Source organism: Halomonas sp. GXIMD04776 (genome assembly GCF_049808615.1).
Lineage (GTDB): Bacteria > Pseudomonadota > Gammaproteobacteria > Pseudomonadales > Halomonadaceae > Modicisalibacter.
On sequence record NZ_JBNCAN010000005.1, the window covers coordinates 113019 to 170346 of the forward strand.

Consider the following 57328-nt stretch of genomic DNA (forward strand, 5'->3'; position numbering starts at 1 on the left):
CAATACAGCGCGACATCGATTGAAGTTCTCTCCGGGCTCGAGCCGGTGCGCAAGCGCCCGGGCATGTACACCGATACCACGCGTCCTAACCATCTGGTCCAGGAGGTCGTTGACAACAGCGTCGATGAGGCCTTGGCTGGGTACGCCGGTGAGATCAAGGTGCGTCTGCTCGAGGATGGAGGTATCGAGGTCGGCGACGACGGCCGTGGCATGCCCATCGACATGCACCCGGAACATGGACTGTCCGGGGTCGAGCTGATCCTGACCAAGCTGCACGCCGGCGGCAAGTTCTCCCAGTCGAGCTACCGTTTCGCGGGTGGCCTGCACGGGGTCGGCGTTTCCGTTGTCAATGCATTGTCGCGACGCCTTGAGGTTGAGGTCTGCCGTGAGGGCGAGCGTCATGGTATCGCCTTCGAGAAGGGCGACAAGGTTGAAGAACTTTCTGTCATCGGCAGTTGCCCCAAACGGGCCACCGGCACGGTGGTGCGCTTCTGGCCCGAGGTCGAGTACTTCGATTCCCCCAAGCTGTCGCTGCCGCGGCTCAAACATTTATTACGCGCCAAGGCGGTACTGTGCCCCGGGCTCAGGGTAGTGCTCACCGAGGCCGACGGCGCCGAGAGTGTCTGGCAGTACGAGGACGGTCTGCGCGACTATCTGGCTCAGGCCACCGATGGGTTTGAAGTGCTGCCTGCATCGCCCTTCATTGGCCACTTTGCCGACGACGAGCAGGCCGTGGACTGGGCGATTCAGTGGTTGCCTGAAGGTGGCGAGCCGTTACTCGAAAGCTATGTCAACCTGATTCCCACACCGCTGGGCGGTACCCACGTCAATGGCCTGCGTTCGGGGCTGCTCGAGGCGTTGCGCGAGTTCTGCGACTACCGCAGCCTGCTGCCGCGCGGCGTCAAGCTGACCGCCGAGGACCTTTGGGAGCGAGTCTCCTTCGTGCTCTCGGTGAAGATGCTCGACCCGCAGTTCGCCGGTCAGACCAAGGAGCGGTTGTCGTCGCGCACCGTCGCCGGTTTCGTCTCAGGGGTGGTCAAGGATGCCTTCTCGCTGTGGCTCAACCATCATGTCGATCAGGCCGAAGCCCTGGCCGAGCTGGTGATAAGCGCCGCCCAGCGTCGCCAGAAGAGTGCCAAGAAGGTGGCGCGCAAGAAGATCACCTCTGGGCCGGCGTTGCCCGGCAAGCTGGCGGATTGTTCCGGCCAGGACCCGGCCGCCAGCGAACTGTTCCTGGTCGAGGGTGATTCCGCCGGGGGCAGTGCCAAGCAGGCCCGGGCGCGCGAAACCCAGGCGATCCTGCCGCTGCGCGGCAAGATCCTCAATACCTGGGAAGTCGAGTCTCACGACATCTACGGCTCCCAGGAGGTCCACGACATCGCAGTGGCCATCGGCATCGATCCGGCCAGCGACGACCTTTCCAAGCTGCGCTATCACAAGATCTGCATCCTTGCCGATGCGGACTCCGATGGCCTGCATATCGCCACGCTGCTGTGCGCGCTGTTCATGCGTCATTTCCCGGCGCTGGTGGATGCCGGCCACGTATTCGTTGCCATGCCGCCCTTGTATCGCATCGATCTGGGCAAGGAAGTCTTCTACGCCCTCGATGAAAGCGAGAAGTCGGCGGTGCTCAAGCGTCTGGAAGGCAAGCGCGGCACCCCCAACGTGCAGCGCTTCAAGGGCCTAGGCGAAATGAGTCCGCTGCAGCTTCGCGAGACCACCATGGCGGTGGATACTCGGCGCCTGGTGCAGCTGACCCGGGAGGAAGGCGACGGCACCGGCGAAATGCTGGATATGCTGCTGGCCAAGAAGCGCGCTTCGGACAGAAAGAGCTGGCTCGAGGATTACGGCAATCTGGCCGACATCGAAGTATGAGTGGATGAGCCTTTCTGCGCTCGGCCAGGCGGTGTTAGCCGCTGCGCGCCAAATGCTCATTTACACTAGTAAACTCCGCCTTGTCGCGCAGCGGCTGCCTACCCTGACCTTCGCTCGAAGCGGCTTTGCGACTAAAAGAATTACCGCCACGCTGAAAGTAGGCGAGCCCAGCCACTTTCCCAAGGTGAACCAATGACCATAGATGTTCATGTGGAAGAGGGCGACGTCGAACGTCTCTCTCTTCGCGAATATACCGAGAAGGCGTACCTCGACTACTCGATGTACGTGATTCTCGACCGCGCCTTGCCCCATATCGGCGACGGCATGAAGCCGGTGCAGCGACGCATCATCTACGCCATGCGCGAGCTGTCGCTGACCGCCAATGCCAAGTACAAGAAGTCGGCGCGTACCGTCGGCGACGTGCTGGGCAAGTTCCATCCGCATGGCGACAGTGCCTGCTACGAAGCCATGGTGCTGATGGCGCAGTCCTTCAGCTATCGCTATCCGCTGGTGGATGGTCAAGGCAACTGGGGCAGCCCGGACGATCCCAAGTCGTTTGCGGCGATGCGCTACACCGAGGCGCGACTGTCGAAGTTCTCCGAGGTCCTGCTGTCCGAGCTGGGTCAGGGCACCGTGGACTGGATGCTCAACTTCGATGGCACCATGAACGAGCCGGCGGTGCTGCCGGCTCGCTTGCCCCATGTGCTGCTCAATGGCGCTACCGGTATTGCGGTGGGCATGGCCACGGACATTCCGCCGCACAACGTGAGCGAAGTGGTGGAGGCGACCTGTCATCTGCTGCGTCATCCTGAGGCCAGCGTCGGCGATCTGCTCAAGTATGTGCCGGCCCCGGACTTTCCCACCGAGGCGGAGATCATTTCCTCCCGGGAGGAACTTGCCAGGCTCTATGCGGGGGGGCGCGGTTCGGTCAAGTTGCGGGCTCGCTACAGTCTGGAGGATGGCAATGTGATCGTCACCGCGGTGCCCTATCAGGTCAGTGGCTCCAAAGTACTGGAGCAGATCGCCGCCCAGATGCAGGCCAAGAAACTGCCTATGGTGGCGGATCTTCGCGACGAGTCGACCCATGAGAATCCCACCCGGTTGGTGATCGAACCTCGCTCCAATCGTATCGATATCGAAGGGCTGATGGCGCATCTGTTCGCCACCACGGATCTCGAGAAGAGCGTGCGGGTCAATCTCAATATCATTGGCCTCGATGGGCGCCCGCGAGTGATGTCGCTGCCGGACATGCTCGGCGAATGGCTGCGCTATCGGCGCGCCACGGTGCGTCGGCGCCTCGAGTATCGCCTGGGCAAGGTCGAAGATCGCCTGCATATCCTCGAGGGGTTGCTGGCAGCGTATCTCAATATCGACGAGGTGATCCGAATCATCCGCGAGGAGGACGAACCCAAACTTGCCCTGATCGCGGCCTTCGATCTGTCCGACCGTCAGGCGGAAGCCATTCTCGAACTGCGTTTGCGCCACCTGGCCAAACTAGAGGAGATGAAGATTCGTGGCGAGCAGGACGAGCTCAAGGCCGAACGCAAGGGCCTCAAGAAGCTCCTCGGCAATGACGATGCCCTGACCGACTTGATCGAACAAGAGTTACGTGAGGCGGGCAAGGAGCATGGCGATGCCCGGCGCTCGCCGATCGTTGAGCGCGAGGAAGCCAAGGCATTGTCCGAGGTCGAGTTGATGGGCGCCGATCCGATTACTGTTGTGCTCTCCGAGAAGGGCTGGATTCGCAGCGCCAAGGGCCACGAGATCGATCCGGCGGGGCTCGCTTTCAAGGCCGGGGATCGTTTCCATCTGGCGGCCCGGGGCAAGACCAATCAGCCGCTGGTGTTGCTCGACGACAGTGGCCGTGCCTATACGTTGGCGGCGCATAACCTGCCCAGCGCCCGCAGCCAGGGCGAGCCGATCACCGGTCGCGTCAATCCCGGTGCCGGGGCGCACATGGTCGGGCTGATGCTGGCGCCACCCGAGAGCCGTTACCTGCTGGCTTCGGATGGCGGCTATGGGTTCATCGTCAAGCTCGGGGATTTGACCGGCAAGAACAAGTCCGGTAAGGCGGCTTTGTCACCGCCAAAGGGTTGCAACGTACTCACACCGCAAATACTGCCCGATGACACGGCAGCAAGAGTCGCGGTGGTCTCCAATGAAGGTCGCATGCTGCTGTTCGGACTCGATCAATTGCCCGAAATGAGCAAGGGCAAGGGGAGCAAGATGATCGATATTCCCGGTGCCCGGGCGGCACGCCGGGAGGAGTTCGTGCGTGACATGGTGATATTGCCAGAGGGCGCGTCGCTGGTGATCCACGCCGGTAAGCGCAAGCTGACCCTCAAACCCAGCGATCTTGCCTATTATGCCGGGGAGCGTGGACGGCGCGGCAGCAAACTGCCGCGTGGCTTCCAGAAAGTCGATCGACTGGCAGTGGAATAAAAAACGGTTATGACGCAAGACACGTTGATCCTGACCCTACTGGCGCCGCGCCTTTCTGCCGATAGTATCGCTGGTGTCGATGGTTTGATCGCCAACCATGGTTTGAATATCGAGCAGCGTGATTGGCTTGCCGGCCATGCGTCGTTGGGGGGGGAGATGTCGCCTCACGGCGACTGCGTTGAGTACCGCATGAGCGGCGGCGATATCGATATCGAATCGCTGCGTGAGGAGGCGCTGGCGTTGGGCGCCCTGCAGGGCATGGACATCGCCATTCAGGAGGATTCCATCTGGCGTCGTCAGCGTCGCTTGATCTGCTTCGACATGGATTCGACCCTGATCAAGGCCGAGGTCATCGACGAACTGGCGCGTCGCCACGACGTGTTTGAGGAAGTGGCAGCGGTTACCGAGCGGGCCATGCGCGGTGAATTGGATTTCAAACAGAGCTTTCGCGAGCGCATGGCAAAACTCAAGGGGCTCGATGAAGCAGTGCTCATCGAGATTGCCGACAATCTACCGTTGATGGAAGGGGTGGAGCGCTTGATGAAACATCTCAAGCGGCTTGGCTATTACACCGTCATCCTGTCCGGTGGGTTTAGCTATTTTGCGCGCTATCTTCAGGCCAAACTGGGCTTCGATGAAATCCATGCCAACGCGCTGGTGATCGAGAATGGCCGGGTAACCGGAGAAGTACAGGAGCCGATTGTCGATGCCGAGCGCAAAGCCATGTTATTGGAGGATATTGCCGAGCGAGAAGGGCTGCATCTGGAGCAGACCATCGCCGTAGGAGATGGTGCCAACGATTTGAAAATGCTCGCGACTGCCGGATTGGGTATCGCCTATCGCGCCAAACCGCTAGTAAGACGTCAGGCGCGCCAGTCCATTTCGACGCTTGGATTGGACGCAGTGCTGTACTTGCTAGGGTATCGCCAGGGTGATTTGCAGGATGACGATGGTCACAGTATTGCTGAGTAAAAAACGATAATCGCGCCGAGCTGATGCCACGAATCAGGCGTGTGCAGGGTTAAGCAAAGGTGGAGCAGATGAACGAAACCCCTTCCCGTATCGACCATGCGGGTGAAATGCAAAAGCTGCTGGAGGCGATGAGCCAGCTTGGATGGGTTTCGCTGGCCTTCGAAGAGCAGATGGTGGCGCCGGCCAATATACTACTGGCCAAAGTAATCGTCGGGGAGCAATTGTTACTCGACGTCACGGCGGCACCGGAAGTCGCCGGTGCCCTCGCTGCACAGCGTGCCTTTCATCTCACGGGGCAGGCACACGGGGCAATGGTAATGACCCCGCCGTTGATCGCCGAGCCTCTCAACGATGTGCCGGGTCGGCTACGATTTGGCTGTGACTATCCCGAGAGCCTCGACGTCTGGCATCGGCGCGAGGCCTTTCGCGCCGAGTTGGGGCCGAGCATGGCGGTTGCGGTCAATCTCGAGATTCAAGACCTGGAGACACCCTTGAGCGGTAAGCTGCTGAATCTTTCACTGGGTGGCTGCCTGGTTGAGATTTCGTTGAGTGATGCAGCGAAACTACGCACAGGGCAACCATTGCCGCGTCTTGAAGCGACCTTTCCCAGTGGACAGACCTTCGCCACACAAGGTGAGGTTCGTCACGTACATATCGACAACCAATGGAAACGTGCGCTTCTCGGCTGTAAATTCAGTGTGCTGACCTCGAAACTCGAACGCCTGATCTGGTTTCTGGTCAAGGAGATCGAACGCGAAAGCGCGCGCAAGGACGTTTCCCAAGCAGACAGCGATCTGAGCCCTTCATCACTCTTTCAAGCGGCATCCAGTCAGACCCAGGCACCGCCTTCGCGCCGGCCCCGGGCGGAATATTCGACCCCCATGGCGCGCCGTCTGGCCAAGATAGCCGACTATCTCAATGGGCAGATGGTCCAGCTGCAGCAAGGGGAGGCAATCGATAGCACGCTGCTCTCGAGCCACAGCGACAAGCTATTGAGCCTGCTCGAGGAGGATCGCGAAGCCCTGCTGTTCGCCACCGTTTGTCTGCATCGCGATCCTCTGCCGGTGCAACATGGTTTGAGCGTTGCGATTCATCTTGCGGATCTGGCCGGGTCCCGCGATATACCTCGCAAGCTGCTCAAGGCTGTTGTCGCCACGGCCATGGTGCACGATCTGGGCAAGGCGTTATTGCCTGACAGCCTTCTCGAGAGCACGGACTTCGATCAGCAGCAGCGCGAGCAGCTCGCTGCCCACGTGCCGATGATTCGTGAACGTCTGCGCAGCTGTCGCTGGATCGAGCCTCAGGTCGTTCAGAGCATCATCGGCGAGATCAACGAGCGTCTTGACGGCAGTGGCTATCCACGGCAATTAAGGAGCGACGAACTTTCGTCCTTGAGTCGTATGGCGATGGTCGTCGACGCCATCGATGCCATGAGTCGCCCCCGTCCGGATCGCCAGACTTGGTCGATAGAAGAGATCTATCGCCACCTGCTGATCAATGATGCGCTTTACGACAGCGTATGGGTGCAGCGCTATATTCGCCATTTCGGCCTACATCCCATTGGCGGCCTGGTACGGTTCTCGACCGGGGCCCACGGCTGGATCCAGCGTCTGGATTCGCGCGGAATGCCGCATCAGATCGCGGTGATCAGCCCAACGCCTCAGCTGCGTACGGGCAGAGAAATCGCCTCACTAGGGTCTATCGATTCCGTGGTCAGGGCGCCGGCACCAGAGTTGTTACCTCAGCAGTAGGTCTAACCACTCTGCACAATAAAGGAAAAATATCTGGTAGTTAAAAAGTAATGGGAACTCCCGGAGAAGATGACGAGTCGCAGCAGAACAATAGTCGGCGTAGGGAACCGAACTGATTGTTCACCAGGAGACCGTAATGATGAGTAAGCCGACGCTAGGTTCAACCCGTCAAGGGTTCATTCCGCCGTTCATCCTCGAACGGATAGCTGCCCATGATGAGGTACATCTTCAAGGATGCGCCCAACGTACTCTCGAAGTGGATCATTACTTCCGCGCCCGTCGTGCACCGGATATCGTGGCCAATATGGACATGCCGGAGGGCAGTCCTCGACCAGGACAAGCTGCACGCTATATCTACTCCGCCAACTATCAAGAGGTGCTTCCGGGTACTCTTGTGCGGGAGGAGGGGCAGGATGAGTCCGGCGACCCGACCGTCGATGAGGCTTATCGCTGGCTGGGAGTCACCTATCGCTTTTTCTGGGAAGCGTTTGAGCGTAATTCCATCGACGACCAAGGGCTGCCGCTACTAGGCACGGTGCATTATGGTCAGGATTATGAAAACGCCTTCTGGAACGGTGCCCAGATGGTGTTCGGCGATGGTGACGGCGAGCTTTTCAATCGTTTTACTGCAGCGCTGGACGTGGTGGGCCATGAACTGGCCCATGGCGTCATCGAACGGGAAGCGGGTCTTGTGTATACCTATCAGTCTGGTGCGCTCAATGAATCGCTTGCGGATGTCTTCGGCAGTCTTACAAAGCAATATCACCTCGGCCAGACTGCCGCAGAAGCGGATTGGCTGATCGGTGCCGAGCTGTTTACCGAGCGAGTCCAGGGGCGTGCGCTGCGTTCCATGGCAGCGCCCGGCACGGCTTATGACGATCCCATCCTGGGCAAGGATCCTCAGCCTGCTCACATGGACGACTTCGTTGAGACAGAAGAGGATAACGGGGGCGTGCATATCAATTCCGGCATCCCCAACCATGCCTTCTATCTGGCGGCGATGGCCTTGGACGGATACGCCTGGCAGACCTGTGGCTTCGTCTGGTACGACACGCTACATGATTCGCGATTGACCCAAGAGAGCGACTTCGCCACCTTCGCTAGCTTGACCGTCGATAACGCCAGTCGCCGTTTTGGGACCGAAAGCCAGGAAGCCATCGCGATACGTGACGCCTGGCAGGCCGTGGGGGTGATCGCATGAACGACAAGTCGTCAGCTGAACAGAACAAGGCTGAATTGAGAAAGAACAGTGTCGTTGCCATTCGCCGAGAGGGCGGGGTGGCAGCCTTTCCCGGTCTGATGAAACCACGCAGAATTCTGTGTGGTGAATGCACGGACGAGCAGCGTCGTGAACTTGAAAACGTGTTGAATCTGGCGGCGCGCAGCTGCAGCGACACGCCGGCACCCGGCGCCGATCGGCGGGTGTTTCACGTCGATATCGAAGAGCCGCAACAACAGGATTCATCGGAGTTCGACACCTGCTGCGTGTGGTCGCTGAGTCTGAATGAAGACGAGACCCCGGAGGCGTTGGTCGCGCTGTGGAAAAGCGGCATGCCGGACAAGGGCGAACAGTAATGGAATGTGAGATCGGCCATGAAAATGGGCGTAACATGGCGTTCTAGCCTAAAGTGTAAGCGTCTATTTACCAATGCCGATTGTCGAGGTAGTCATGCGTTATACCCCGGAAATGCTCGAAGAACTCAATGTCCTTTGTCTGTTCAATCTGGCCACCACCCAGGAAGGGATCAAGGTGCACTCCAATGCCGATCCCGACAAGATCGCTGCTGTCTCGCGATTGCATGAGCGTGGTCTGGTGACTCAGACCGATGGCGGCTACCTCACCGGTCTGGGGTATGATGCGGCAACGCAGGCCCAGGACCTATTGACCATTCTGACGAGCGCGCCGGCAACCATGTCATGAATTGTTCGCCTGACCTGGTGCCAGGCGCTTATCCGTTCAAGGGCGTCTTGCTCTTCTCTCCCGGCACGTCCCGCACCAGTCGCGGCATGAGAAAGCCTGCAAGACGCTCTCGCAGGGCGTCCACCAAGATAACGGCTTCTTCATCCGGCACGTCGAAGTGTGCAGCGCCGCTGACCGGGTCGAGCACGTGCAGATAGTAGGGCAGTATGCCGGCCTCGAATAGCCGTTCGGAAAGCGCCGCCAGAGTCTCTACGTCGTCGTTCACGCCCCGCAGCAGCACGCTCTGATTGAGCAGGGTCACGCCGATCGAGCGCAGGCGGGCGCAGGCTGCGATGACCTCATCGTCGATCTCGTTGGCATGGTTGATGTGCAGCACCATCACCTTCTGCAGTCGGGTCTTGCTCAGCCAACCAAGCAGGGCATCATTGATCCGGTCCGGAATCACCACCGGCAGCCGGGTATGAATGCGCAGACGCTTGAGATGTGGTATTGCGTCTAGACGCTCCACCAGCCAGCCCAAGCGTCTGTCACTGGAGGCCAGCGGATCGCCGCCGGAGAGAATTGCCTCCTGAATGGAGGAATCGCTTCTTAAATAATCCAGGGCGTCATTCCATTGCGCCCGCGACGGCGAGTTCTCGGCGTAGGGAAATTGACGCCGAAAACAGTAGCGACAATTGATGGCGCAGGTGGGGCTAGCGATCAGCAGCACCCTATTGGAATACTTGTGAATCACTCCGGGACGTTGGGTATGCTCGGCCTCTGCCAGTGGATCGCTGACGAAGCCTTGCACAGTGCCGGTTTCGACACTCAAGGGCAGCACCTGGCGCAGCAGGGGATCGTTGGGATCACCAGGGCGGATGCGTGCCAGATAGGCCTCTGGCACGCGGACCTCGAACAATTCGTGACCTGCCTCGGCCCCTGGCAACAACGCTTCGTTCAACTTCAGACGAGCAAGCAGGGCACGCGGATCGCGTAGTGCACCACTAAGTTGGGCCTGCCAACCTGGATCGGCCTTCTCCGTGGCCGTAGGAATAACGCGCTGCAAACTGGCCGGGCTTCGGGTTATCATCTGTGCACCAAAATTGAGTTCATCCGCGCGGTGTGTACGAGTCTGCCGCGTTCGAATCATTAGCGAGGAAGCATGGCGAACTATTCTACCAACGAATTCAAGGCCGGTCTGAAGGTGATGCTGGATGGCGACCCCTGCAACATCGTCGAGAACGAATTCGTCAAACCGGGCAAAGGCCAGGCGTTCAATCGCGTCAAGCTGCGTAACCTGAACACCGGGCGCGTTTGGGAGCGCACCTTCAAGTCCGGTGAATCCCTGGAAGGCGCCGATGTGCTCGATCTGGAAATGGAATATCTCTACACCGACGGCGACATGTGGTACTTCATGCGCACCGATGGTTCCTTCGAGCAGTACCCGGTGGCGAAGAAGGCCTTGGGAGATACGGAGAAATGGCTCAAGGAGCAGGTCGCTTATACCGTTACCTTGTGGAATGACAACGTGATCAGCGTAACCCCACCTAACTTCATCGAGCTGGAAGTCACCGAGACCGATCCAGGCCTCAAGGGCGATACCGCCCAGGGCGGCTCCAAGCCGGCCACGCTCTCCTCCGGCGCTGTGGTGAAGGTGCCGCTGTTCATCAATCAGGGTGAAGTGTTGAAGGTGGACACGCGAAGCGGCGAGTATGTCTCTCGCGCGTAAAACCTTTCGCTTCAGGCTACACACAACGCCGAGCCCAGCGCTCGGCGTTTTTATGGGCTTCCAATGGACGATATTGACTGGCAACCCACTGCTACCATCGACACGCTGCGTGCCCGCGCCCGCTCCCTGGCCAGGATTCGCGGCTTCTTCTCCGAGCGCGATGTGCTCGAGGTGGAAACGCCGATTCTGGGTCATGGCGGCAGTACCGATCTTCATCTTGATTCGCTTTCCCTGACTGCTACCACATCAGCAGGACGTGAACGGCTGTGGCTGCAAACCTCCCCGGAATTTCACATGAAGCGTCTGCTGGCAGCCGGCAGCGGGCCGATCTTCCAACTGGCGCGCAGCTTTCGTGACGGCGAGGTGGGGCAGCGTCACAATCTCGAGTTCACCATGCTCGAGTGGTATCGGCCCGGGTTTTCCCTGAATGATCTCATCGACGAGGCCGAGGCGCTGATTCGGCTGTTGCTACCTTGGGTGGGCCCCAGGCGGCTGCGCCGCTATCGTGAACTGTTTCGCGACTATCTGGAAATCGATCCCTTCACCACCTCGCTCGATGACCTGCGTCGCCTGGCAAGTGAACAGGGCGGTCTGGACATGACCGATAGCCCGCGAGACGACTGCCTGGATTTGCTGATGAGCCTGGTCATCGAGCCGGCGCTGGGGCAAGAGGGCATCGACGTGATTATCGATTACCCGGCCAGCCAGGCGGCATTGGCGCGCCGTCGATATGACCCGGAAGATGGCGCCGAGGTGGCGGCGCGCTTCGAGGTCTATGTGCAAGGGCTGGAGCTGGCCAACGGCTATGACGAGCTGATCGATGCCGATGAACAAGCCTGGCGTTTCGCCGCGGACAACATCGAGCGCGGGGATATGGGTAAATCACCTGTCGATATCGATGCGCGCCTGGTCGCGGCACTTCAGGCGGGAATGCCAGAAGGCAGCGGCGTAGCATTGGGTGTCGATCGATTGATTCAGCTGGCGTTGGGTAAGCAGAGCGTGGCGGAGGTGATGGCCTTTGCGGTGCCAGTCAGTTAAATGAAGGAGGTGAACTTACTCCCTTCCAATGGAGGAATGGCAAACTTCGACGAGCTGGCAATTCGAAACTAGGCTTCAAGGATAGCGTCTAAAGTTTCGGCGTGCCGAGGGATGCCCGGTCTTGAAAATAATGATAATGCCCGATTGCTCGAGTTCAGTCGTGTGAATTCATAACGATTTCGAAAGGAAGCGACAGCGGCGTCAAGCGACGTTGGAGATTCGAAAAAAGGAGAACAATCGTGCAGGAATTCAATATCACATGGATCGATATCGCCGTCGTCGTTATTTATCTGATCGCCAGTCGTGCCATCCCATTGTGGCTAACGCGAGGCAAGCAAGGAGACACCGGCAGCTTCTTTCTGGGCGGTCGAAACTTTATCTAGCCAATGATCGGTTTTTCGCTGTTTGCGACCAACATGTCCGGTGCATCGTTCGTGGGCATGGCCGGCGCAGGCTACAGTTCGGGGATCGCGGTCTACAGCTATGAGTGAATGGCCGCGGTGGCACTGGTCATCTTCGTCTTCATGCTTCTGCCGTTTTATCTGCGCTCCGGGGTATTCACCATGCCGGAGTTCATCGAGCGCCGCTTCGACGCGCGCTCGCGCTATATCTTCGCCGGGATGCTGGTCTTCCTGAGCATCTTTCTGGACTGCGCGGGAGCGCTCTATGCCGGCGGTCTCGTGCTGCAGACACTTTTCCCGAGCATTGATCTTTGGGTCGGTGTTCTTGGGCTGACGATACTCGCCGGGATCATGTCCTACTTCGGCGGTCTTGGGGCGGTCGTGATCAGCGATACGATCCAGGCCTGCGTGCTGCTGATAGGCGCCACACTCGTGTTCGTTGCCGGGCTTTATGCGATTCCCTCCTGGGACGCCATGGTCCGGGCCGCCCCGGAAAACGGTATGAGCATCATACGACCCATCGACGATCCCAGCCTGCCGTGGCCAGGCCTGTTCGGCGTGTTGATCATCGGTATCTATTTCTGGGCCAACAACCAGCTGATCGTGCAACGCACCCTGGGGGCGAAGTCACTGGATCATGGGCGCTGGGGATCGATCTTTGCCGGTTTCCTGAAGCTCACATCGCTGTTCATCATGATCCTGCCCGGGGTGATGGCATTGAAGCTGTATCCCGATCTGAAAACACCGGACCTGGCATTTCCAACGATCGCGTTCGACCTGCTGCCCATGGTATTGCGCGGCATCATTTTGGCCGCGCTGATCGCCGCGATCACGTCCACCGTCGACTCGATTCTCAATTCGGTATCGACCATGGTGACGATGGATTTCGTAAAGCCGCTGCGGCCGAAGACCAGCGATGCTGCGCTGGTGCGCATCGGTCAATTGACCACCGTGATCGTCATGGTGATCGTCGTGACCTGGGCGCCACAGATCATCCACTTCCAGTCGCTGTGGAGCTATTTCCAGTCGATCCTGGCATACGTGACGCCACCGGTGGTGGCGATTTTCTTCGTCGGTATTCTCTGGCGGGGTGCTACGCCGACCGGTGCATTCGCTGCCTTCCTGGGCGGTCTGGGTATCGGCATACTCGGCTTTTTCACCGTACAGGTCGGCGGCTTGGTGGATTTTCATTTCCTCTATGCGGCCATCGTGCAGTTCTTTGTCGGGCTTGCGCTGATTATCGGCGTTAGTCTGATTACCCAGCACAAGTCTGATGAAGAGGTCGACAAGCTGATCTGGACGACACAGGTTTTCAAGGATGAGTCCGAAGAGCTTGCCGCCAAGCCGGCTTGGCAGAACTACCGCTATCAGTCGATGGTTCTGATGGCCGTCACTGCGATCATTGTCATTTGGTTCTGGTAGCGCCGGCGCACGAGGAGGGCACCGCATGAAATTGCCAACTGATAAAAATGCAGCAGTGCACCCGGATTCAACTCGGCGCCGTCTACTGCTGAGCGGCCTTGGTCTTGGCGGTATGGCTGTCCTGGGGTTGTCACCGCTGGGTGCGATCGCGGCCGACAAGCCGGAAGAGATCACCTTCGCCTTCGGGCCGGATGATTCCGGCAGCCTGCAGGCTTTGATCGAGGCGTTCAATCAGCAGTACGAGGACAGGATTCGCGTACGCTATCAATTGATGCCGCGCGCCAGCGACGCTTTCTATCGCCAGATCGTGTCGGATTTCGACGTCGAGTCCCGCCGCATCGACGTGTTCGGCGGCGACATGGTCTGGACCGCGGCCTTTGCCAGCCGCGGCTATGTCACGGATTTGACCGCTCGCTTCAACGACGCCTATGCGTCCAGCGATTTTCTGGACGCGCCGCTCAATTCCGTGGGCTATCGCAATCGCCTCTGGGGTGTCCCCTGGTTCACGGACGCCGGCATGCTCTACTATCGCCGCGATCTGCTCGAATCCACCGGGCATGAAAAACCGCCCGAGACTTGGGACGAGCTTACGAGGATGGCGATGGACGCGCGGGACAAGGCCGGCACGAAGTACGGTTTTGTTTTCCAGGGAGCCGAATATGAGGGCGGCGTGACCAACATGCTGGAATTTCTATGGAGTGCCGGCGGGCGCGTTCTCACCGGCAATCTGTCTACCGCCGCGGCCTTCGGCATGGATGTGAGCTCCCCCAATGTCATCACGATCAATAGCGAGGATGCGGCCCGGGGGATGAGCATCCCGCGGGGGTTGATCGAGGGCGGTGTCGCCCCCCGGCAAGTGGTGAATTTTCGCGAGCAGGATGCCGCACAGGCGTTTTTGAACGGTGACGCCGTTTTCATGCGCAATTGGCCATTCGTTTACGGTCTGATCGATGAAGACGGGTCTCGGCTCAGCGCTGATCAGGTCGGCATTGCGCCCATTCCTAGAGCGAGCAGCAACCGTCACTCGTATAGCTGCCTGGGCGGCTGGAATCTGATGATCAACGCCCAATCGCCAAAACAGGAGGCGGCGTGGGAATTCATCCGCTTCGCCGCGTCCGCCGAGCGCCAGGAACAGCGCGCCCGCGATGGCGGGTTCCTACCTACCCTCAGCGCACTGTACGACAACGAGCAGTTGCTCGGGCAGGTCCCGGTCATGGAGCTCGGCCGCCGCGCGATCGACGATGCCCGGCTGCGCCCGGTCACGCCGTATTACGCGGCCATGTCAGAACGCCTGGCGATCGCTTTCAATCGCGTGCTGCGCGGCGAGCTGACCGGCCACCAGGCCGTGCGCCAACTGCAGCGCGAGCTGCAGCTGATTCTAGACAAGCGGGGCTAAGCGCGCGTCGGCGCTGCGGCCAGAATCCGACCCTCGACAACGTGACGATTCACGTCCCGGAGGCAAGAAATGAAAATGTATCCCACGAAGATCATGGTGGCCGTTGACGGATCGACCGCTTCGGATCGCGCCATCACCCAGGCGGTCGAACTCACTGCCGCCACGGGATCGGAGCTGCATATGCTTCTTGTCTGTCTTATTTCACCCTGGACACACCCGGACACGCTCTCGGTGACGCAGTATGAAAAGCTGGAACAGCAAAGCCAGAAGCGGTTGGATCAAGAGGTCGAGAAGGCCAAGGCCGGTGGTGCCCACGCGGTGGTGGCGCATCTTCGCATGGGGCGCGTGGACACGGAAATCCTGCGTCTGGCGGAAGAGATCGAGGTGGGATTGCTGATAGTGGGCAATCGCGGCCGGGAATCGCTGGCCCGGGTCCTGCTGGGCAACGACTCGGAGAGCATCGTGCGCCACGCGCCCTGTTCGGTCCTGGTCGTGCGTTGAGTTTGGCTTTCAAAACAGCGCCTATCGAATCTCGTTGCACGGTGCATCCCAGTAGAGCGTGTCGCTGAAACGCTCGGGCCGCCATTGCTCAGGTTGTCCCTCGGCCTATCCGGGAAGGAATCAACGGGACAAATCACCCAGCGTCTGGCCCATGCTCACCGGGCTGTCGTCGATGCCCAGATCGTTACGGAAATCGACGTTCTGCCCAAAGCATAGGATCACCGTGGAGCCGAGTTTGAAGCGGCCCATCTCGGCGCCCTTGGCAAGCGTGATGGGCTTGTCAAAGCGGGTCGTTTGGATGTGCTTCGAGCGAGGCGTGATCTGGCCCGCCCAGACGGTCTCGATGGCTGCCACGATCATCGCGCCGACCAGCACCATGGCTAAGGGGCCGAACTCGGTATCGAAGATGCACACCAGGCGCTCGTTGCGCGCAAACAGTCTCGGTACCTGATCGGCGGTGGCCAGGTTGACCGAGAACAGACGCCCAGGGACATAAGTCATCTCACGCAGGGTGCCGGTCACCGGCATGTGCACGCGATGATAATCCTTGGGCGAGAGATAGACGGTGGCGAAGCTGCCCTGGCGGAAGGGATTGGCGCGCCGGGTGTCGCCGCCGAGCAGCGAGGTCACTGAATAGCGCTGGCCCTTGGCTTGGATCAAGGTGCCGTGCTCGACGTCGCCGAACTGAGATAAGAAACCATCGGCGGGGGATACCATGCCGTCGCCGATGGGACGTGCGTCATCGCGTAGCGCCCGAGTGAAGAAGTCGTTGAAGCAGTTGTAAGCAGTGGGATCGGGCTCCTGTGCCTGGCTCATGTCGACGCCGTAGCGGCGAATGAACCATTTGATGAACGGATCCTTGAACCAGGCTGCGCGGCTGTCGGCGACCAGGCCCGACAGGCGCGATATCAGATGATGGGGTAGAGGATACTGAATAAGAGAGAACAGCTTGTCTTGAGTCACAGATGTTGATTCCAATGAATAGCATATTGCTTGCAAGAATAGCTCGCGAGTGGCTCTTCTACTTCTCTATCGGCGTATCGTCGCGATTGCCCCACTCCTGCCAGGAGCCGGCGTAGCCGCGTATCTTGTCGAAGCCAAGCGCCTTGCCCACCAGCCAGGTAAAACCGCTGCGATGATGGCTCTGACAATAGGTAGCCACCTCCATATCTGGGGTCAGCCCTTGAGCCTCGAGCTCCGTCACCAATTCGGCATAGTCACGAATGCGCAGGCCACGCTCACGATCCATGGCATCGGTCCACTCCATGTTGATCGCGCCGGGGATGTGTCCCAGGTGCTTGTTATTGCCTTTCTCGCCGCGGTACTCCTCTGGGGAGCGTGCATCCCAGACGGCAAATTCCTTCTCACCCAGACGCTCGACGAGCTCGTCCCGTTCGATCATGACCTGGGGGTTGAGAATTTCCGCCTGATAATCGCTGGGCTGGGGCTGAGGGGTATCGGTCGATTGAGGCAGTGCCTCGGCGCGCCAGGCATGAATGCCGCCGTTCAGGTATGAATAACGGGTATGCCCGATCAGTTGCAGGGTCCAGAGTAGTCGACCGGCCCAGCCGCCGCCTTCGTCATCATAGGCCACCACGTGGGTATCCCGAGTCAGGCCCAACGACGAAAACAATTGGGATAATGCTTCTTCATCGGGCACGTCGTTGGGTACATTGCCTTGACCCCGCATCAACCGGCGATGGTCGAGGAAAAGGGCGCCGGGTACATGGCCTTCGCTATAGCTCTCGGTCTTGAGGGGCACATCGATGATCAGCAATTGGGGGTTGTCCAGATGCTTGGCGAGCTGATCCGGTTCGACGATGAGCGGTAGCAGGTTTTCTTCAGAACGCATGACAGTCACTCCTTGCTCGAGCGGGAATGCTGAGATAATGACACAGCTTCGCGACCTACGGCGAACGATCAGCCTTGTTTCAGGCTCTCCAGGATACGCCGGTAGCTGGTGAAGCGCTGTCGGGTCACGTCTCCGCGTTCTACGGCATCGATCAACGCACAGCCGGGCTCATTGCGGTGACGGCAATCGCGAAAGCGGCAGCGGCCCAGCAGGTTGCGAAATTCGATGAAGCCTTCGGTAACTTGCTGCTCATTCAAGTGGATAAGCCCGAATTCGCGAATGCCCGGCGAGTCGATCAGCTCACCGCCACCGGGGAGGGCGTCCGCGGCGGGTGTGGGAAGAGTGCCTGCGGCGGGTGCAGGAAGAGAGTATAAGCGTGCCGTGGTGGTGGTGTGGGTGCCCTTGCGTGAATCCTCCGAGAGCGCGCCGATACGAAGGGCCTCGTCCGGCAGGAGGCGATCGATGAGAGATGACTTGCCGACGCCGCTTTGCCCCACGAACACCGAGGTTCGCCCCCTCAAGCACTCATGCAGCGCCTCAAGGCCTTGTTCGTGCTGAGTCGTGGCGCGGACGACCGTGTAGCCCAATTGCTCGTAATGATTGAGCAGTTCGCTGAGCTCACCGCCACCATCGGGCAACAGATCGATTTTGTTGAGCACCAGTACCGGGGAGATGCCGGTAGCCTCGGCGGCGACCAGATAGCGATCGATGAGATTGGCGAAGGGAGTGGGCTCGACGGCAAAGACGATGAGTATCTGGTCGATATTGGCCGCCACCGGTTTGAGCTGACCACGCGGGTCGGGGCGTTCGAGCACGTTGTCCCGGGGGTTCCGGGCGACGACCACACCGCTGTCATCCTGGGCCTGACGCCAGATCACCCGGTCACCGGTGACCAACCCGTCGAGATTGGCACGCAGATGGCAGCGGTGCAGCGTGGCATCGACAGCGGACTGAACATCCAGGGTGCGACCGAAGTGAGCGATCACACGTCCGAGCTGTTCGGCGCCATACTCGCCGGCTTCCAGAGACTCGGATTCGCGAGAGGCCTGCTTGTCGGCGCGGGCAGCGCGCTCGGCCTGAATCTTGTCAATCCGCCAGCGCTGTTGGCGCGATAACTTACGTTTGTTCATGTCACCTCGATCGGGCCTACAATGTTAGCATTGTAACCAGCCGGGCTGGCGCTGTCCGCACAACCCTATTTCGTTCGGAGCTTTTACATGTTTGACCAAGCCATCACACCCCGCAAGGATCTGCTGGTATGGATCGATCTGGAGATGACCGGTCTTGACCCGAACAAGGAGCGTATCATCGAGGTGGCAACCCTGATCACCGACAATGACCTCAAGCTGATTGCCGAAGGTCCCGTCATCGCCGTCAAGCAGCCCGACAGCCTGCTTGCGGCCATGGACAGCTGGAACACCAAGACCCACGGCGAGTCCGGGCTGATCGATCGTGTCAAGTCGAGCCGCCACGATACCGCCAGCGCCGAGCGCAAGACCCTGGACTTCCTCAAGACGTACGTGGTGCCTGGTTCATCGCCGGTATGCGGTAACAGCGTGCATCAGGACCGGCGTTTCCTTGAACGTGAGATGCCGACACTGCTGGATTTCTTCCACTACCGCAATCTGGATGTCTCGACCGTGAAGGAACTGGCCAAACGCTGGAATCCACACGCATTGAAAGGCTTCGAGAAGCGCAATACGCACAAGGCGCTGGACGACATTCACGAATCCGTGGATGAGTTGGCCCACTATCGTCAGACGTTTCTGCGTCTGGATTCGGCGAAAAGTGAATGACAAAGGCTAGGCGCTCGTTGCGATGACGGTTTTCCGCTTCTCGTGTTGTCGATCCAGTGCCCAGCGAACATGCTCGCGTACCAGATCGGAAGGATAGGCCAATCGAGCGCGTAGCGCGGCTTCCACCCCAATGCTGTAAGGCGCATTGCCGAGTCCCACGGCCAGGTTGCGCAGCCAGCGTTCGTAACCGATGCGACGGATGGCACTGCCCTCGGTCTTGAGCAGGAATTCTTCTTCACTCCAGGCGAACAGGCGCACCAGTTCGGCGCGGTCGAGATCATGCCGCGGGGCAAAGTCTTTTTCGTCGCTGGCCCGCGTGAAACGAGTAAAAGGGCAGACCAGTTGGCAGTCGTCGCAGCCGTATATACGGTTGCCCATCGCCTCGCGGTACTTCTCGGGGATGCTACCGTGCAACTCGATGGTCAGGTAGGAGATGCAGCGCCGGGAATCCACCACCTTGTCATCGACGATGGCGCCGGTGGGGCAGGCGATGCGGCACTGAGAACATTTGCCGCAATGTTCGCTTTCGAAAGGGGCATCCACCGGCAGCGGCAGATCGGTGTAGAGCTCGCCAAGAAAGAACAGCGAACCGGCCTGAGGGTTGAGCAGCATCGAATTCTTGCCGAACCAACCGAGTCCGGCCTTCTGCGCCAAGGCGCGTTCCATGACCGGAGCGGAGTCGACGAAGACGCGATAACCGAAGGTGCCGACGTCGTCCTCGATGGCCTTGGCCAGTGTGGCCAACCGCTTGCGCATCAGCTTGTGGTAGTCCCGACCAAGGGCATAGCGGGACACATAAGCCTTGCTCGGCTGCCCCAGAACACGTGTGGTCTCGACCTCCGGGGGCAGGTAATCCATACGCACGCTGATGACCCGTAGCGTACCCGGTACCAGTTCCTCGGGGCGGGTGCGCTTGGTGCCGTGCTTGGCCATGAAGCCCATTTCACCCTGGTGACCCGCCGCCAGCCAGCGCTCGAGATAGTGTTCATGATCGTCGAGATCGGTATTGGTGATGCCGACCTGCTGAAATCCCAATTCGTGGCCACGGCGCTTGATGCACTCGGCGAGCGCATTCATGTCGGTGGCATCGGGTGGATTATATCGATGTGTCATGAGCGTGGAAAAACAGTGAAAGCTGTGACGGGCTGGCCTCGAGACAGGATGGCCACACTACACTAAGCCAAGGGTTGGGCATAGTCGGGAGCAGGTCACGAGCACACTTCTTTTAGTTCTTGAGCATAGCCCTTCTCGAGAACCGCTCAGGCTACATTCCGATATGCCATAGCAAGGAGACAAGTATGTCGCAGCACTATCCGCACCCGCTCTACCTTGCCGAGCAAGTACGCGAAATCGATCGGCGTGCGATCGCTGCCGGCGAGAATGATGGCTTCGATGGTTTCGATCTGATGCAGCGGGCCGCCAAGGCAGCCTATGAACAACTGCGCCAGCGTTGGCCCCAGACACGCAGCCTCGGCGTGCTCTGTGGTTCGGGAAACAATGCCGGGGACGGTTATGTGATAGCGGCGCTAGCGGCCCGGGATGGGTTGGCGGTGCAACTGATTGCCGTGCGTGACCCTGACGAACTCAAGGGAGATGCGGCGCGCGCCTTAGAAATGGCTCAAGCAGCGGGGCTGAAAGCAGTCGCCTGGCAGCAAGGCATGGTGCTAGACGCCGAGGTCATCGTCGACGCCTTGCTGGGCACCGGTTTGGGGGGGGAAGTGCGCGAGCCTTTCGCCAGCGTCATCGAAGGGATCAATGCCTGTGAACTGCCGGTGCTGGCGGTGGATATTCCTTCGGGTTTGGCCGCGGATACCGGTGCGGTGCTGGGCTGCGCGGTGGTTGCCGATGTCACCGTGACCTTTATTGCCGACAAGTTCGGTTTGCACACCGGCGAGGCCGCCGATCATGTCGGTGAGGTGGTGTTCTGCTCCTTGGATATCGATGCGCAAGCGCACCGGGACCTGCCACCGGTCGCTGACTTACTGGACGGGTCCGTGATCGGCACGGGGTTGCCGCGACGTTCTCGCGGCAGCCACAAGGGTGACTTCGGTCATGTGCTGGTGATCGGCGGGGCACCCGGCTTTGGTGGTGCGGCACTCTTGGCCAGTCAGGCCGCTGCCCGGCTCGGGGCGGGCAAGGTCAGCCTGGCCACGGCTCCAGAGCATGTCAGTGCCAGTTTGATACGTACTCCGGAGGTCATGGCGCGAGGGGTGCGGGGCGTCAGCGATACCATGAGGTTGCTCGAAGGCGCCGATGTGATCGTGATCGGTCCTGGGCTTGGTCAGGATGCCTGGGGGCAGGGCATGCTGCAGGCCGCACTGGAAACAGGCAAGCCGCTGGTCGTCGATGCGGATGGCTTGAATCTACTGGTCACCCATTGGCCTGATGAGAAGCGGGAAGACTGGATTTTGACCCCGCACCCCGGCGAAGCGGCACGACTACTGGACAGCAGTGCTAGAACGATACAGGCGGATCGTCTTGCCGCCGTTCGGACATTGCAGGATCAGCGCGGTGGTGCGGTAGTGCTCAAGGGAGCGGGTAGCCTGGTGGCTGGATCCCGCGGCGTGGCGGTCTGTCCCTACGGCAATCCGGGAATGGCCAGTGGAGGAATGGGCGATGTGTTGTCGGGAATACTCGGTGCGCTGATTGCTCAAGGGCTTGAAGTGGAACAGGCGGCACACGTCGGCATCACTTTGCATGCCCTGGCGGCGGATCGTGCTGCTGCCATGGAGGGAGAGCGTGGCTTGCTGGCGGGTGATCTGGCATCCTATGGGCGTTTTCTAGCGAACCCCGACATGAATGATTGATCGATGAACGCCGCCTATCTCTTACATGATGAAGCAGAGCAGGTCGCTTTTGGAGAAGCCTTGGGGCTCGCTCTGGAGGGGCATGGTCAGGTGCATCTGGAGGGTGAATTGGGTGCAGGCAAGACGACCCTTGCCCGTGGTGTCCTGCGTGCCTATGGCCATCAGGGCGCCGTAAAGAGCCCTACCTACACGCTGGTGGAACCGTATCAGCTGGAGTCGGTTCGCGTGCATCATTTTGATCTGTATCGTCTCGGGGACCCCGAAGAGCTCGAGTTCATCGGCGCGCGGGATTTGCTCGAAGAAGACAGTCTCAATCTGATCGAGTGGCCGATTCGTGGTAAAGGTTGGCTGCCTTCTGCCGATCTTATCATTGTATTGTGCGTCATCGGTGCAGGGCGCGAGGCTCGATTGGCGACGGGCTCGAGCCATGGCGAAAATGTTCTTGCACGGCTTGCCGCGCTTGTTCCAGAAAGGACCCGGAACACTTCATGAAATGGTTGATCAACTCTCGTCACCGTCGGCATCCCTGCGCTTGGCTGCGTTCAGGATGGCCGTGTGTGCTATCAGCGTTACTGATGGCGCTGTCATCGCCATTGGCGATGGCCAGTGATGTCGATAATTTGCGCATCTGGGCTGCGCCGGATCATGCCCGTCTGGTATTCGATCTTTCCGATCCGACGAGCGCCAATGTTTTCTCCTTGAATAATCCTGATCGTCTGGTCATTGATCTTGCCGACAGCCGCCTGCAATTGGATACCTCTCGCCTGGATCTGAGCGGAAGCGCTATCAGTGCTATCCGTACGGGTACTCGTGACGGGGATGATCTGCGGGTGGTGTTGGATCTGAGTCGCGAGGTGAACCCCAAACATTTCACCTTGGCGCCCAACGACAAGTATGGTCACCGGCTGGTGGTGGATCTCGAATACCCCGGGGCGAGCGCGGTGCAAAACCCCATCGACCCCATCGAAGCCAAGATTCGTGAGCAGGAGATCGCCACCGATCGCGCCCTGGCGGAGGCTGAGATAAGCGGTGATCCTACCGCCGAAGCGTCCCTGCCGGCACGGCAAGACAAGGCGAAGCCACATCCCAAACGGGACATCATCATTGCGGTGGACGCCGGACATGGCGGCGAAGACCCCGGCGCCATGGGCCCCCGAGGGACTCGCGAGAAAGATATCGTGCTGGACATCGCCCGCCAGCTCGAGAAGATCATCGCCGATACGCCGGGCTTCAAGGCGGTGATGATTCGTGATGGCGACTATTATGTCGGCCTGCGTCAGCGCACTCTGCTGGCCCGGGATCAGAAGGCCGACTTCTTCGTATCGATCCACGCCGACGCGTTCAAGAGCCCGCGTCCCAGCGGTAGCTCTGTGTTCGCCTTGTCCCAGAGCGGGGCGACCTCGGAAACCGCCAAATGGCTGGCAGCGAGTGAAAATCGATCGGACTTGATCGGCGGCGTCGATGGCAATCTCGATCTGTCCGACAAGGACGAGGTGCTGCGCGGTGTGCTGCTCGACCTGACCATGACCGCGACCCTCAACGACTCTCTGGCGGTGGGGGGCCAGGTGCTTGATCAGTTGGGTCAGATCAGCAAGCTGCACAAGTCGCGGGTCGAACAAGCCGGGTTCATGGTACTCAAGTCGCCGGATATTCCTTCACTGCTGGTCGAGACGGGGTTTATTTCCAATCCCCAGGAGGAGGCCCGTCTGCGCGACCCGAGTTATCAGCGCGGCCTGGCCAAGGCCATTTTTGCGGGTGTCAACGCGCACTTCCGGCGCAACCCGCCGCCGGCCAGTCTACTGGCCTGGCAACGCGATCGCCAGCGCGGCGGCGAAACCAACGAATATCGTATCCAGCCGGGCGACACCCTGTCCGAGATCGCGTCCCAGCATGCCGTGCCGGTACAGACCCTGCGACAGGCGAACGAGTTGAATGGCGACGTGATTCGAGTAGGGCAGGTGTTACGTATCCCGCGCGGATGACTTGCCCCTGCCCCCTTGTTTCTCAATCTTAGGCCCAGTCAGCGAGATGAAATGACCCAGACGCGACGTATTCATGTACTCAATCCGCGACTGGCTAACCAGATCGCCGCCGGCGAGGTGGTCGAGCGACCATCGTCGGTGATCAAGGAACTGATCGAGAATGCCATCGATGCGGGGAGCCGCCGCATCGAGGTGGAACTCGAGACGGGGGGTGCGCGGCTGATCAAGATTCGCGACGATGGAAGCGGTATTGCCGAAGACGACTTGCCCTTGGCGCTATCACGCCACGCGACCAGCAAGATCGAGTCGCTGGAGGATCTCGAAGGCGTTGCAAGTCTCGGCTTTCGCGGCGAGGCATTGGCCTCGATCAGTTCCGTGTCGCGACTCGAGCTTGTCTCCAATGCTCAGGACGATCCTACCGCCGGCTGGCGAGTGGTGGCCGAAGGGCGCGATATGGAGCCTAGGGTCTCGCCGGCACCGCACCCCCGCGGAACGACGGTGGTGGTTCGGGATCTATTTTTCAATACACCAGCCCGACGCAAGTTCCTGCGTACCGAGAAGACAGAGTTTTCCCACGCGGAAGAAGTGTTCCGGCGACTGGCGCTGTCACGCTATGACATCGGTTGGACGCTGCGCCACAATCAGAAGACGCTTCATCAACTGCATCCAGCCAGGGATGCCGCTGCAAGTGAGCGTCGCATCAGTGCTCTGCTGGGCAGCAAGTTTCTCGAAAATGCCTTGCATCTGGATATCGAGGCTTCCGGTTTACGACTGTGGGGTTGGGTGGGTCTTCCAACGCACTCCCGGGCCCAGGCGGATCAGCAGTATCTCTTCGTCAATGGGCGCGTGGTGAGGGACCGTCTTGTCGCCCATGCCATTCGTCAGGCCTATCGCGACGTGCTGTTTCACGGTCGTCATCCTGTCTTTGTACTCTACCTGGAACTCGACCCGACGGTCGTCGACGTCAATGTGCACCCAACCAAGCACGAAGTGCGCTTTCGCGACGGTCGTCTGGTGCACGATTTTCTATTCTCGAGCCTGCATCGCGCCCTGGGCGAGGCCCGACCCAATACCGACGCCCAAGCCGGAGATGTGGCGGAGAGAGCACAGGCGCCGGCCGCTGATGTGCAGGGCACACCCCTTCCGGGGCGTCCCGGCTGGCAGCAGCAGATGGCCCTGCGTTCCGGAGCGGACAGCGAGACACCTCCTGGCCCCGGCCGAGTACGCGAGTTCATGGCCGGCTACCATGCCCTGCATCCCGAGCACGAAGAGAGTCTTCTGAGGCCGCAGACTCCGGCACCGGGTGGCCAAGAAGCGCAGACAGCGCTTAGGGAGCGCCAGAACGGTAGCGACCCGCTTACGGTGATGCCTGGACGCGTCTTGCCCGATGATGATCCTACCCAGGCGCCCCCCCTGGGCTACGCCATCGCCCAGCTCCATGGCGTCTATATTCTCGCCCAGACCTCTCGCGGCCTGGTGGTGGTGGATATGCATGCGGCGCATGAGCGGATCACCTATGAGGGTATGAAGCAGCAGGTGTTTGGTGAAGTGGGTACCAGTGCCGCGCTGGATGCTCAGCCCTTGCTGGTGCCCGTGTCCCTGGCGGCGAGTGCCGCCGAGGTGGACACCGCCGAGCAGTGTCGCGAGGCGTTCTCTCGCTTGGGGGTGGAACTCGATGTGGCGGGCCCCGAGACGTTGCTGGTGCGTCAGGTCCCGAGCCTGCTGGCCCAGGCCGATGTGGAGCCCCTGGTTCGCGACATGCTGGCGGATCTCGAACGTTACGGACGTTCGAATCGCCTAGAGGCGCATATCAATGAGTTGCTCTCGACCATGGCCTGCCATGGTAGCGTGCGGGCCAATCGGCGCTTGAGCATCGCCGAGATGAACGCCTTGCTGCGGGACATGGAGCGCACCGAGCGCAGCGGTCAGTGCAATCATGGCCGTCCGACCTGGACCGAGATGTCGATGCAGGAATTGGACAAGCTGTTCCTGCGTGGCCAGTGAACGGCGGTGCGTGCATGAAAGATAACCGACCGTTGGCCATCCTGTTGATGGGGCCTACCGCCTCGGGCAAGACCGATCTGGCCATGGCGTTGCACGAACGTCTGGGCTGTGAGCTGATCAGTGTCGATTCCGCGATGGTCTATCGCGGCATGGATATCGGCACCGCCAAGCCGTCGCCGGAGGAGCTGGCGCGCGCACCGCACCACCTGATCGACATACGCGATCCTGCGGATCCTTACTCGGCGGCTCAGTTTCGCGATGATGCGCGTCGAGAAATGCAGCGTATCAGTGATAACGGAGGCATTCCGCTTCTGGTAGGCGGTACCATGCTCTATTACAAAAGCCTACTGGGTGGTGTAGGAAACCTTCCCGCCGCAGATACCGCGATTCGTGCCGAGCTCGAAAAGTGGGCGGCTCGAGAGGGACTGAATGCATTATATGCTGAGCTTGAGCAGGTCGATCCAGAGTCCGCTCGCCGCATCCATCCCAATGATCCACAACGACTGATGCGTGCGCTCGAGGTTCAGCGCATCAGTCAAAAGCCCATGAGCGAACTGTGGCGCGAACAGCAAAAGGAAACCTTTGCCTGGCAAACGTTGTCCATTGGGCTCGTACCTGCGCAACGCAGCGTCCTGCACGAACGGATCGCAGTACGCTTTTCGTTGATGCTCGAGCGAGGTTTCATCGAGGAAGTCACCAGACTCAAGGCACGGGAGGACCTGCACCTTGGGCTGCCGGCGATGAAGAGCGTGGGTTATCGCCAGGTATGGCACTACCTGGAAGGAGTCTACGATAGAGAAGAATTGATACATAAGGGCGTTGTCGCCACCCGACAGCTGGCCAAACGTCAGATGACCTGGCTGCGCAGTTGGCCGGAGCTTCACTGGGTGGATACCCAAGATGCCAAGAGGTTACAAAACGTCTTGAAAATCGTGCGCCAGGGCAGCACTTAGCGTAAGATGCTACTTTCGCAAGGACGGTAGGAAGAATAGATTGTTCCTACCGTTGGGTATCTTGCCCAAGCGAGTCAGACGACAACGATATCAACATATTATAGAGACAGTTAGGGAGAGCAAAATGTCCAAAGGGCAGTCCCTTCAAGACCCGTATCTGAACATCCTGCGCAAGGAGCGTATTCCGGTGTCCATCTTCCTGGTCAACGGGATCAAGCTACAGGGTCAGATCGAATCTTTCGACCAATTCGTCATTCTGTTGCGCAATACCGTCAGCCAGATGGTCTATAAGCATGCCATTTCGACGGTGGTACCTTCGCGTAATGTACGCTTGCCGGCTCAGGACCCTAATATGGCGGAGCAGGAATAATTGATCACGAGGCCTTGATTGTTTTTTGAACGTCCCGACGCCGGTGAAACGGCGGTTCTCGTCCATATTGATTTTCAGGATGAGCAGGAGCGCGAGGATCCGGGAGAACTTCTGGAGCTGGTACGTTCCGCCGGCGCAGAACCAGCGACGCTGTTGCAGGGCAGTCGACGGCGGCCGGATCCTCGTGCCTTCATAGGTAGTGGCAAGATGGAGGAGTTGCGGGAGCTGCTCGCTATCCATGCCGCTGAATTGGTGATTTTCAATCATTCGTTGAGTCCGTCCCAGGAACGCAACCTGGAACGGGCGTTGAAGTGTCGTGTGCTGGACCGCACCGGACTGATACTGGATATCTTCGCCCAGCGAGCGCGTACCCATGAGGGCAAGCTTCAGGTCGAACTGGCGCAGCTGGAATACATGTCCACCCGTCTTGTAAGGGGCTGGACTCACCTTGAGCGTCAGAAGGGCGGGATCGGCTTGCGTGGTCCGGGTGAAACTCAGCTCGAGACCGATCGTCGCTTGCTGCGGGCGCGTATCAAGGCTATTCACAAGCGTCTCGACAAGGTACGCAGTCAGCGCGAGCAGAATCGCCGCGCGCGCGCTCGAGCCGACATTCCCAGCGTCTCCTTGGTAGGCTATACCAACGCGGGTAAATCGACCCTGTTCAATGCGTTGACCAGTGCTGAGGTATATGCCGCGGATCAGTTGTTCGCGACGCTGGACCCAACACTTCGACGCCTGGAGATCAGTGATGTCGGGCCGGTGATCCTGGCGGATACGGTGGGGTTCATTCGTCATTTACCCCACAAGCTGGTGGAAGCTTTCCAGGCCACCTTGCAGGAGGCCAATGAAGCAACATTGTTGATTCATGTGATCGATGCCGCGGACCCGGATCGTGAACTCAACATCGGGGAGGTCGAAGGAGTCCTCGACGAGATCGGCGCAGACGACGTGCCGTGTCTACGGGTCATGAACAAGATTGATCTATTGGGCAGCGCACCACGCATCGAACGTAATGGCGACGGACTGCCCGAGGTCGTCTGGGTATCGGCACAACAGGGATCAGGGTTCGATCTCCTGGCTCAGGCGTTGTCCGAACGCCTGGCAGAGGATGTCATCGAGGCGCACCTCACCTTGTTACCGGAACAGGGTAGATTACGTGCTGGCCTGCACGACTTGGGGGCAGTGCGCGAGGAGGCATTCGATGATCAAGGACGTATTCTGCTCGATATTCGCTTGCCGCGGCGCGACTTCATGCAGTTGCTTGCGCGCCTAGGCGAAAAAGCCAAGGATTATTTACCGCCGGAAGACAGGGAGTCGACGGTGTGGACTCAAGAGGCTCCAGAATGGCCCTAGCGGGTATGAGTCTTGCAAACGCAATCAATGCATGTCGCAAACAGTGCTTAGTGGAGACGACGTATGGCTTGGAATGAGCCTGGCGGTGGTGGCAATCAGCACGACCCCTGGAGTGGTGGCGGCCGACGCGGTAGCGGTGGCGGCGGTAATGGCGGGGGCAGCAATCAGGGCCCGCCAGATCTGGATGAGGCGTTGAAGAAATTCCAGGACAAGATCAACAAGATGCTCGGTGGCGGCCGTGGCAAACGTGGTGGCGGTGGTAATGGAGGCGGTGCCGGCGGTGGAAAACGCAATGTATTTGCCTTGCCGGGCCTGCTTCTGATCATTGCCTTGGCGATCTGGGCAGCGACCGGCTTCTATCTCGTCGATCAATCGGAGCGTGGCGTGGTGCTGCGTTTCGGTAAGCTTCAGGGCGTGGTCAATCCAGGCCTGCACTGGAATCCGCCACTGATCGATGAAGTGCGCATGGTCAATGTCACCCGTGTGCGCTCGATCACCCAGACCAAGTCGATGTTGACTCAAGATGAGAATATCGTCGAGGTCGAGATGTCGGCACAGTATCGTGTCGCGGACCCGGGGGATTTCGTACTCAATGTCCGTAATCCGGATATCACGATCGAAAATGCACTGGATTCTGCCTTGCGTCATGTCGTGGGGGGCACGGAAATGGATCAGATCCTGACGTCCGGTCGTGAGCTGCTTGCGGATACGGTATCCACACGTCTGCAAACCTATCTCAACAACTACAATATTGGCGTGACGATTCAGACGATCAACGTCGAGTCGACCTCGGCGCCGGATGCGGTGCAGGAAGCCTTTGACGATGTCATCAAGGCCCGCGAGGATCGCCAGCGCACCATCAACCAGGCAATCGGTTATGCCAACGCCATCATCCCGGTCGCTCAGGGTAAGGCGCAGCGCATGATCGAACAGGCCCAGGGGTATCGCGAGTCTGTCGTGGCGGACGCTCAGGGTAACTCCAACCGTTTCAACTCCTTGTTGTCCGAATACCGGAACGCTCCGCAGATAATGCGCGATCGCATGTACATTGAGACCATGTCCGAGGTATTGAGTAATACCAGCAAGGTATTGGTGGATATCAGCGAAAGCAGCCCCTTGATGGTACTGCCTCTGGATCAGCTACAGCGCGCCCAGGATGGCACGGATGAGAGCAGCGAAGACGCCATTCGAAAGTCGGGTGGTCAAGCGGGAATGGATCCACGCCTGCTCGATCGTCTGCGTAACAATAGCCAATCCGAATCGGGTAACAGCATCCGCAGGGAGGGTCGTTAATGATCAATAACCGTTCCCTGCTCATCGTCGCCGGTCTGGCCGCGGTCGCTTGGGTAGGCAGCAACAGTCTGTATATCGTCGATGAAACCGAGCGCGCAGTGAAGTTGCGCTTCGGTGAAATCATCGAAGAGGACATCCAGCCCGGATTGCATTTCAAGATTCCTGTCACTCAGACGGTGCGTAACTTCGATGTGCGTATCCGCACGTTGGACACGGATACCAGCCGCTACCTGACGCTGGAGAAGAAGGCGGTCATCGTCGATTCCTTCGTCATGTGGCAGGTGGTCAACCCCACGCGGTATTACGAGGCCACCTCCGGGGATGAGCTATCCGCTGAACGCTTGATTACGCCCCGAGTGGATGAAAGCCTGCGTAACGAGTTCGGTCGTCTCGAGCTTCAGGAAATCATCGCAGAAAAGCGTGACGCACTGATGTCCGGGCCTACCGAACAGCTCAATAGCTTGCTGCGGGATGAACTTGGGGTGGCGATCATCGACATTCGTATCAAGCGTATCGATCTGCCGGATCAGGTTACCCAGGCCGTCTATGAGCGCATGCAGACCGAGCGTAACCGCGAGGCGCGTGAATACCGTGCCCAGGGTGAGGAACAGGCTGAAAAGGTCCGCGCCAATGCCGATCGCCGACAGCAGGTATTGTTGGCCGAGGCCCGGGCTCGCGCCGAAACCCTGCGAGGGCAAGGGGATGCCGAGGCCGCGGCCATCTATTCCGATGCCTATCAGCAGGACGCAGAGTTCTTCCGCTTCTATCGGAGCTTGAACGCCTATCGTGAAAGCTTCGATAACAAGAGCGATCTGCTCATACTCGATCCATCCAGCGACTTCTTCCGCTATCTGGAAGGTTCGCAGCCCCAAGACACCCAAGAGTAGTCGGCGACATGGCTCTGCGGGGTACACCCGCAGAGCAAACATGATAAAATCCTTCTTGACCGGGCAAGCCCCGGTTTTTTTGTGGCCATTCAATTCTGGCAGGATAGACTGATGACCATTGCTGACCGCTGGCTGCTTCCCGACGGTATGGACGAAGTACTTCCCCCCCAGGCGACGCGCATGGAACAGTTGCGCCGCGCCTTGCTCGATCTTTATTACCGCTGGGGGTACGATCTGGTGATGCCACCGCCGGTGGAGTTTCTGGATTCGCTACTGACCGGTACCGGTACCGATCTTGATCTGCAGACCTTCAAGCTTACCGATCAATTGACCGGTCGCATGATGGGGGCAAGTGCCGATGTCACGCCTCAGGTAGCGCGCATGGATGCCCATTCCCTGAGTCGTCAGGGGCCAGCGCGTTTGTGTTATTGCAACTCGGTGCTGCGCGCTCAGGCGGATCAGCATCAAAGCGGGCGCAGCCCGGTGCAAGTGGGGGTGGAGCTGTTCGGTCATGCGGGGCTGGAGGCGGACCTTGAAATTCTGCATCTGGCTCTGTCGAGCCTGTCTGTCGCTGGCGCGGACGAAATTCATCTGGCGTTGGGTCACATCGGTATCTATCGCGATCTGGCTCAGGCCGCGGATCTCGACGCCGTAAGGCAACGCGCGCTGTTCGAAGCCATCGAGCGCAAATCTCCAGGTGAAGTGGCCAGACAGGTCGAGCCACATGTAAAGGACCCTCATCTGACGAAACAGCTAAAGGCATTGGTGGGCTTGCATGGCGGTGTGGACGTCCTGGATGAAGCGCGCACGCTGTTTGCGGGTGCTTCCAATACGATCCTCCAGGCACTGGATCAGCTTCAGGCGCTCTATCGTGGCGTGAGCGAGAACTATCCGGAGGTGACGCTCTATTTCGATCTGGCCGATCTGCGCGGGTATCAGTATCACACAGGCATGACGTTCGCCGCCTATGTGCCAAGTTATGGACAGGCGTTGGTCAAAGGCGGGCGCTACGACGATACGGGGCAGGCGTTTGGTCGTGCGCGCCCAGCGACGGGGTTCTCGATGGACCTGAAATTACTGGCGTCACTGGCTGAGAGTCCTCCGGCGGAAGATGGTATCTGGGCGCCGATATGTGCCACCGAGCCGGCCAAACAGCGCTTGGCCGAACAGGTCGGACGTTTGCGGCAGGCAGGCGAACGGGTCGTTCAGGCATTGCCCGGGCAGAGTACCGGACCTGTGGAACATCGCTGTAACCGTTGCCTGGTGGAGACGGACAACGGTTGGCAGATTTCTTCATTGAATTCATGCCGTTAGTGCGCTCTTCAAAGCGACCAGGCGAACGGCCACTCCATCAAAAGACGGATCAAACGATCAAGAGAAGGGAGCAATGGGCAAGAACGTAGTGGTATTGGGCACCCAATGGGGTGATGAAGGTAAGGGCAAGGTAGTCGACCTGCTCACCGAGTCGGCCTCTGCGGTCGTGCGTTTTCAAGGTGGTCACAATGCCGGTCATACGCTGGTGATCGATGGTGAAAAGACCGTACTGCATCTAATTCCTTCCGGCGTCTTGCGTGACGATAAAGTTTGCGTAATCGGCAACGGCGTAGTGCTCTCGCCGGAGGCGTTGATCAAGGAAATTCGCGAACTCGAGGCCAAGGGCGTTCCAGTGCGCCAGCGTTTACGTCTGTCGCCGGCCTGTCCGTTGATCCTCAGCTACCATGTGCATCTTGACCAAGCTCGGGAGAAGGCGCGGGGCGTGGCCAAGATTGGTACCACGGGGCGTGGCATCGGTCCTGCCTACGAGGACAAGGTGGCTCGTCGTGGGCTGCGTCTGGGCGATATGCTGCATCGTGAACGCTTCGCGTCGAAGCTTGGTGAAGTGCTGGATTACCACAACTTCGTGCTGCAGCATTATCACGGTGAGCCTCCCGTCGATTTCCAGCAGGTGCTCGATGAGGCCATGAGCATGGCCGAGGAATTGCGCCCCATGGTGTGCGACACGGTCAGTCTGGTGCATGCCATGCGCAAGGCGGGTGACAACATTCTCTTCGAAGGCGCTCAAGGATCGCTGCTCGACATCGATCACGGCACCTATCCCTATGTCACCAGTTCCAACACTACTGCCGGCGGCACCGCGACCGGTTCCGGGGTTGGTCCTCTATATCTCGATTATGTGTTGGGTATTACCAAGGCCTATACCACGCGGGTTGGATCAGGTCCTTTCCCGACCGAGCTGTTCGATGAGTTTGGCCGCCACCTGGCCGAACGGGGCCACGAGTTTGGCGCCACTACCGGACGTCCACGCCGCTGCGGCTGGTTCGATGCCGTTGCGCTACGTCATGCGGTGCAGATCAATTCGGTATCGGGTATCTGCCTGACCAAACTCGACGTGCTCGATGGTCTGGAAACTATTCGCGTGTGCATCGGCTATCGCAGCAAGGATGGGGACGAGCTCGACACACCCGTCGATTCCGAAGGGTATGAAGCGGTAGAGCCCATCTATCAAGATTTACCGGGCTGGAGTGAGTCGACGCTGGGTGTCAAGCGCGTAGAAGAATTGCCGGACAATGCCCGCGCGTATATCAGCTTTCTGGAAGAGCAGACCGGCACGCCGATCGATATCATTTCGACGGGACCGGATCGCAACGAGACCATCGTGTTACGCAACCCGTTTTCGGTATAACGCAGGAATGTGGTGATCCAAATGAAACAGCCGGCGATTCGCCGGCTGTTTCGATTCTGCTTCCTGGATACTGAAGAGACTAGCCCACCTGAGCGGCCTGGCGAGCAGCCTCGATGGCTTCCGGGTCCTGGAGCAGTTCGCGCATGGTTTGCAGCGCGATCTGGCTATCGCCATCGATGACTTTATCCAGCCACAGGAGTGCCTGGGTTTCATCGACGCCTTCCAGACCGTTGGCCATGAGATAGGCCTTGGCCAGCGCCAGTCGCGCCGTGCGATTACCGCTGCTGGCCGCCTGGAACAGCAACTCGGCGCCGCGTTCAGGGTCCAGCTCGAGGGCCTCGCCCTGTAGATATTCGCTGCCCAGAGCCGACTGGGCACCGGAATGTCCTGCATCGGCGGCTTCCGTCATCAACCGGCGTCCCTGGTCCACGTCTTTCGGGATTCCCGCGGTACCATAGAGCTTCGCATGACCTAGCAGCGACTTGGCCCAGGGATCACCGGCATCAACGGCAAACGACAGCCATTTTTCTGCCAATTCGGGATTGGTCTCGACCCCTTTGCCATTGAGATAGGCCTCTCCCAAGGTGCGCGCCGCATAGGGGTTACCGCTCTCGGCAGATTGATTCAGATAACGTAGCCCCGTCTCGACATCCTTCTCGACATAGTTACCGGCGAGATAGGCTTCGCCAAGGAACAATCGAGCGCCACTGTTGCCATTACGCGCCGCCTGACGCAGCATTTCCAGTCCGCGTTCGGGCTCCGCCGCCACGAGTTCACCCTTGAGCAGAATTTCGCCCAGATCGGCCCGGGCACCGGCGTGACCGCGTGCCACCGCGCTTCTCAGATAATCGATGCCATACTTGGCATTGCGCTGTACCCCCTGACCCTTGAGATACATGCGACCCAAGCTGGCTGCAGCCCCGGCATGACCTTCGTCGTAAGCGCGCTTGAACCAGATGCGCGCCTGACGATAATTCTGACGGACTCCCTGACCATTGAGGTAGGCGCGACCCAGATCCGCCATCGCAGCTGGATCACCCATCTCGGCGGCACGTATGAGGGCGTCTATATCTCCCTGTTCACCCAAGGCGCGATAGGTGCGGGACAAGGCGCCCTCAGCCGAGTTGTGCCCAGCTTCCCGGGCGCGAGTGAGCCATTGCTCGGAACGCTGAAGATCCTGGGGGATCAGTTCGCTGTCGCGATAGGCTCGGCCGAGTACGACCATGGCATAAGCATCGCCGCTGTTGGCTGCTTTCTCCAGCAGGCTCAGTGCCTCTCCGGATTCGCTCTGTTGCAGCGTGCCATCGACAAAGGCTTCGCCCAGTTTGGTCATAGCAGTGGTGTCGCCGGCCTTGACGGCTTGGCGCAGCAGGCGTTCGGCTTCCGCATCATCGCGCTTGAGAATGCGTCCTTCGAGATAGGCTTCGCCGAGAATACGCGAGGCAAATATCTGGCCGCGATCGGCGGCATCGGAGAGATACTGAATGGCCCGTACGCCATCCGGCGCAACGCCGTTACCCGTCAGGTAGGCCTCACCGAGCAGGGCGGTGGCATACTCGCTGCCCGCTTCATGACCGCGTTGCAGATACTCGATGCCACGCTGAGGATTGGTGGGGTTGATGTCTGGATCCAGATAGGTGTCGCCGAGTACGGCGAGGGCTAGGGGATCATCCTTGCGTGCCGCTTTTTCGAGCATCGCAATGCCCTTGTCGGCCTGCCGTGGGAGGGTCTTGCCTTCGAGGTAAGCGCGCCCGAGCGTGACCTCGGCCAGCGTAGAGCCTTGAGCGGAGGCTTTTTCAAGCCATTGTGCGCCTTGCTCTGGGTTGGCGGTAACACCCGGAGTGCCACCGAGTAACGCCTTGCCCAGATGTTCCATGGCTTCGACATCACCGGCGTCGGCGGCCCGGGTCAGCAGGTCGAGCCCACGCTGAGTATCGCCCGTGGCCAATAACGCTTCCCCCGCTTCCCCAAGCGCCTCGGGGTTGTTCGACTCCGCAGCGCGCTCCAGCCACTCAAGCCGCTTCTGGGGATCGGGCTGGAGCAGGCCATCCGGCTCGTAGAGCGCGGCAAGCTGCATCATGGCGTCGATATCGCCTGCTTGTGCCTGGGGTTTGATCGCTTCTGCATAGCGCTGTGCATAACTGCGCGACTGTCCGATATTCGTTTCGGCCCAGCCGTTGGCGCTATAGGCCTCGGCCAACGCCTTCATGGCATTGGGGTAGCCCTGATTGGCCGCCTGCTGATAGAGCTCGATGGCGAGTTCAGGCTTGGGCGATACGCCGATACCTTGGACCAGCATGTCGGCCAGTAGCGCCAACGAGCTGCCGCCGCCTTGCTCCTCGACCGACAGCTTGGCCAACCGGTAGGCCAGGGTCTCGTTGCGTTCCACGCCGTCGCCCGCCAGGTAAAGCTTGGCCAGCTTGCGCGCAGCATGTTTATGCACCGAGGACGGCGTTTCCAGGGCTTTGCCATAGAGTCTGGCCGCTCGAGCCGGATCACGTGGCACCCCGATGCCGTCGTCATAGATTTGAGCCAGTTCATAGTAGGCGGGGGGATAGTCTCGACGCATCAAGGATTGGAACTGCTCGATACCCTCCTCGATGTTGCCTTGTTCGATTGCCTGGCGGCCAAATTCCACCTGCCCCCATTCCATCGACCCCATGTCCGGGGACTGGCCGCCGTCGAACCAATTGTTGTAGCGGGGATCCACGGCGGGTTCGGGTAGGCTGGCGGTATCGAGCGTGCCTCCACCACCGCTGGCACAGCCGCCAAGCGCTGCTATTACGGCGCTGGTGATGAGCAAACGTGCAAGGCGGGGAGTGCGATGCACGAATGAGTGTGTCAATGTCGGTCCTGGCATGATCTGTGTCCTCCCTGAACGAAACACGGAGTGTGTTTCGCTGCCATTGTTCGAATGTGGTCATTACGACGTAGGTGAGTGTCAGACCGCAATTCGTGGAATCGAATCCATTACAGCCATTCGTCTTTCACGTTGGGTAATAGACGAATGGATCAACCGGAGAAAACCTCGGTTTCTTCGATTTCTTCGCGTTTCTGCTCGATGATTTCATGTCGTTGCGCATCGGGGTCCATGAAGTAGAGCGTTGCATACCCCCCGGCACTGCGATTGAAAATCGGACGCATCGGTTTGATGAATTCCGCGATCCTGGGGTCATTGAACTGATGCTGATAGATCTCCATCCAGGCGAAATACTGATCGTCCGTGAAAAACCCTGTGTACTGTTCCGCAGGGGCTAAATCGCCGAGAGCTGCGGGATTCTCGAAGATGTCCAGGGCGAAATCGACCGCGTCATGTATCGTCTTTCCATCGATTTCCAGGTCGAAGATGTCATAGCCCTGGCGCGAGACGATCTGCATGTTGGTGACCAGATAGAGAAGAGCATAGTTCTGATAGTGACTGGCCCGGCGTCCGCGTTTCATTTCCAGACGAAAGGCGCCGTCATTGATGAGGTCGCTGAGTGCCGAATAGATAGCACTGACACCGAAGTGAAACAGTTCCTGGTCTTCGGTGAGTATCCCGACCATGGTGCCGTAGAGCGCCCGACGATAGAAGTGATTGTTGCAGCAGCTATTATCGGGGCGCCCGGGGATATCGGCGTGCTGATGAGCAAGGCGATTGAGCCAGTCGTCGATACGCTCTTTTTCCTCCTGCATGCCGTTCACTTGTGGACGCACGACCGAATAAGCCATGGCCGCGGCAAAAATCATCGACTCCGTGGCAAACCAGGCCTGTGGGTGGGAAGAGACGTAATAGAAATCCATTATGCCATCTGCCTGAGCCCAATGATCCAGGAAGGACACCAGGCATTCGGCGTAATAGATATCGCCGCTCGCCACGTAACTGCCTGACAGCTTGGAGACGGTGTCTTCGAACTGGAATAGTGGACGCGAGGCGAAGCGCCACTCATCGGGGCTCGGATAGAAGCCGGGAATGCGGATCTGATCCGATAGCGGGGGAATGGCCAATACCTGCTGGCAACTTAAACTGTTCCTGAGCTGGGCAGCCTGTTGCATGAGCATAGGGTTGTCAGTGTTCTTGATCAGTTCGATGCGTTCCTGCACGTCAAAGTAGGAAGCGTCAGGATCGGTCACGGTATACTTGGAAAGATCCAGCGCTTCTCGCTCTTCGATAGTCATCGCATGAACGTTGAAAACGCTGCCGAAGACCAGGCTCAATGCCATCATCATCGATGGCAAGAAGCCTTTTCCGATCCATTGGTGCGGATGAAATCCATTTTGCAAGAACATAGAGTAATGCATCGCCGTTAAAGAGAATGATGCCCTGTGATAATTGATCAGCCACGCGGGCGATAGAAGCGGAAGTCGGAGAAGTCGGCGACCTGATCACGCGGTGTGCGCCACTCTTCGCCATTGCCACCGAAGAAGGTCGAGAACATCAATCCATCGGCATAGATATGCGCGTTGGTGCGATAGACGATGTTGTTCTGCTCGAGCACGGGATCACCATTGATCCAGACCCGCGCGATTCCATTTTTCTGGTCAGGATCGTTGAGAATGATTTCCTGCTCGATGGTCACCCATTCGCCGGTGGGGAAGATCCAGGAGCCACGGCCTACGGATTTACCGTAGTCGGTATCCTTGATGACATACTCATAGAGTTCTCCCTGGCCATCCTCGCGCCACATGAAGCGAACGGAAAATCCTTCTTCACCGGTAACTTCTTCGCCTCCGCTGGGAGCAATCCCCCCGTATAGCCCGGGCAGTTTGCCTCCTTTGACGAAATCGAAGCCTGGTTCGAAGCGCACCTTGTATTGCAGGCAGGCACTCTCGGACTTGGAAAGACCATCGATGGTGGCAAAGAAGCCAGCCCCCCCCTTGCCGTTATCGCTGGGAGAAGAGGTGCCCGCCGGATAGTGGACTCGCAGTGCCGTTTCACTCAGTCCCGCCTGTTGAGGAGAGAGCACTTCGATATTCTCGCGGGTCCCCCAGTCATCGTTGGTGCCATAACCGATGCGCACTGCATCCTTGCCGTCCTTGGGGTTGATCGGTGGTGCCGGGTCTGCCACCAGTTCGTAGCGGGCAGAGCAGGGGGCTACCTGAGGGATACCGAGCTTGGCTTCGTCACCGTCATCCGCAGCGGCGGCCATGCCAGGTAGTGTGACCAATAGGCTGGTTAGTACCAGATGAGACACACCACGGCTTTGATCAAAATAACGATTAGACATTCAACTCTCCTTGATGCTGACTCATGTCATCACGCTGATAGAAATCAACGCTCAGGCACCGCTCTCGTTGGTGTCTTCACTTTTTACCGCTTCGGCAGTATCCACACCGAATAGACGTAGCGTCTGTTGGACCACGGCGCGTCCGCCTTGCCAGATCCATTCGACCGCGCTGTCGATTACCGGCGCTTCGCTGAAACGTACATCAACAGGGGTTCCGACTGCGCTGGCCGGTAGGGGTTCCTTGGGGACCAGTAGCACACTGGCCACATTCTGCTGCTGACGGACCCACTTCGGGAAACCGGCGCGGGGCTGACTCTCGACATCCAGCGCGACGGTACGCACCGTGGCCTCGATGGGTTCAGAGGCATTGGGCAGGGCGATGTAGGCCTTCTGGTGTGGTTGGATACGTGCGATGTCGCTCATGTGCACCAGGGCTTCTGCCATGACGTCGTTATCACTGGTCTGGATCAGCGTCATGATGCGCTCGCTTTCATTGATGTAGACGCCCCCGGCCCCGCTCAGTGCCCAGGCCACCTGGCAATCACAGGGACTGTAGATGGTGTTGGCCGACATCTGCGCTTCCAGGGCATCGATACGCGAGCTTTCATAATCCCTCGCGGTTTCGAACTGCTCGATTCTGGCCTGAGCAATCTCCGGCGAAACGCTTTCATAGCTACTTGGCTCGCCGCCGGATGGGGTGGCCGAGTCCGCCATGAGCACGTCATTGTTACCATCGATGGCTTCCTGCATGTTCTTGATCAACTGCTGGTTATACGTGTGCGAGGCCTTGGCCAGGATGAGATCCGTCTGCAATGAGCTGTTGATGACCGTCGTGAGTTTTTGGTCGCGCTTTACCTGATCCCCGGCCTTGAGGCCATGTTCCGCCAGAATGCCGGGGCCGGGGGCGCGAATGTCGATACGCGGCGCGGTGACGGCAGCAAAGCTCGGCTCGATCAACATGAAATTGCGATAGGCAGTCGCTGCGATGACGGCCAGCAGGATGCCACCGGCAACGGCCAGCAGAGCATAACGCCCCTTGGGTTTCTTGCTCTGCGGGGCGGGTTGTGCCGCCGCCGCCTGATTGCGCTTGCGGGGTGTCTGTGGGTCTTCACTCTCGATCAGATCCTCGACCGCTGCATAGCGACCGCTAAGATGCGAACGGATGATACGGCGCAAAAGCTCGCGGTGACGCTGATCGATCTGGGTGATCTCAAAGGCGGTGGCGTGACTGCTGCCTTGACGCTCGGAATGATTGCGCAGAACTCTTGCCGTGACGGGCACGATCAATTCCGCCGAACCGGCCATCAGTAGCAGAGATACGCGAAGCACCTGTTCGGGCTCGATAGGTCTATCGTTGTGAATCGAGAATCCCCCCAGGGATAGATCCTCCCCGGGCAGGGTGTGACCATCTTCGAATTGAACCTGAAAGGGCGCATGTACCCTGACATGCTGTCGCTCATCACGACGCTCGTGGGTCAACTGTCCTTCTCGGGCGCGGCTCTCCTCTCTGGGTGAGCGCTTCTCTTCTCTGAAGTGGGGGCGACGGGCCTCGCTTTCAGAGTCTCGTTGCGCCTCGCGGGGTGCGCCAATCGTAGGTTCGTTGCGCTTGTGATCGTCGTTCGAGCTATGCTTGTCGGCCATAATGTGTACTCTTCGTCTGAATCCTTTTTGCCCGTCACGTCATGCCTGCGTCGAGCGCAGTCTTATGACCATGTTGATCAATTCGATCGGGCCTTCCTGGGTCATCAAGGTGCAGCTGTTACGCTGGTTACAGTTCATTCGTTCGGTTTCACTCAACGGACGATCTTGCTCGTCGCGCAGGCTATCGGCGATCGCAGAGTCCACCAGCAAGGTAGTCGTTGGTTCGTCACTACTGCCGACCAGCGTGGCGGCACGTATCGCTTCCAGCTTGGGCAGTCGTTCGGCCAGGGTGGCATCCAGCACCAGGTCGCCCGGCGGAAGTTGTACCTGGCCACCTCTAGGAGCGTCGGCAAGGGCGAGCGCGATCCAATAGCTGTCACCTTTTTTCTGTTTATCCTTCTCACTCTGTATTAAATGAAATTCATCATTGAATATCGCCATGGACATGCGATCGGGAGGATTCATGACACCGACGGCATAGATCAGCACCATGAGCAGACCACCGAAATAAAGCCCATGCATCAGGTGGCCCATTCGCCGTTGGCGTTTTGCGGCCACCGGGTCGTCCGGCTCACCAGCAGAAATACCTTGGCGTGACCAGGACTGACGATTGAAGCGAAAGCTGATGTAAGTCTTCAGCAGGGCACCACCTACCTGGTTGTAGTAGAGCAAGGGCACCCACAAAAGACTGAAGCGCCCTCGCTGCCAGGCAAGTACTGACGATGCGATACTGCGGGTCAATAATACCCACAGCAGATACGCGAAGATGAACGAGGGGCGCACAAAAAGGGTTACCAGTATGGCAACCGTCGGACCGATGAGAGTGGTCCACATCGACAAGCGTTGGTCGACCAGACTCCACCAGGTGAATAACCCCATGGTGCGAGGTCCCAGCGCAATAGCGCGACCACTGGTGCGAAACATGTTGCCAAACCAGCGCTTCATCAGATCGATGGTCGATGTGAAGAAGCGGGTCTTGTCTGGTAGCTCCTCGAACCCCGATACATTGACGTCGGGAACGTAGAGCATTTTCCAGCGATTCTTGAGTAGCCAGTACCAAGTGGATTTGTCGTCCCCGGAGAGGAACTTGAAGTTACCGAAACGCCAATGCTCGACATGATCGTTCTCGACCAGCTCGATAAACTCGGAATTGGTGGCCAGTTTGGCACGAAAAGCGCTGTAGCGACCGGTAAGCACCAGTAACCGATGAGAGAGAGACATCGAGCTCATCACCAGGTGGCGCTGAGCATAGCGCAGGTCATACCACTCCTTGGTGACATCGCCGCCATTGACGATGGCGCGATTGTTGGTGGTCAGCGCCCCCAGGGCATCGTCGATGAGAAAGAACGACAGCGAGCGAGACAAGGTGCCTGGCTCGATCTTGATATCGCCGTCCATGGAGACCAGCAGTGAGCGATGGGTCGGCATACGCCGCGATATGGCACGCAGCACTTCCGCCATCGCCGAGCGCTTGCCGTCGCCTTTCTGGAACATGTAGCTGACTTCGATGTTGCCGGGCCAGTTGTTTTCGGCCATGACATGATCGATGACATCGATGTCGCTACGGTCCGAGATCGCCGCGAAAATCGTGGTGGGAACGCCATACTCCTCGGCATCGCGGATCAGGGCGTCATACACCGCGAAAGTCACTTCCGGCTCGATCCGGAAGGACGTACAGAGCACATAGAGCGCATCGGGTTTTTCGATAGCCCCCACGGCGTCTGCTTGCGTTCGCAATTCAGGAAAGACACGTCGATTGAACCAGACCGACCGTATCGCCTGAGTAAACCACCAGGAGTAACGCCAGGCACCGATGATTCCCACCGCAAGAATGAAGCTCTTCGACTCCGGGGAAAACACTTCTGCTGGAAGCTCGAAAAACAGAACTACCAGCAGCGCTGCTGCCAATAGAAATGCCGTGAGTTCAGTGATCCAGCTGGCCCCGGAAGAGCCAGATTGGAAATCGTTCATATAGAGTGTTCCTGATCGTCTATGACGAGCATACGCACCTTTTTCAATTATCAACGCCGTTACTTCAGGCGTTGAGCGTATTAGATGTTGCCGTTAATTCGACTGGAATAAGGCATTAAAGAGCTATTCATATAAAACTTTATTAAGGTCTTATAAGATAAGAGCCATCATGCAGAAATAGTCCGCTCATGCCAGAATTGGATTCTTTGCATGAGCAGAATAAGTCGAGGTGTTGGTTCATTGTCATATGGTTCAATGTTACCAACACTCAGGCGCGATAGTGTGGCTATCAGTCAGCATGGATAGCTTTAGTTGCCGTTCAATAGGTTACCTGACGCAGCGATTCACCACGCCCCATTCCGTAATAAAGAAGGCCGGCAGACTTGACCGTTTCGGGGTCGTACAGGTTTCTACCATCAATCACGACGGGGGTCTTGAGCGTTTGCTTGAGCTGATCGAAATTGACGGTACGAAATGCTTTCCACTCGGTGCAGATCACCAGCGCATCAGCACCTTCGAGAGTATCGTCACGTCTATCGGCCAGTTTGAGGTCGTCACGCTCACCGTAGATACGCAAACATTCCTGGAGAGCTTCCGGATCAAACGCCTGCACCTTGGCACCTGCCTGCCATAGCGCTTCCATCAGGTTACGGCTCGGGGCCTCGCGCATGTCATCGGTATTGGGTTTGAAGGCCAATCCCCATACGGCGATCGTCTTGCCCTTGAGGTCACCGTCGAAGGCCTGGGTGAGCTTCTCGAAGAGCTTGCTTTTCTGGCGCTTGTTGACCGACTCCACTGCATTGAGCAGTTCAGCGTTGTAGCCGACGTCACTGGCCGTGCGGGCGAGTGCCTGAACGTCCTTGGGGAAGCAGGAACCGCCGTAACCGCAGCCGGGATAGATGAAGTGGTAGCCGATACGTGGATCACTACCGATACCGTGACGGACCTGCTCGATATCGGCACCCAGATTCTCCGCCAGATTGGCGACTTCGTTCATGAAGCTGATCTTCGTTGCCAGCATGGCGTTGGCGGCGTATTTGGTCAGTTCGGCGCAACGCACATCCATGAACATCAGCTTTTCATGGTTGCGGTTGTAGGGCGCGTAGCATTCGCGCATCGCCTTCTTGACACGCTCGGAATCGGTGCCGACGATGATTCGAGCACCTTTCGAGAAGTCCTCGACCGCGGCGCCTTCCTTCAGGAATTCAGGATTCGAGCAAACGTCATATTCGAGTGCGACATTGCGCTTCTTGAGTACCTTGTCGATGGCAGCGGACACTTTATCCGCGGTACCGACGGGTACCGTGGACTTGTCGATGACGATCTTGTAGTCCTGCATGTGCGTGGCAATGGTTTCGGCCACCTTGAGCACATATTTTAGATCGGCACTGCCATCTTCATCAGGAGGGGTGCCGACTGCGATGAATTGTAGAGTGCCAAATCTGACCGCCATTTCAGCATCGGTGGTAAAGCGTAGGCGGCCAGCTTCCATATTGGTCTGAATCATTGGTTCCAGACCGGGTTCGTAAATAGGCACTTCGCCGTTGTTGAGCCTTGCCACTTTGTCCTCGTCGACATCGACGCAGACTATTTCGTGACCCGCGTCAGCCAAACAAGTACCTGTTACTAGTCCGACATACCCCGAACCGAAGATGGTAATTTTCATGGCCCCTCCATGGGTGGTTAAGTGAGTTTAAATGCAAGTGAGCTAGTTTTTTAACAGTGTTCGATATCTATTCGTGAGAAAAAATTGTGCCGCATTAAGGTTATAAATAAATGACATCGAATGATTGTAGATAAGGTTGTGGCAACAGTAATCCGGTTAACATCGCTATTAGCGAATATAGATTGGCAATATCGGACATTAGCCTAGAGGCATCATGTCGATACGTCAAACGTATCAAAATGACGACACGTAGAATAAAAAGCGTCGCCATTAAGAGTCATTGTATAACTGTTCCTTTCACGACAGCGTATTACAGGCGCATGAATATCCTTGTTCCTGCATAGCCACTTCATATCTGGGGCCGTATCTGCTCGGTATTTGCACGATTCTCTTCACAAGCGGGCTATACAGTACTAAAATGGTCCACATTGTGATCGGCAATACATGTAAGGTGAAGCGTGCTCAAGTTATCCAAGCTGACGGATTATGCTGCCGTGGTGATGGCTCAGATCGCTCGTCACCCGGAGCAGCCGCATGCTGCAAACGAGTTGGCGGAAGCGGTCAAGTTACCACGACCGACGGTAAGCAAGACGTTGAAGATGCTGGTGCGAGCGGGGTTGCTTGCGTCTCAGCGAGGTGCTCAGGGTGGATATCACTTGGCAAGACCTGCAGCTCAAATCAGCGCCAGCGATATCATCTCCGCCATCGAAGGTCCCGTGGCGATGACCGAATGCAGTCATGCAGATGGCGATTGCAGCCTGTTTGGTAGCTGCGGCGTTGCCGGCAATTGGCAGCGCGTTTCATTGGCTGTGGGTACGCTTCTCGACAGTGTGACCCTCGCGCACCTTGCTCAGTCCGCCCCGATCAAATTACCCGTTCAGTTACCCATACAGAGTGTGACACTGGCTGCTTCGGCCGGGATCGAACACCATCATACCGTTAAAGACCCACTAGCATAACGCCCGGAGGGGAGAAGACATGGCTACCGAGGAAATGGAGCAGCTTGTCCGTCGCGAATATACCCAGGGGTTCGTGACCGATATCGAAAGCGATACAGTACCGCCAGGACTGGATGAAAGCGTCATCGCCTTCATTTCCCAGAAGAAAGGCGAGCCGCAGTGGATGCTGGATTGGCGTCTCAATGCCTATCATCAGTGGCTCAAGATGAAGGAACCATCCTGGGCGCATCTGAACTATCCGCCTATTGATTATCAGGCGATCTCCTATTATAGCGCGCCCAAGAAGCCGGAAGATCGGCCCCAGAGCCTTGATGAGGTCGATCCCAAGCTACTCGAAACCTATGAAAAGCTGGGGATACCGCTGCATGAACGAGCAGCGCTGGCCGGAGTGGCCGTCGACGCGGTGTTCGATTCCGTGTCCGTGACCACGACGTTCAAGGAAAAGCTCGCCGAAGCCGGTGTGATCTTCTGTTCGATCTCCGAAGCGATTCGCGAGTATCCCGAGCTGGTTCGGCAATATCTGGGCACCGTGGTGCCCCAGGGCGACAATTTCTTCGCCGCGCTCAATTCGGCGGTCTTCACCGACGGCTCCTTCGTCTTCGTGCCCGAGGGCGTCACCTGCCCGATGGAGCTATCGACGTACTTTCGCATCAATGCCGCCAATACCGGCCAGTTCGAGCGCACTCTGATCGTGTGCGAAAAGCAGGCCCAAGTCTCCTATCTGGAAGGCTGCACGGCGCCGCAACGCGACGAGAATCAGCTGCACGCCGCCATCGTCGAGCTGGTGGCCCTGGAAGATGCCTACATCAAGTACTCCACGGTGCAGAACTGGTATCCCGGCGATGAAGACGGTAAGGGCGGGATTTACAACTTCGTCACCAAGCGTGCCGATTGTCGCGGTGATCGTTCCAAGGTCTCCTGGACCCAGGTCGAGACCGGTTCCGCCATTACCTGGAAATATCCCTCGTGCCTACTGAGAGGCAAGGACAGCGTGGGTGAGTTCTACTCCGTGGCAGTGACAAACGGACGTCAGCAGGCGGATACCGGTACCAAGATGATCCACATCGGCGAAGGCACCAAATCGACGATCGTCTCCAAGGGGATCTCCGCTGGCAATAGCGATCAGTCCTATCGCGGACTGGTCAAGATCGGCCCGCGGGCCAAGCGAGCACGCAACTTTACCCAGTGTGACTCGTTATTGATCGGTGATCGCAGCGGCGCCCATACCTTCCCTTATCAGGAAATCGGCAACAGCACCGCGACCGTCGAGCACGAGGCGACCACCTCGAAGATCGGCGAGGATCAACTCTTCTACTGCCGCCAGCGCGGTATTTCCGAGGAAGACGCGGTCAACATGATCGTCAACGGCTTCTGCAAGGACGTGTTCCAGGAGTTGCCGATGGAGTTTGCCGTGGAAGCAGAAGCTCTTCTGAACGTCACTCTTGAAGGCGCGGTGGGTTAAAGAAACGGCTGCACGGGGCTGGACGCCGGGGGCAAGGTAAAGCAAGGGTCTTTTGCCATGGATGGCAAAAGTAGCGCCCAAGGAAGGGTTTACAGCGCCCTTGCGACGCCTTGCCGCCGGAGAAGTACAGGCCGTCTAGTGGGTTATGAAGAGCGCGTAAAGTCAATTTTTAGAGATCGCCATCTTAATGCGGCTCGACAGAAAACAGGTATCAACATGCTCGAAGTCAAGGATCTGCACGTCACGGTGGAAGGCAACGAAATTCTCAAGGGCTTGAGCCTGACGGTAAACGTCGGCGAGGTTCATGCCATCATGGGGCCCAACGGGTCCGGCAAGTCCACCTTGTCCGCGGTGATCGCCGGCAAGGAGGACTACGAGGTGACCTCCGGGTCGATCACCTTCGAGGGCCGCAACGTGCTGGAGATGGAGATCGAGGAGCGTGCCCAGGCGGGGTTGCTGCTGGGCTTTCAGTACCCGGTGGAAATTCCGGGTGTGAAGAATATCTATCTGCTCAAGGCGGCGCTCAACGCCCAGCGCAAAGCGCGAGGTGAAGACGAGATCCCGGCACCGGAATTCATGAAACTGGTCAAGGAGAAGCTGGCTTTCATGAAGATGGATGCGAGCTTTTTGCAGCGTGCCGTCAACGAAGGCTTCTCGGGTGGTGAGAAGAAGCGCAACGAAATCCTTCAGATGCTGTTACTCGAACCCAAACTGGCCATGCTCGACGAGATTGACTCCGGGCTCGACATCGATGCCATGAAGATCGTCGCCGACGGCGTGAACTCCCTGCGCAGCGAAGAACGCGCCGTGCTGATGGTCACGCACTATCAACGCCTACTCGATTACATTACCCCGGATTATGTACATGTGTTGGTGGATGGTCGCATTGCCAAATCCGGTGATAAATCCCTGGCCCTGGAGCTCGAATCCCGGGGCTATGAATGGGTATTGGAGGAGTCTGCGGCATGAGTGCAGCACAAGCTTTTCTCAACCGTCTGGAAGAGCGGGTCGCCAGTCGGCGCAACGTTTCTGGGGAATCTGAACCGAGCTGGATGGCGGCGCGGCGACAGGCTGGGGCGGCGCGCTTCGAGGCGATGGGCTTTCCGACCAAGCGTGACGAGGCCTGGAAATACACCGATGTGCGCCGAATCGGTGAAGGTGATTTCGGTCTTGCGCAGAATGCGGACTTTTCACGGTCGACGGCGGCAGCTCTTGGGCTGCCGCTGGATGCCATTCGTTTAAGCTTCGTCGACGGGATGTTTTCAGCGGAACTCTCCGATCTGGCGGATATCCCTGCCGGTCTCACCGTCGAGCCCCTGTCTCAGGCGCTGAATGCCAATCATGAGGCAGTAGGTGGCAGTCTAGGGCGTTTGACCGGCGTGGATTTCTCGCCTTTCTCGGCATTGAATACTGCCTTTACAGAAGAAGGCGCAGTCATTCGCATTGGCCCGGGGGTGGTGGTCGACAAGCCGATCGTGGTGCAGTTCTTTTCCCGGGCCAATGATTCGCCGGTAATGAGCCACCCGCGTGTCTTGATCGAAGCCGGTGCCCGCAGCCAGGCTACCGTAATCGAGCATTATGTGGGCGAAGAAGAGGCCGCCAACTTCACCAACATGGTCGGCGAAATATTGCTCGAACGCGGCGCAATCCTCGAACATTACATCTTGCAGGAAGCGCCCCTGGGCGATTCTCATGTTGCCAGTCTGCATATCGATCAAGGGCGCGATAGCCGTTTTACCTCCTTCAACATCAATCTGGGCGGCGCCCTGGTGCGCAACGACCTGGTGGCGGATCTCAATGCCCAAGGCGCGGAGGCCAACTACTACGGTCTGTTCTTCGCCCAGGGTCGCCAGCACGTGGACAACCATACCCTGGTCAATCACAACGAGCCGCATACCTTTTCCAACGAGAACTATAAGGGCATCCTCGGCGATCGAGCCCGGGGCGTGTTCAACGGCAAGGTCATCGTCAAACGCGACAGTCAGAAGATCGAGGCGCATCAGAGCAATGCCAACTTGCTGCTCTCGGATCGTGCCGAGATCGACACCAAGCCGGAACTGGAAATCTATGCCGACGACGTCAAATGCTCCCATGGCGCCACCACCGGTCAGCTTGACGAGAATGCCGTTTTCGCTTTGCGGACCCGGGGCATCGATGAGCAGACGGCCCGCGGTCTGCTGACCCTGGCCTTCGCCGGCGAGGTGATGGAGCAGGTCACGCTGGATACAGTGGCAGAACGTGTCGAGCGTACCGTGGCCGGCAAGCTCCCTGAACGCTTCAATCTAGGCGATCTGGTGGAGGTGTCCGCTGCGGATGAGGCCGATAGCGCCCAAAGGAGTTCATCATGACAGCCATGACCGCTTTGAACGAGTCGGTTCTGGACGTCACGCGAGTGCGCCGTGATTTCCCGATTCTTGAGCGTCAAGTACACGGTAATCCGCTCATTTATCTGGACAATGCGGCCACCAGCCAGACGCCGCGGCAGGTCATCGAGACGCTGGATCATTACTACCGGCACTATAATGCCAATATCCATCGTGGCCTGCATACCCTGGCGGATGAGGCAACAGCGGCCTTCGAGCAGACTCGGGATAGCGTACGCGACTTCATCGGTGCCGCGGATCGCCGCGAAATCGTGTTCACCAGCGGCACCACCGAGGCCATCAACCTGGTGGCCAACAGCTGGGGGTGGGCCAATCTCAAACCCGGCGACGAGATTCTGATCTCCCAACTGGAGCACCACTCGAATATCGTGCCTTGGCAGTTGCTCGCCGAGCAGCTCGAGCTTGTCATTCGTGTCATCCCGGTGGATGAGCAGGGCGCCCTGGATATGACCGCCTATCGCGAACTGTTCACCGAGCGCACGCGCCTGGTCGCGGTCAATCATATCTCCAACGCCTTCGGTACCATCAATCCGGTGCGTGAGATGGCGGCCATCGCTCATCGCCATGGTGCACTGATCATGGTGGATGGTGCCCAGGCGGCGCCTCACGAGCCCGTGGACGTGCAGCATATCGATGCGGATTTCTACGCCTTTTCGGCTCATAAGGTCTACGGCCCAACCGGCGTTGGCGTACTCTATGGCAAGGCGGCGCTACTCGAGGCCATGCCACCTTGGCAGGGCGGTGGCGAGATGATCCGCACGGTTTCCTTCGATGCCGGCACCACCTACGCCGCAATACCGCATAAGTTCGAGGCGGGCACGCCGCCCATCGCCGAAGTCGTGGGTCTGGGGCGCGCCCTCTCTTGGGTCAACGACATCGGCATCTCGCTGATCGGCGCCTGGGAGCAGCAGCTGTTGATGCATGCCACCAAGCGCATGACGAGCATCGATGGGCTGCGCATTCTGGGTACCGCACCTCACAAGGCCGGCGTCATCTCCTTTGTCGTCGATGGTGCCCATGCCCAGGATATCGGCCTACTGATCGATCAGCTCGGCGTGGCGGTGCGTACCGGCAATCATTGTGCTCAGCCGTTATTACAGCACTTCGGTGTCGAGGCGACTTGTCGTGCCTCCTTCGCCGCCTACAATACGTTCGAGGAGATAGAGGCATTCGTCGCCGCGTTGGAGCGAGTCATCAGGATGGTGCGTTGAAACGGAGCAGACATGCAGCAACTGGAAGGGCTCTACAAAGGGCAGCAGATACCCTTGCAACGCGATATCGAGGCGATCTCGATCCCGTTTGGCAAGAGCGTCACGATCACTGAAGACAGCAGTGTCTCCGTGATGCAGGCCAAGGGAAGTACGATCAGCGTCGCCTACGAGGGACGGCTTTTCCTGATTGAGGGTAGTGATTTCGATGCGCTGGGGTTAGATCCTCTGCCGCGTCCAACGCTTTCGGCAGAGGCCAGTGAGGAAGAGATCGAGCAGTTCGTCTGGGATCAGCTAAGAACCTGCTATGATCCCGAGATTCCGGTCAACATCGTCGATCTCGGACTCGTATATGGCTGCCGTATCGAGCATTTGCTGACCGGGGAGCGCATAGTGACCGTGCGCATGACTCTCACGGCCCCGGGGTGCGGCATGGGCGATGTCATCGCCGAGGACGCTCGGCGTAAGATTCTCGGTGCTCCTCAGATATCCCGGGTACACATCGAAACGGTGTTTGATCCTCCCTGGAGCCGGGAAATGATGAGCGAGGAAGCGCGCCTGGAACTGGGCATGTTTTAAGTGATTGTGGGTTCCGTCGTTGACTGATACTCCAGCCGTTTGAGTAGGCTTGAATAGGAAATGCGATGCGGCTGGTAGCAGTGTCGATACTAAAAAATTGTGCGCTGGGTTTGACTGCCGTGATGCTGTTGATTGGTAGCATTGTGCTTGCGGCCAATGTCTGGATCGTGGCGCGCACCCAGGATCGCATCGAGCATGATTTGCCACTATGCGCCGCCGAGCCTGTAGGCGTGGTATTCGGTACGTCCTATTGGGCGCGGGGAGGAGGGCGCAACCCTCATTATTCCGCACGACTGGACGCGGCTTCTCGCCTGCTGCGCCTCAAACGCGTGCAGCATCTGCTGCTTTCCGGGGATAATCGCACGCGCTTTTACAATGAGCCGGTGACCATGTGGCGTGATCTGCGTGATGTCAATGTACCGAACAAGGACATGACATTGGATTACGCAGGTTTCAGTACCTTCGATACCTTGGTACGTGCGAAGGAGGTATTTGGACTCACGCGTATCTTGTTGATCACCCAAGAATGGCATTTGCCTCGCGCATTGTTCATTGCCGAGGCGCTTGGCTTAGAAGCGCAGGGGTGCGCCATACCTACCGAATCGGTGGAAGGCACCTGGCGATTGAAAGCACGGGAGTGGTTGGCGCGGGTAGGGATGTTGGGAGATCTCTATCTTTGGAAGCGCGAGCCTTATTTTCTCGGCCCGTCGGAGCCAATACGGATCGCTCCCTCGTCGTACTAGCATTTTTCGATTTCAGAAGATGCTTGAGCCGGTTCAGACCTGATTCAGGCCAAACTCAGCGTCTCTTGCGTGGTTTCTGTAGCCGATAAAGCTCACGTATGAGTGCGCGACATCCTTTCCAGCAGCGCTCGATAGCCGGCTCGATCAAATCGGGCAAAGGGTGTGTGTACAAGGTTGCCAGCGCCTGCATCAGCACCCGCTCCTGCTCGAGCAACTCGGCGACCAGCACCTGAGCGTCATCGCTGACAAAGCTCTTGAGACGACTCCACAGCCAGAGATAATCGTCGCGCTCGACATCCGCGTCCCGGGGGAGCAGATTGAGGTGCTGCTTGGCCAAGGCCTGCAGCTCGCGCATCGCCTTATCGCGTTCTTCGTAATGCGGCTTCAGGGTGTCGCGCAGCGAGGGACGCAAGCGCTCCAGATTGTCTTGAAAATAATCGAGACTATCCGCCAGCGCCTCCAGCACACTATCCATCGCCACTTGGCGATTATCGAGAAACATGAGCAGTCACCTCCTCCGGTGACGCAGATTGTGCGGGGGGAAACAGTGTTTTGCTAGCCCTTGAGCCAAGAATTTTTTTGTTTGCACGTTTGTGGCTCACGGCTTGCACTCGATATACCGGATATTGCTATCCCTTGGGCTTCGAGGGCGTCTTGCGCTTCGGTGCTGTATGTTTTTCCATGTGTTCGATGATCAAGCCCGCGATGTCCTTGCCGGTAGCGGTTTCGATACCCTGAAGGCCCGGGGACGAGTTGACCTCCATGATCACCGGCCCGTGGTTGGAACGCAGTAGATCGACCCCTGCCACCTGCAGTCCCATGGCCTTGGCGGCACGGATCGCGGTGGAACGCTCTTCGGGAGTGATACGAATCACGCTAGCACTGCCACCGCGATGAAGATTGGAACGAAATTCCCCCTCTGCCGCTTGACGCTTCATTGAGGCCACTACCTTGTCGCCGATGACCAGGCAGCGAATATCGGCACCCTTGGCTTCCTTGATGTACTCCTGAATCATGATGTTGGCTTTCATGCCCATGAAGGCCTGAACCACCGACTCGGCGGCCTGGTTGGTTTCCGCCAGCACCACGCCGATGCCTTGGGTGCCTTCGAGTAATTTGATGACCAGAGGAGCCCCTTTGACCATGGTGATCAAATCGGGAATATCGTCTGGGGAATGGGCGAAGCCGGTGATCGGCAGGCCCAGTCCCTTGCGCGAGAGCAACTGCAGTGAGCGCAGCTTGTCCCTGGAGCGGGTGATCGACACGTTGTCGTTGAGCACATAGGTGCCCATCATCTCGAACTGACGCAGTACCGCACAGCCATAGAAGGTAACCGAGGCGCCGATGCGAGGAATCACCGCATCGAAATGCTCCAGTTGCGCGCCTCTGTAATGAATCGAGGGACGATGAGAGGCGATGTTCATGTAGCAGCGCAGGGTATCCACGACTCTCGCGCTGTGACCGCGGCTTTCCGCAGCCTCTGCCAACCGGCGGGTGGAATATAGATTGCGGTTACGCGACAACAGAGCGATATGCATGATGTTCTCCAGGCCTGACGAAATGGAAGCAGTTTAAGGTTCGCCGTGAAGGAAGGCGGCGCCGGGGGCGACCAGCAGGCGACGCATGGCACGACGCCCCAGCAGCATGGGATGACGCATCTCGCGGCGATCCACCAGCGTCAACTCCACCGGATAGTCCAGCTCCCCCAGCAGCATATGGGTCCGCACGACATAGCGCCACTGGGCATGACCATTGGAACTGGTCACTCTGCGACGGTCATGCAGATGCATCCTGACTGGATGAGCCGGGCTCTCCGGTCCGCCGCCACGAGTGATGAAGCTGACCCACATATGACCATCATCCTCGTAGCTGTCGATGTCTTCGGCATGCAGTGCCGAGGTCCGTGCGCCGGTATCGATCTTGCAGCACAGGGATAGGCTAAGCTCGGGTAGCGTCACCATCTCGCGACGGCCCACGACTGCCTTGGCTTGATAGGGCAATGCTTTCATGACTCAGGTTCTTCCAGGACTAAATTGGTTCAGGCGCTGCCGGGTCTGAGATTCCTGGTCAGCTTGACGCAGACTGATCAACAGGGGTAAGCGCAAGCGTGGGATCAAGGCAAGGCTGCGGATCATCATGGCAAAGTGGGTGCCTTCATCTTGCGCGAGTCGTTCGATGAATCGGGGTAAGCGTTCGGCATCCTCGAGCTGTGGCCATCCCCTGGCAGCAATGGCCGCCAGCAGATCCGGGCCACAGGCCGCGCTGTCTTCGAGCAATTCATCGTACCAGGCCCCCACGATCTCCTTGTCGCTTTGTCCAACGGCGCGTACGCACCCGCAGAAGGTCTCGATATCACCCTCAAGGGCAGCCTGTTCGCCGCGCTCGATCAACGATCGGGTCAATGCATCCGATAATGGCTTATGTTCCAAACAGTGGCACAGTGGACGTAACACTTCCAGTGGTAACGCAGGTAACCGAAGGGCCAGTTCATTACCTTGTTGATCGTCGTGCCGAACGACAAAATCTGCCACGCCTTGCAGGCCCAGTGTCTGCCACTGCTCTTCTGGCGTCTGCCCCGTGAGATAGGCGTCGGCAGATTCGAAATGCTCGCTGGCCGCCCGCGCCAGATCGTGACTCGCGTGGGCATGCAGCATGGCGCGTTGGGTCATGTTCGGGGTAAACGTCAGCGGATTATCCTGCATCAGATTGTCGATGCGCTTCGCTGAATGATCGGTATCCGGTGAGGCAGTGGCGCCCAAGGTTTCCAGCAAGCGTTGCAAAAAGGCATCCCGAGGCGCCGGGTCCAACAGGCCCTGTTCGTCCAGCGGTAAGGACAAGAACCAGATCAATGGATCGTCGCGATCGCCAATCTGAAAGATGCAGGCAAATTGGGCGTGGTCCAGCCAAGGCCACGGCCAGGCAAGATCGCCCGCCTCGAAGGCGCTTAAGATACTGGCAGGGCAGGGCGCCACCTGACGTCCAAGCGTATAAAAACGAGCAGACGCGCCAACACGGGTAAAGAATTCACCAAGCGAAAGTATCGGCTGCATGACATCCTCCATGGTCGGGCGCTCACGGTAGCGCGTCATTTACCGGCTGGCCAGTCCAGGATCTGATCAAAAAATAAGCACTGATGACAAGTCATTCTGAGCCGGGGGTACGCGACGAAACTTCAGAGGTTATCCACAGGATCATGCACGCTTTGTGTGAACGATTGGGCCAGACCCTACATGATCGGGAAAATTGACAGACTCTATTAGTCAAAAGCGCGACTTTTCTTTAGGCTATGTAACCAAAAGGAATACTCGATTAGCTTCCTTATTCTTTATATGTGAAATGGAGAAGTTCATGAAACATCTTCTTGTGAGTGCATTGCTGTCTGCCTCGGTTGGTCTGTCAGGGCAAGCCTTTGCTCAAACCGGTGACGAGACACTCAAGGTCGGCATGTCCGGCAAGTATTTCCCCTTCACCTTCGTTGAGCAGGACAAGCTAAAGGGCTTCGAGGTGGATGTCATGGATGCAGTGGCCAAGCGCTTGGGTATCGATGTCGACTATGTCACCGCGAATTTTTCTGGGCTGTTCGGCATGCTCGAATCCGGGCGCATCGATACGATTGCCAATCAGATCACCATCACCGACGAGCGTCAGCAGAAATACGTTTTTACCCAACCCTACGTCTACGACGGTGCTCAGGTGGTGGTCAAGCGCGGCAACGAAAGTATCGATGGGGTCGAGGATCTGCGTGGCAAGACCGTAGCGGTCAATCTTGGCTCGAATTACGAGCAGCTGCTACGGGAATTGCCCTATTCCGATGAGATCGATATTCGCACCTACGAAAGCAACATCGAGCAGGACACCGCCCTGGGTAGAGTGGACGCCTTTGTCATGGACCGGGTCAGTGCCAGCCAGGTGATCAAGGAAAAGCCGCTGCCGCTTGCGTTGGCTGGCAAACCCTTTTCTGAGATCCGTAACGCCCTGCCATTCCGGGACGATGAAGAAGGCCGCAAGCTGCGTGATCGAGTCAACCAGGCATTGACCGAGCTTCAGGAAGAGGGCGCTCTGAGCGACATCTCACAGGAGTGGTTCGGCAGCGATATCACTCAGCCGTGAGCCTTCATGAACAGCCGTGAGATCCCGCAGAGAGCCAAGGAATTACCACTAGATGAATGCGCTTGACGTTGACTACATGCTGGGCCTGATGCCGATTCTGCTCAGCTATCTACCGCTGACCCTGGAAATGGCCGCCGCGGGTATGGTGCTGGCATTGATCCTTGCATGCCTGATGGCGGTGGTGAGGGTGCTGGCGATTCCTGGGCTCAATGCTATCACGCTGCTGTTCATCTCGTTTTTTCGCGGCACGCCGTTGCTGGTGCAGCTGTTCCTGTTCTACTACGGTCTGCCACAGTTGCTGAGCGTGCTGACTCAGATCAATGGTATTACGGCCACCATCATGGGCTTGACACTGCATTTTTCGGCTTACATGGCGGAGTCGATCCGGGCGGCCATTGTCGGCGTCGATCGTAGTCAGACCGATGCGGCGCTGTCGATCGGCATGACTCGGGGGCAGACGATGCGGCGCGTCGTGCTGCCTCAGGCAACTCGAGTGGCGGTGCCGACGCTGATGAATTACTTCATCGACATGATCAAGGCCACTTCTCTGGCATTCACTTTGGGTGTTACCGAGTTGATGGGAGCCACGCAAAAAGAGGCCGCGGGCAGTTTTCTCTATTTCGAGGCCTTTATCAGCGTGGCGCTGATCTATTGGGGAATCGTCGAATTGCTGGCCTGGCTGCAACGGCGCCTCGAGACACGACTCAACAGGGCATATCAGCGATGATCCAGATTCAAGGACTCATCAAGCGTTTCGGCGGTGAGACGATTCTCGACGGTATCGATCTGACCATCGAACAGGGCGAAATCATCGTCGTGATTGGACCTTCCGGCACCGGCAAGTCGACACTGCTGCGCTGCGTGAATTTCCTGGAGCAGCCGAATGCCGGACGAATCCAGATCGGCGACCTGGAGGTGGATGTCGCCCGGGCCACCAAGAAGGATATTCTTGCACTGCGCCGACGCACCGCCTTCGTATTCCAGAACTATGCGCTGTTTGCCAACAAGAGCGCTCTCGAGAATGTGGCCGAAGGGTTGATCGTGGTCAATGGCTGGAAGAAGGCCCGGGCCCAGGAACGGGCGCGGGAGCTTCTCGAGCGCGTCGGGCTGGGTGACAAGGCGAATGCCTATCCGGCCTCACTTTCCGGCGGGCAACAGCAGCGGGTAGGGATCGCTCGAGCGATGGCGGCTCAGGCGGAGGTGATCCTGTTCGACGAACCGACGTCATCCCTGGATCCCGAATGGGTGGAAGAAGTCCTGGGCGTGATGAAACGACTCGCCAGGGAGCGGCAAACCATGCTGGTGGTGACCCACGAAATGAGCTTCGCTCAGGATGTGGCCGATCGGGTCATCTTCATGAGCGATGGCCATATCGTCGAACAAGGCCCGCCATCGCAGCTCTTCTCGGCACCCCAGGATGAACGTACCAAGAGCTTTTTGCGCAAGGTGCTGGCGACTCAGAAGCCTCTTTGAGAATTCATGAAGGCAGGGTGGCTGGCCAGCCCTGTTCGGTCAGGGGATAATCGTTGCACACTTTTCTTGATCCGGAGTCGATATGACGCCGCATACCGAACTCGAGCATGCGCTTACGCGCCTGGAGGCAACGCTGAGCAGCGTCGACCTATGGAGAACGCCCCAACCGGAGGCGATGGCCTTCAACAGCCAGGAGCCGTTCTGTGTCGACACCATGGAGCTTCCCCAGTGGCTGCGCTATGTCTTCATTCCCCGGCTGCAGACATTGGTGGATGCCAAGGCTGCTCTGCCCGTCAGCTGTCAGGTAGCGCCGGCCGTCGAAGTCTACCTGCAGCAATCGAAGCCCAGCACCCGGGCGCTGGTCGTGAAAGCGGTTGCCGATATTGACCGTATCGTGACGGAGGCCTGAATGTTCTATTACTTCGCCTACGGCAGTAACATGAACGTCGAACGGGTGGCGGCATGCATCGGTTCGACGCGTCGCGCGCTAGCGGGGACCCTGCACGGTTTTGAACTAC

General features: G+C 58.4%; 51 protein-coding genes and 1 pseudogene (2 of these 52 only partly in view). 37 read left to right on the forward strand and 15 right to left on the reverse strand.

Annotation, left to right across the window (positions count from 1 at the left end):
- From parE to ACPF7Z_RS04875, 7 genes are all read left to right on the forward strand, one after another.
- Positions 1-1875 carry the 3' portion of a DNA topoisomerase IV subunit B gene (gene parE, locus ACPF7Z_RS04845; RefSeq protein WP_425192052.1) on the forward strand. 6 nt of this gene lie to the left of the window's left edge, so 1875 of the gene's 1881 nt are visible here — the last part of the coding sequence; its start codon lies beyond the left edge, outside the window; it ends in the stop codon at positions 1873-1875.
- 192 nt (positions 1876-2067) lie between these two features.
- Positions 2068-4317: a DNA topoisomerase IV subunit A gene (gene parC, locus ACPF7Z_RS04850; protein ID WP_425192053.1), complete on the forward strand. Its 2250-nt coding sequence runs from the start codon at positions 2068-2070 to the stop codon at positions 4315-4317.
- Positions 4318-4326: 9 nt separating this feature from the next.
- A complete protein-coding gene (gene serB / locus ACPF7Z_RS04855) occupies positions 4327-5289 on the forward strand; it encodes a phosphoserine phosphatase SerB (RefSeq protein ID WP_425192054.1) in 963 nt (320 codons plus the stop codon).
- A 68-nt stretch (positions 5290-5357) separates the two neighbouring features.
- Positions 5358-7040: an HD domain-containing phosphohydrolase gene (locus tag ACPF7Z_RS04860; protein ID WP_425192055.1), complete on the forward strand. Its 1683-nt coding sequence runs from the start codon at positions 5358-5360 to the stop codon at positions 7038-7040.
- A 139-nt stretch (positions 7041-7179) separates the two neighbouring features.
- On the forward strand, positions 7180-8241 hold the full coding sequence (locus tag ACPF7Z_RS04865; protein ID WP_425192056.1) for a M4 family metallopeptidase: 1062 nt from the start codon (positions 7180-7182) through the stop codon (positions 8239-8241).
- Positions 8238-8615: a protealysin inhibitor emfourin gene (locus ACPF7Z_RS04870; RefSeq protein WP_425192057.1), complete on the forward strand. Its 378-nt coding sequence runs from the start codon at positions 8238-8240 to the stop codon at positions 8613-8615. Before ACPF7Z_RS04865 ends, ACPF7Z_RS04870 begins: the two co-directional genes overlap by 4 nt.
- A 94-nt stretch (positions 8616-8709) precedes the next feature.
- Positions 8710-8961: a TIGR02647 family protein gene (locus ACPF7Z_RS04875; RefSeq protein ID WP_425192058.1), complete on the forward strand. Its 252-nt coding sequence runs from the start codon at positions 8710-8712 to the stop codon at positions 8959-8961.
- A 28-nt stretch (positions 8962-8989) separates the two neighbouring features.
- Here ACPF7Z_RS04875 and epmB read toward each other — a convergent pair whose 3' ends face one another.
- Complete coding sequence (epmB, locus tag ACPF7Z_RS04880; protein ID WP_425192059.1) at positions 8990-10030, reverse strand: EF-P beta-lysylation protein EpmB; 1041 nt, start codon at positions 10028-10030, stop codon at positions 8990-8992.
- Between the two features lie 72 nt (positions 10031-10102).
- Between epmB and efp the strand changes: the two genes are divergently transcribed.
- From efp to ACPF7Z_RS04910, 6 genes and pseudogenes are all read left to right on the forward strand, one after another.
- Positions 10103-10669 (forward strand): elongation factor P, encoded by a 567-nt coding sequence (gene efp, locus ACPF7Z_RS04885; RefSeq protein WP_298413629.1) that lies wholly within the window; start codon positions 10103-10105, stop codon positions 10667-10669.
- Positions 10670-10732: 63 nt separating this feature from the next.
- A complete protein-coding gene (gene epmA / locus ACPF7Z_RS04890) occupies positions 10733-11707 on the forward strand; it encodes an EF-P lysine aminoacylase EpmA (protein ID WP_425192060.1) in 975 nt (324 codons plus the stop codon).
- A 239-nt stretch (positions 11708-11946) separates the two neighbouring features.
- Positions 11947-12090, forward strand: coding sequence for a hypothetical protein (locus tag ACPF7Z_RS04895; protein WP_425192061.1), 144 nt, complete (start codon positions 11947-11949; stop codon positions 12088-12090).
- 3 nt (positions 12091-12093) lie between these two features.
- A pseudogene (locus ACPF7Z_RS04900) lies at positions 12094-13530 on the forward strand (sodium:solute symporter family transporter).
- Between the two features lie 25 nt (positions 13531-13555).
- Entirely contained in the window at positions 13556-14926 is a 1371-nt protein-coding gene (locus tag ACPF7Z_RS04905) for an ABC transporter substrate-binding protein (protein WP_425192062.1), read from the forward strand.
- A 69-nt stretch (positions 14927-14995) separates the two neighbouring features.
- A complete protein-coding gene (locus ACPF7Z_RS04910) occupies positions 14996-15427 on the forward strand; it encodes a universal stress protein (protein ID WP_425192063.1) in 432 nt (143 codons plus the stop codon).
- Positions 15428-15547: 120 nt separating this feature from the next.
- Here ACPF7Z_RS04910 and asd read toward each other — a convergent pair whose 3' ends face one another.
- The 3 genes from asd to rsgA form a co-directional block, all read right to left on the reverse strand.
- Positions 15548-16390, reverse strand: coding sequence for an archaetidylserine decarboxylase (gene asd / locus ACPF7Z_RS04915; RefSeq protein ID WP_425192064.1), 843 nt, complete (start codon positions 16388-16390; stop codon positions 15548-15550).
- A 58-nt stretch (positions 16391-16448) separates the two neighbouring features.
- Positions 16449-17279 carry a sulfurtransferase gene (locus ACPF7Z_RS04920; RefSeq protein ID WP_425192065.1) on the reverse strand — a complete coding sequence of 277 codons (831 nt, stop codon included), beginning with the start codon at positions 17277-17279 and terminating at the stop codon, positions 16449-16451.
- 68 nt (positions 17280-17347) lie between these two features.
- Entirely contained in the window at positions 17348-18409 is a 1062-nt protein-coding gene (gene rsgA / locus ACPF7Z_RS04925) for a small ribosomal subunit biogenesis GTPase RsgA (RefSeq protein ID WP_425192066.1), read from the reverse strand.
- An 87-nt stretch (positions 18410-18496) separates the two neighbouring features.
- Between rsgA and orn the strand changes: the two genes are divergently transcribed.
- A complete protein-coding gene (orn, locus tag ACPF7Z_RS04930; protein ID WP_425192067.1) occupies positions 18497-19075 on the forward strand; it encodes an oligoribonuclease in 579 nt (192 codons plus the stop codon).
- Between the two features lie 6 nt (positions 19076-19081).
- Here the strand turns inward: orn and queG are convergent, their stop codons facing one another.
- Positions 19082-20152 (reverse strand): tRNA epoxyqueuosine(34) reductase QueG, encoded by a 1071-nt coding sequence (gene queG, locus ACPF7Z_RS04935; protein ID WP_425192068.1) that lies wholly within the window; start codon positions 20150-20152, stop codon positions 19082-19084.
- 221 nt (positions 20153-20373) lie between these two features.
- Between queG and ACPF7Z_RS04940 the strand changes: the two genes are divergently transcribed.
- The 11 genes from ACPF7Z_RS04940 to ACPF7Z_RS04990 all read left to right on the forward strand — a co-directional run bounded on the left by ACPF7Z_RS04940 (position 20374) and on the right by ACPF7Z_RS04990 (position 33407).
- A complete protein-coding gene (locus tag ACPF7Z_RS04940; RefSeq protein ID WP_425192069.1) occupies positions 20374-21882 on the forward strand; it encodes an NAD(P)H-hydrate dehydratase in 1509 nt (502 codons plus the stop codon).
- 3 nt (positions 21883-21885) lie between these two features.
- Positions 21886-22374: a tRNA (adenosine(37)-N6)-threonylcarbamoyltransferase complex ATPase subunit type 1 TsaE gene (gene tsaE / locus ACPF7Z_RS04945; RefSeq protein WP_425192070.1), complete on the forward strand. Its 489-nt coding sequence runs from the start codon at positions 21886-21888 to the stop codon at positions 22372-22374.
- A gap of 107 nt (positions 22375-22481) precedes the next feature.
- On the forward strand, positions 22482-23864 hold the full coding sequence (locus tag ACPF7Z_RS04950; protein ID WP_425192131.1) for an N-acetylmuramoyl-L-alanine amidase: 1383 nt from the start codon (positions 22482-22484) through the stop codon (positions 23862-23864).
- 51 nt (positions 23865-23915) lie between these two features.
- On the forward strand, positions 23916-25868 hold the full coding sequence (gene mutL, locus ACPF7Z_RS04955) for a DNA mismatch repair endonuclease MutL (RefSeq protein WP_425192071.1): 1953 nt from the start codon (positions 23916-23918) through the stop codon (positions 25866-25868).
- A 14-nt stretch (positions 25869-25882) separates the two neighbouring features.
- Positions 25883-26821 (forward strand): tRNA (adenosine(37)-N6)-dimethylallyltransferase MiaA, encoded by a 939-nt coding sequence (gene miaA, locus ACPF7Z_RS04960; RefSeq protein ID WP_425192072.1) that lies wholly within the window; start codon positions 25883-25885, stop codon positions 26819-26821.
- Between the two features lie 124 nt (positions 26822-26945).
- A complete protein-coding gene (hfq, locus tag ACPF7Z_RS04965) occupies positions 26946-27191 on the forward strand; it encodes an RNA chaperone Hfq (protein WP_425192073.1) in 246 nt (81 codons plus the stop codon).
- An 18-nt stretch (positions 27192-27209) separates the two neighbouring features.
- Positions 27210-28544 (forward strand): ribosome rescue GTPase HflX, encoded by a 1335-nt coding sequence (hflX, locus tag ACPF7Z_RS04970; protein WP_425192074.1) that lies wholly within the window; start codon positions 27210-27212, stop codon positions 28542-28544.
- Between the two features lie 63 nt (positions 28545-28607).
- Positions 28608-29837: an FtsH protease activity modulator HflK gene (hflK, locus tag ACPF7Z_RS04975; protein WP_425192075.1), complete on the forward strand. Its 1230-nt coding sequence runs from the start codon at positions 28608-28610 to the stop codon at positions 29835-29837.
- A complete protein-coding gene (gene hflC, locus ACPF7Z_RS04980) occupies positions 29837-30724 on the forward strand; it encodes a protease modulator HflC (RefSeq protein WP_425192076.1) in 888 nt (295 codons plus the stop codon). The genes hflK and hflC overlap by 1 nt, the downstream gene beginning before the upstream one ends.
- Positions 30725-30835: 111 nt before the next feature.
- Positions 30836-32038 carry an ATP phosphoribosyltransferase regulatory subunit gene (locus tag ACPF7Z_RS04985; RefSeq protein WP_425192077.1) on the forward strand — a complete coding sequence of 401 codons (1203 nt, stop codon included), beginning with the start codon at positions 30836-30838 and terminating at the stop codon, positions 32036-32038.
- A 73-nt stretch (positions 32039-32111) separates the two neighbouring features.
- Positions 32112-33407 carry an adenylosuccinate synthase gene (locus tag ACPF7Z_RS04990; protein ID WP_425192078.1) on the forward strand — a complete coding sequence of 432 codons (1296 nt, stop codon included), beginning with the start codon at positions 32112-32114 and terminating at the stop codon, positions 33405-33407.
- A 79-nt stretch (positions 33408-33486) separates the two neighbouring features.
- On the opposite strand, the gene ACPF7Z_RS04995 is transcribed toward ACPF7Z_RS04990, so the two are convergent.
- From ACPF7Z_RS04995 to ACPF7Z_RS05020, 6 genes are all read right to left on the reverse strand, one after another.
- Positions 33487-36267, reverse strand: coding sequence for a tetratricopeptide repeat protein (locus tag ACPF7Z_RS04995; RefSeq protein ID WP_425192079.1), 2781 nt, complete (start codon positions 36265-36267; stop codon positions 33487-33489).
- 152 nt (positions 36268-36419) lie between these two features.
- Positions 36420-37616 (reverse strand): alginate lyase family protein, encoded by a 1197-nt coding sequence (locus ACPF7Z_RS05000; protein WP_425192132.1) that lies wholly within the window; start codon positions 37614-37616, stop codon positions 36420-36422.
- A gap of 107 nt (positions 37617-37723) precedes the next feature.
- Complete coding sequence (locus ACPF7Z_RS05005) at positions 37724-38614, reverse strand: polysaccharide lyase (RefSeq protein ID WP_425192080.1); 891 nt, start codon at positions 38612-38614, stop codon at positions 37724-37726.
- 51 nt (positions 38615-38665) lie between these two features.
- Complete coding sequence (locus ACPF7Z_RS05010; protein ID WP_425192081.1) at positions 38666-40255, reverse strand: HlyD family efflux transporter periplasmic adaptor subunit; 1590 nt, start codon at positions 40253-40255, stop codon at positions 38666-38668.
- 39 nt (positions 40256-40294) lie between these two features.
- Positions 40295-42226, reverse strand: a complete 1932-nt coding sequence (locus ACPF7Z_RS05015) for a glycosyltransferase (RefSeq protein WP_425192082.1) — start codon at positions 42224-42226, stop codon at positions 40295-40297.
- Between the two features lie 319 nt (positions 42227-42545).
- Positions 42546-43892, reverse strand: a complete 1347-nt coding sequence (locus ACPF7Z_RS05020) for a UDP-glucose dehydrogenase family protein (protein ID WP_425192083.1) — start codon at positions 43890-43892, stop codon at positions 42546-42548.
- A 458-nt stretch (positions 43893-44350) separates the two neighbouring features.
- Between ACPF7Z_RS05020 and ACPF7Z_RS05025 the strand changes: the two genes are divergently transcribed.
- The 7 genes from ACPF7Z_RS05025 (at position 44351) to ACPF7Z_RS05055 (ending at position 51227) form a co-directional block, all read left to right on the forward strand.
- The gene (locus tag ACPF7Z_RS05025; RefSeq protein WP_425192084.1) at positions 44351-44851 is read left to right on the forward strand and encodes an SUF system Fe-S cluster assembly regulator; all 501 of its coding nucleotides are present in this window, start codon (positions 44351-44353) and stop codon (positions 44849-44851) included.
- A gap of 19 nt (positions 44852-44870) precedes the next feature.
- Entirely contained in the window at positions 44871-46313 is a 1443-nt protein-coding gene (gene sufB / locus ACPF7Z_RS05030; protein ID WP_425192085.1) for a Fe-S cluster assembly protein SufB, read from the forward strand.
- Between the two features lie 216 nt (positions 46314-46529).
- Positions 46530-47282, forward strand: a complete 753-nt coding sequence (gene sufC, locus ACPF7Z_RS05035; protein ID WP_425192086.1) for a Fe-S cluster assembly ATPase SufC — start codon at positions 46530-46532, stop codon at positions 47280-47282.
- Positions 47279-48661 (forward strand): Fe-S cluster assembly protein SufD, encoded by a 1383-nt coding sequence (gene sufD / locus ACPF7Z_RS05040; RefSeq protein WP_425192087.1) that lies wholly within the window; start codon positions 47279-47281, stop codon positions 48659-48661. Before sufC ends, sufD begins: the two co-directional genes overlap by 4 nt.
- Positions 48658-49908 (forward strand): cysteine desulfurase, encoded by a 1251-nt coding sequence (locus ACPF7Z_RS05045; protein ID WP_425192088.1) that lies wholly within the window; start codon positions 48658-48660, stop codon positions 49906-49908. Before sufD ends, ACPF7Z_RS05045 begins: the two co-directional genes overlap by 4 nt.
- Before the next feature lie 12 nt (positions 49909-49920).
- Complete coding sequence (gene sufT, locus ACPF7Z_RS05050; protein ID WP_425192089.1) at positions 49921-50484, forward strand: putative Fe-S cluster assembly protein SufT; 564 nt, start codon at positions 49921-49923, stop codon at positions 50482-50484.
- Positions 50485-50549: 65 nt separating this feature from the next.
- The gene (locus ACPF7Z_RS05055) at positions 50550-51227 is read left to right on the forward strand and encodes a SanA/YdcF family protein (protein WP_425192090.1); all 678 of its coding nucleotides are present in this window, start codon (positions 50550-50552) and stop codon (positions 51225-51227) included.
- Between the two features lie 55 nt (positions 51228-51282).
- On the opposite strand, the gene ACPF7Z_RS05060 is transcribed toward ACPF7Z_RS05055, so the two are convergent.
- From ACPF7Z_RS05060 to ACPF7Z_RS05075, 4 genes are all read right to left on the reverse strand, one after another.
- Positions 51283-51729 carry a hypothetical protein gene (locus tag ACPF7Z_RS05060; protein WP_425192091.1) on the reverse strand — a complete coding sequence of 149 codons (447 nt, stop codon included), beginning with the start codon at positions 51727-51729 and terminating at the stop codon, positions 51283-51285.
- Positions 51730-51856: 127 nt separating this feature from the next.
- The gene (gene rimK / locus ACPF7Z_RS05065; protein WP_425192092.1) at positions 51857-52765 is read right to left on the reverse strand and encodes a 30S ribosomal protein S6--L-glutamate ligase; all 909 of its coding nucleotides are present in this window, start codon (positions 52763-52765) and stop codon (positions 51857-51859) included.
- Positions 52766-52798: 33 nt separating this feature from the next.
- Positions 52799-53236 carry an ATP-dependent zinc protease gene (locus ACPF7Z_RS05070; RefSeq protein ID WP_425192093.1) on the reverse strand — a complete coding sequence of 146 codons (438 nt, stop codon included), beginning with the start codon at positions 53234-53236 and terminating at the stop codon, positions 52799-52801.
- A 3-nt stretch (positions 53237-53239) separates the two neighbouring features.
- The gene (locus ACPF7Z_RS05075; RefSeq protein WP_425192094.1) at positions 53240-54316 is read right to left on the reverse strand and encodes a DUF3549 family protein; all 1077 of its coding nucleotides are present in this window, start codon (positions 54314-54316) and stop codon (positions 53240-53242) included.
- 259 nt (positions 54317-54575) lie between these two features.
- On the opposite strand from ACPF7Z_RS05075, the gene ACPF7Z_RS05080 reads away from it, so the two are divergent.
- The 5 genes from ACPF7Z_RS05080 to ACPF7Z_RS05100 all read left to right on the forward strand — a co-directional run.
- Positions 54576-55337, forward strand: a complete 762-nt coding sequence (locus ACPF7Z_RS05080) for an amino acid ABC transporter substrate-binding protein (protein WP_425192095.1) — start codon at positions 54576-54578, stop codon at positions 55335-55337.
- Positions 55338-55389: 52 nt separating this feature from the next.
- A complete protein-coding gene (locus ACPF7Z_RS05085; protein WP_425192096.1) occupies positions 55390-56064 on the forward strand; it encodes an amino acid ABC transporter permease in 675 nt (224 codons plus the stop codon).
- Positions 56061-56810, forward strand: a complete 750-nt coding sequence (locus tag ACPF7Z_RS05090) for an amino acid ABC transporter ATP-binding protein (protein ID WP_425192097.1) — start codon at positions 56061-56063, stop codon at positions 56808-56810. The genes ACPF7Z_RS05085 and ACPF7Z_RS05090 overlap by 4 nt, the downstream gene beginning before the upstream one ends.
- A gap of 82 nt (positions 56811-56892) precedes the next feature.
- Positions 56893-57219 carry a YqcC family protein gene (locus ACPF7Z_RS05095; protein WP_425192098.1) on the forward strand — a complete coding sequence of 109 codons (327 nt, stop codon included), beginning with the start codon at positions 56893-56895 and terminating at the stop codon, positions 57217-57219.
- A protein-coding gene (locus ACPF7Z_RS05100) for a gamma-glutamylcyclotransferase family protein (RefSeq protein WP_425192099.1) crosses the window boundary here: on the forward strand, positions 57220-57328 show its beginning. The gene runs 518 nt beyond the window's last position; the window shows 109 of its 627 coding nt (coding positions 1-109); the start codon lies at positions 57220-57222; its stop codon lies off the right edge, out of view.

What these genes read in the sequence shown, in the direction of transcription:
- ACPF7Z_RS05070 (WP_425192093.1), bottom strand. Translation starts at nt 53,236, where the DNA reads ATGAAAGCATTGCCCTATCAAGCCAAGGCAGTCGTGGGCCGTCGCGAG.
- ACPF7Z_RS04920 (WP_425192065.1), bottom strand. Translation starts at nt 17,279, where the DNA reads ATGCGTTCTGAAGAAAACCTGCTACCGCTCATCGTCGAACCGGATCAG.
- ACPF7Z_RS04985 (WP_425192077.1), top strand. Translation starts at nt 30,836, where the DNA reads ATGACCATTGCTGACCGCTGGCTGCTTCCCGACGGTATGGACGAAGTA.
- ACPF7Z_RS05015 (WP_425192082.1), bottom strand. Translation starts at nt 42,226, where the DNA reads ATGAACGATTTCCAATCTGGCTCTTCCGGGGCCAGCTGGATCACTGAA.
- orn (WP_425192067.1), top strand. Translation starts at nt 18,497, where the DNA reads ATGTTTGACCAAGCCATCACACCCCGCAAGGATCTGCTGGTATGGATC.
- hflC (WP_425192076.1), top strand. Translation starts at nt 29,837, where the DNA reads ATGATCAATAACCGTTCCCTGCTCATCGTCGCCGGTCTGGCCGCGGTC.
- tsaE (WP_425192070.1), top strand. Translation starts at nt 21,886, where the DNA reads ATGAACGCCGCCTATCTCTTACATGATGAAGCAGAGCAGGTCGCTTTT.
- ACPF7Z_RS05090 (WP_425192097.1), top strand. Translation starts at nt 56,061, where the DNA reads ATGATCCAGATTCAAGGACTCATCAAGCGTTTCGGCGGTGAGACGATT.
- ACPF7Z_RS04870 (WP_425192057.1), top strand. Translation starts at nt 8,238, where the DNA reads ATGAACGACAAGTCGTCAGCTGAACAGAACAAGGCTGAATTGAGAAAG.
- ACPF7Z_RS04940 (WP_425192069.1), top strand. Translation starts at nt 20,374, where the DNA reads ATGTCGCAGCACTATCCGCACCCGCTCTACCTTGCCGAGCAAGTACGC.
- ACPF7Z_RS04905 (WP_425192062.1), top strand. Translation starts at nt 13,556, where the DNA reads ATGAAATTGCCAACTGATAAAAATGCAGCAGTGCACCCGGATTCAACT.
- ACPF7Z_RS05010 (WP_425192081.1), bottom strand. Translation starts at nt 40,255, where the DNA reads ATGGCCGACAAGCATAGCTCGAACGACGATCACAAGCGCAACGAACCT.
- sufB (WP_425192085.1), top strand. Translation starts at nt 44,871, where the DNA reads ATGGCTACCGAGGAAATGGAGCAGCTTGTCCGTCGCGAATATACCCAG.
- parC (WP_425192053.1), top strand. Translation starts at nt 2,068, where the DNA reads ATGACCATAGATGTTCATGTGGAAGAGGGCGACGTCGAACGTCTCTCT.
- hflK (WP_425192075.1), top strand. Translation starts at nt 28,608, where the DNA reads ATGGCTTGGAATGAGCCTGGCGGTGGTGGCAATCAGCACGACCCCTGG.
- ACPF7Z_RS05020 (WP_425192083.1), bottom strand. Translation starts at nt 43,892, where the DNA reads ATGAAAATTACCATCTTCGGTTCGGGGTATGTCGGACTAGTAACAGGT.
- ACPF7Z_RS05060 (WP_425192091.1), bottom strand. Translation starts at nt 51,729, where the DNA reads ATGTTTCTCGATAATCGCCAAGTGGCGATGGATAGTGTGCTGGAGGCG.
- rsgA (WP_425192066.1), bottom strand. Translation starts at nt 18,409, where the DNA reads ATGAACAAACGTAAGTTATCGCGCCAACAGCGCTGGCGGATTGACAAG.
- ACPF7Z_RS04990 (WP_425192078.1), top strand. Translation starts at nt 32,112, where the DNA reads ATGGGCAAGAACGTAGTGGTATTGGGCACCCAATGGGGTGATGAAGGT.
- ACPF7Z_RS05055 (WP_425192090.1), top strand. Translation starts at nt 50,550, where the DNA reads ATGCGGCTGGTAGCAGTGTCGATACTAAAAAATTGTGCGCTGGGTTTG.
- ACPF7Z_RS04875 (WP_425192058.1), top strand. Translation starts at nt 8,710, where the DNA reads ATGCGTTATACCCCGGAAATGCTCGAAGAACTCAATGTCCTTTGTCTG.
- epmA (WP_425192060.1), top strand. Translation starts at nt 10,733, where the DNA reads ATGGACGATATTGACTGGCAACCCACTGCTACCATCGACACGCTGCGT.
- ACPF7Z_RS04995 (WP_425192079.1), bottom strand. Translation starts at nt 36,267, where the DNA reads ATGCCAGGACCGACATTGACACACTCATTCGTGCATCGCACTCCCCGC.
- ACPF7Z_RS04865 (WP_425192056.1), top strand. Translation starts at nt 7,180, where the DNA reads ATGAGTAAGCCGACGCTAGGTTCAACCCGTCAAGGGTTCATTCCGCCG.
- ACPF7Z_RS04950 (WP_425192131.1), top strand. Translation starts at nt 22,482, where the DNA reads ATGGCCAGTGATGTCGATAATTTGCGCATCTGGGCTGCGCCGGATCAT.
- rimK (WP_425192092.1), bottom strand. Translation starts at nt 52,765, where the DNA reads ATGCATATCGCTCTGTTGTCGCGTAACCGCAATCTATATTCCACCCGC.
- sufT (WP_425192089.1), top strand. Translation starts at nt 49,921, where the DNA reads ATGCAGCAACTGGAAGGGCTCTACAAAGGGCAGCAGATACCCTTGCAA.
- ACPF7Z_RS05085 (WP_425192096.1), top strand. Translation starts at nt 55,390, where the DNA reads ATGAATGCGCTTGACGTTGACTACATGCTGGGCCTGATGCCGATTCTG.
- sufC (WP_425192086.1), top strand. Translation starts at nt 46,530, where the DNA reads ATGCTCGAAGTCAAGGATCTGCACGTCACGGTGGAAGGCAACGAAATT.
- hfq (WP_425192073.1), top strand. Translation starts at nt 26,946, where the DNA reads ATGTCCAAAGGGCAGTCCCTTCAAGACCCGTATCTGAACATCCTGCGC.
- ACPF7Z_RS04860 (WP_425192055.1), top strand. Translation starts at nt 5,358, where the DNA reads ATGAACGAAACCCCTTCCCGTATCGACCATGCGGGTGAAATGCAAAAG.
- efp (WP_298413629.1), top strand. Translation starts at nt 10,103, where the DNA reads ATGGCGAACTATTCTACCAACGAATTCAAGGCCGGTCTGAAGGTGATG.
- ACPF7Z_RS05075 (WP_425192094.1), bottom strand. Translation starts at nt 54,316, where the DNA reads ATGACGCGCTACCGTGAGCGCCCGACCATGGAGGATGTCATGCAGCCG.
- ACPF7Z_RS04910 (WP_425192063.1), top strand. Translation starts at nt 14,996, where the DNA reads ATGAAAATGTATCCCACGAAGATCATGGTGGCCGTTGACGGATCGACC.
- ACPF7Z_RS05095 (WP_425192098.1), top strand. Translation starts at nt 56,893, where the DNA reads ATGACGCCGCATACCGAACTCGAGCATGCGCTTACGCGCCTGGAGGCA.
- serB (WP_425192054.1), top strand. Translation starts at nt 4,327, where the DNA reads ATGACGCAAGACACGTTGATCCTGACCCTACTGGCGCCGCGCCTTTCT.
- ACPF7Z_RS05080 (WP_425192095.1), top strand. Translation starts at nt 54,576, where the DNA reads ATGAAACATCTTCTTGTGAGTGCATTGCTGTCTGCCTCGGTTGGTCTG.
- ACPF7Z_RS05045 (WP_425192088.1), top strand. Translation starts at nt 48,658, where the DNA reads ATGACAGCCATGACCGCTTTGAACGAGTCGGTTCTGGACGTCACGCGA.
- sufD (WP_425192087.1), top strand. Translation starts at nt 47,279, where the DNA reads ATGAGTGCAGCACAAGCTTTTCTCAACCGTCTGGAAGAGCGGGTCGCC.
- queG (WP_425192068.1), bottom strand. Translation starts at nt 20,152, where the DNA reads ATGAATGCGCTCGCCGAGTGCATCAAGCGCCGTGGCCACGAATTGGGA.
- miaA (WP_425192072.1), top strand. Translation starts at nt 25,883, where the DNA reads ATGAAAGATAACCGACCGTTGGCCATCCTGTTGATGGGGCCTACCGCC.
- ACPF7Z_RS05000 (WP_425192132.1), bottom strand. Translation starts at nt 37,616, where the DNA reads ATGATGATGGCATTGAGCCTGGTCTTCGGCAGCGTTTTCAACGTTCAT.
- ACPF7Z_RS05005 (WP_425192080.1), bottom strand. Translation starts at nt 38,614, where the DNA reads ATGTCTAATCGTTATTTTGATCAAAGCCGTGGTGTGTCTCATCTGGTA.
- epmB (WP_425192059.1), bottom strand. Translation starts at nt 10,030, where the DNA reads ATGATAACCCGAAGCCCGGCCAGTTTGCAGCGCGTTATTCCTACGGCC.
- mutL (WP_425192071.1), top strand. Translation starts at nt 23,916, where the DNA reads ATGACCCAGACGCGACGTATTCATGTACTCAATCCGCGACTGGCTAAC.